Origin of the sequence: Rhodanobacter sp. ANJX3 (assembly GCF_014200755.1) — a bacterium.
Taxonomy (GTDB): Bacteria; Pseudomonadota; Gammaproteobacteria; order Xanthomonadales; family Rhodanobacteraceae; genus Rhodanobacter.
Genome location: NZ_JACHCM010000007.1, coordinates 1 through 56,670, shown reverse-complemented (window position 1 = coordinate 56,670; position 56,670 = coordinate 1). Strand labels below are relative to the sequence as shown.

The window sequence follows — 56,670 nt, the reverse complement described above, 5'->3', positions numbered from 1 at the left end:
AGTTGCTCTTCAATTGCAACGCGGGAGTGATCTGGCAGGCGCGCCAGGCTGGTAAAAGCCCAGCGACGATACTCGCGCCAAGAGCGAGCAAAAATGTTGTGAGCAGCATCGACATATCCAGATGCGCCAAGGTGGCATAGCTGGATGGCCGCTGCCGCACCTCCCAAAGGCCGAAAAAAGCCAGCACCAAACCGCCGATGCCACCACCGAGGCCGATTACCGCGGACTCCACCAACAGCTGCGCGAACAGCGAGCGCTTCGATGCACCCAGCGCACGGCGCACACCAAGCTCGCCAGCGCGGCGCATGAACTTGGCAAGCATCAAGCCCACCGTATTGACCAGACATACCAGCAAAAAGCCAAACGCTAGCCAGGTCTGCAGCTGCACGTCACTTGGCACTACGCTCTGATAGTCCAGCCAGCCCATCAGATCGCGCAAACGCACGTTCGATGGCCGCACGAAGCGGCCCAGGGTCATTTGTTCCTGCGAGTAATGCTTGAGGTACTGCTTGTACGTTGCCGCTTTGTCGGAGGAGTCCAACTGCACCCACAGTTGCAGCCAGGTGCAGGGTGCCGTTTCCAGATGATCCTCGGTATGGCCGCCCCAGCAATCCATGCTGCCGTTTCGGCCTAACTTCAGATCGCGGGCGGTCGTCAGCGGAACGAACACGTCCTCCGACTCGGCATAGCTACCGGTGGCCAGATCGTAGAAATGCGGATTGGGCCGCCAGCGATCGAGCACCCCAACAATCCTCAAGCCGCTGTCGCCCAACTGTAGCATCTGGCCGGTGCTGTCCTTGCCACCAAACAGCTTGTCGTTGAGGCTACGCGTGATCACAGCCACGCGCGCCTTGTTGTCGTCATCGATAGCCGACCAGCCATGGCCGAACAAAAGCGGCACGTCGAACATCCCGAAAAAATCGGCTGTCGTATATCGCGCATCCACGTAAAAGGGATCGAGATTCGACTGACTAGGCTGCACGGCGACAGTGCCTGCCGTCATCAGCACCTGATGATCTGCACGCTTTGATCGCAGCAGATTCATGCCGTCGATCCAAGTCACCTGATCCGGCGGCTCGCCGCCAGCGCGATAGTTCTCCATGTTCTGCGGATCGAGCTGCGGCACGAACAGCGTCTGGCTCTTGCCCGGCAGCGGATCGCCCGATAACACATGCAACACCGTCAGCGTCGTCATGCTCGCGCCGATGCCCAAAGCAATCGCCAGAACCATCAACGCCGTGAGGGCCTTGTTGCGTTTGAAGCTGCGCAATGCCAGCTCGAGGTAGTAGGTGAACATGATCAGGGACCGGCTATTAGTGAGACGCGACGGAAAAAAGCAAGGGGCGGGGACGAATAACTGGAACAATTGAGGGACGAGGGATAAATAGCGAAGGTGCCAGTCCGCGACATAACCTCCAACCTACGCGCCACCCCCGACCCTGCTCTTCATTACACCGCCCGCGTCGCTTCGATCGGCGACACGTTGGACGCGCGTCGTGCCGGCACAAACACCGCGGCTTGCCCGAGCGCGACCAATGCGACCAGACCCACCAGCACGTACACCACGGGAATGCGATCCATCTCGAAGTGCTTCATCAGCCAGGCGTTGAGCCCGACCGCGAGCGCCACGCCGATCAACGCGCCGGCGCCGGCGATCATCAGGTTCTCGATCTGGAAGTAATGCAGGATGTCGATCTTGCGTGCGCCCAGCGCCCGGCGCACGCCGATCTGTCGATGCCGCTGGCCGACCCAGAAGCTGGTCAGGCCGACGATGCCCGCTGCGGTGACGCCGAGCAGCACCAGACAGACCACGCCCATCAGGATCGCCATGCCGACGTCGGCGCGATAGGCTGCGGCGCGGATATCGGCGAACGATTTGACGCTGTCGTCGTCGAGCACGCGCATTGGATTGATCTTGTAAAGCAGCGAAGGCATTGCCTTCATGGCGGCTTCCATCCTCCCCGGCTTGGCGCGCACCACGTATCGCGAATAGTTGGCGTCGATGCGGAGTGGCTCCAGCGTGGCGTTATAGGCAAACGTGTTGGTCCAGCTACCGGTGCCAGGCACTTGCAGGCGCTCGATCACGCCGATGATGGTGGTCGGCACTGTGCTGCCATCGAGATACATGGCCTTACCCACCGCGCTGCCGCCCGGAAACAGTTTGTCTGCGATGGGCTTGGTCACAATCACCACGGTGGGCTCGGTTTGATCGTGCATGCTGCGGTGCTGCACGTCGGCAACGGTGAAGGCGCGACCGGCTACAAGGCGAACGCCCAGTGTGGAAAGCATCTGTTCGTCGCCGAAGTAGAACGTGGTGCGGGTATTGCCCCCCTTGCGCATCTCGCTGCCCGGCTTGAGCGAGATCGCGCCGTTCCATGAGGAGTTGAGCAGCGGCAGCGAATTGATCGGCGCCACCGAGGCCACGTCGGGGAGATTGCGAAGCGCTGCCAGATCCTCCCGCTGCATGTTGTCCAGCTTGGCGACGCCGGCCGCATCGTCCCCGTCCGGCGCACCGACCCACTGCTGGGTGACGAGAAACAAATTGCTTTCATCAATGCCGGTAACGCGGTGCACGCGCTCGATACGTTGGCCGATGATGAAGATGGCATTGCAGACTATAGCCAGGGTCAGCGCGATCTGCAGTGCGATCAGCACCACGCCGGCCTTGTGTTTGCGCAATGCGGCGAGGATGGGATGCGTGGTCATGATGTTGTCCTCAGTTCGATTTCAGCTGCCAGGCGGGCTGCACACGCGAGGCACGGAAAGTGGGATAAAGCCCCGCGAGCAGAGTCGCCAGAATCGCAATCACCAACGTGAGCGCCAGCAACACAAAGTCGACCCGCGCGAGCGTGGCGATCTCCTTTGGCAGTACCCAGCCCACGCTCAGCACACCTAGGCCCGTCAGCAGCAAACCGAGCACGCCGCCGGCCATACCGACCATGCCCGCTTCGGTGAGAAACTGCGCGTAAATCGAGTTGCGCTGCGCACCCAAGGCGCGACGCACGCCGATCTCGCTGCTGCGCCTGAGGAACTTCGCCAGCAGCAGACCCGCCGTATTGACTAGGCAAACCATCAGCAGGCCCAGCGCAACCAGCAACGACACCTTGGTATCGCTCGGCACCACGTGCTCGGAGTCCAGCCAGTCCGGCAGGTTGCGCAGCCGGTTGTTGGGCGCCCAGGCAAAGCGTCCGCTTTGCTGCTGCTGATGCGCATAGCCGTCCAGGTACTGACGATAAGCCGCGGCAGACGCGGCATCGTCCAGTTCCGCCATAAAGGCAATCCAGACGCAGCTGGAACGCTGCAACCCGACGAAGCCGGACTCCTTCGGAATCTCGTTGCAGTTGGTATTGCCGTCATTGGCCATGCCCAACGAGATGGCCCGATCGAACGGCAGGAACACATCGTCCAGCCCGGTGGAGAACCCTCCGCTGTTAACCACGTCGTAGAAACGCGGCTGCGGATTCCAGTCGTTCAGCACGCCGACAACACGATAGTCCTTGCCCTCGATGTCGATTGTTTTTCCTACGCTGTTGGCACCCCTAAATAGCTTCTGATTGAGCTTGCTGCTGATAACCACTACCGCAGCGCGCTGGGCATCATCGTCGGCCGACCAGCCATTGCCGTAGAGAAAGGGCACATCCAGCATCGGGAAAAACTCGCTGGATACTGCGTGGCCACTGGTGTTAACCGGATGCTTGCCCGCGTCGGCAGGCACGATCGACGGCGATATCTGATACATCGCCGACTGCAGCTTGGCGCGATGATCGCGCATCAGTTTCATGGCGTCGGCGTAGTCCATCGCATCGGGTGGTTCACCGTCGGCCCCGCGCCCGGTCGGCCCCCACATATCGATCTGCGGCACGAACAGCTGCGACGATTTCCACGGAATCGGATCGCCCGACACCGCGCGGAACACGGAATACGTCGTCATCGACGCTGCCACGCCAAAGCCGATGGTCAGCACCATCAGAAGCGTAAGCCCCGGGCTGCGCTTCAGGTTGCGCACCGCCAATTCAATGTAGTAGGTAAGCATGGTCAGGTTCCGGTGGGGTGCGAGTACGGGCGCGAACAGAGCGAGGGACGAGAAACGAGTAGCGAGGGTGCAGGTTCGGGAGATAGCCGCGGGTCGCGCGACGTGGCGTAGCCACCGTCGCCTTTCATGGCTCGCCCCTCATCCCCGCTCTTCATCATGCCGCCCTCGTCGCTTCGATCGGCGACACGCGCGAGGCACGACGTGCGGGTACGAACACCGCGGCCTGGCCGAGTGCCAGCAGCGCAACCATGCCGATCAATACATACATCACCGGCATTCGCGGCATTTCGTACTGGCTCATCAGCCAGAGGTTGAGCCCGACGGCCAACACCACGCCGACGACCACGCCGCCGCCGGCGATCATCAGGTTCTCGATCTGAAAGTAGTGCAGGATGTCGCTCTTGCGTGCACCGAGCGCGCGACGCACGCCGATCTGACGATGCCGCTGGCCGACCCAGAAACTGGTCAGGCCAACAATGCCTGCGGCCGTCACGCAGAGCATGATCAGGCAGACCACGGCCATCAGGATCGCCATGCCGCGGTCGGCGCGATAGGCGGCGTAACGTATCTGCGCAAAGCTGAGGATGCCCCGCTCCGAGTCGATCACCCGCTGCGGGTTGGCAGCAAAAAGCGCATCACGCGTAGCCGCCATCGCGGCTGCCTGCTGGCCCGGTCGGGTCTTCACCACGTACCGCGAGTTGTCGCCTACCTGACGAACGGGCTCGATAATCGTGTAGTAGTCCGAATCCTTGGCGAAGCTTTCCGCCATGGATGACTCCAGCAGCTTGACCTCACCGACGATCGTGGTGGGCTTGCTATCGCTGTAGATCGTTTTGCCGATGGCACTCTGGTTCGGAAAGAGTTTTTCGGCCGCGGCCTGGCTCACGATCACCGATGGCGGCAACGTGTCGTCGTGGAAGTCCATGCGAAGCACATCTGCCGCAGTGAACGCTCGCCCGGCGATGAGCTGCACGCCGAGCGTGCTCATCAGCTTGTCGTCACCCTCGTAAATTGTCGCCGAAAGCGTCGAGTTTTTCTGGTCGGGCGTCAGCGTGATGCCATTGACATGCGAACTGCCGAACAGCGGTACCGAATTGACCGGCGCTACAGACTCCACACCCGGCAAGCGGCGCAAGGTATCGAGGTCGGCGCGCACCAGTGAATCGATGGTGTCGACCGCACCCGGCGCGCCGCTCTCGGGCGTACCGACCCACTGCTGGGAGACGACAAACAGATTTGCCTCGTCGATGCCGGTGGGGCGATTCACCCGATCGATGCGTTGGCCGATGATGAAGATCGCATTGCAAACAATCGCCAGGGTCAGCGCAATCTGCAGGGCGATAAGAATGACGCCAGCCTTGTGGCGGCGCAGTGCAGCGAGGATCGGATGCGCGTTCATATATCGTATTCCTCAATTGCTTTTCAGCTGCCACGCGGGTTGCACGCGCGATGCACGGAAAGTTGGGTACAGGCCGGCGAGTACCGCCGAAACCACCGCAATGACCAGGGTCAGCAGCAGTAGAGAAAAGTTGACGTGGGCCAGCGCAGCGATGTCCTTGGGCAGCACCAGGCCGACGCTAAATACGCCCACCCCGGTGAATACCAAACCCACTACACCGCCGGCCAGGCCGACGATGCCGGCCTCGGTAAGAAACTGCGCGTAGATTGCCGCCTGCGGCGCACCCAGCGCGCGGCGCACGCCGATCTCGCTGCTGCGGCGAAGAAACTTGGCCAGCAACAAACCCACGGTATTGACCAGGCAGACGATCAGCAGGCCTAGCGCCACCATCAGCGACACCTTGGTATCGCTAGGCACCACGTGCTGGCTGTCGAGGAAAGCCGGCACGTCACGCAGCCGATTGTTCGGCGACCAGTTGAAGCGACCGGCGTTTTTCTGCGCCAGCGCATAGCCATTCAAGTAATCGCGGTACTTCTGTACGGCAGCCGCGCTATCCAGCTCGGCCATGTACTCGATCCATGTGCAGGTCGACCGCTGCATGCCGACGAAACCCGGCTCGGCCGGATTGCTGTTGCACGAGGTATTGCCCGCGTTGCTTAGATTCACGGCAATCGCACGGGTAAAGGGGATGAACACGTCGTCCGAATTGGTATCGAACCCCCCGGTATCCACTACATCGTAGAAACGCGGCTGCGGATCCCACTTGGCCAGCACGCCGACAACCTGATAATCCTTGCCGTGGATATCCAATGTCTTGCCCACGCTGTTCTTGCCGTCGAACATTTCCTGGTTGAGTTTGCCGCTAATCACCACGACGGCCGCCTGATTCGTGTCGGCGTCCACCGCCCAGCCGCTGCCGTACTGAAAGGGCACATCCAGCATCGGGAAAAACTCGCTGTACACCGCGTGCCCGGAAACGCTGATCGGGTGGCGACGCGAACCGGGCACCTGCACCGGCGGCGCGATGCGATAGCTGGCGGACTGCAGCTTGGCCCGGTGATCGCGCATCAGCGCCACCGCATCGACATAGTCCAACGCGTTCGGCGGTTCGCCGTCCGCACTACGGCCATCGGGACCCCACATATCGATCTGGGGCACAAACAACTGCGACGACTTCCAAGGAATGGGGTCACCCGATACCGCCCGAAACACCGAATACGTCGTCATCGACGCCGACACGCCAAAGCCGATCGCCAGCACCATCAACAAAGTGAGCCCGGGGCTGCGCTTCAGACTGCGCAGCGCCAGCTCGAGGTAATAACTAAACATGGGTAACTCCAGAATGCGATGCCTTCAGACCTGCAAGGTCGATAGTGCGAAATGCGGAAATGTTCATACCGAACGGGTTGCCTCCACTGGAGACACGCGAGAGGCGCGAAGCGCCGGCGCCAGCGTGGCGAACTGCCCGAGCAGAAGGAGCACGACCACACCGATCAGCACATAGCTCAGCGACAGACGCGCCATTTCAAACCGGGCGATCATCCAGAAATTGATGCCGAAGGCGATTACTAGGCCGACGGCCAACCCGCCGACACTGATCAGAAAATTTTCAGTGAGGAAATAGTCGAGGATGTCTCGACGCGTGGCGCCAAGCGCACGCCGCACGCCGATCTGTCGGCGACGTTGGCCGACCCAGAAGCTGGTCAGTCCCACGATGCCTGCGGCGGTGATGGCCAGCAAGACCACGCAGATGATGCCCATCAGTACCGCCATGCCGCGGTCAGTATCGTAGGCACGTTTACGCACCTCTGCAAAGCTCAGTTCGCCATCCTTAGGATCGAGGATGCGCATCCGATTCTGCGCATACAGCGCCTTGGGCACTTCGCGCATGGCGTCGGCCAGCTGGCCGGGCTTAGCGCGCACGATGTAGTACAAGCCATCGGCGTTATCCTGCCGCAGCGGTCGCAAAACCGACTGGTAGGCGTATGCCGTCTTCCACGTATCAACACTCTGGTTTTGCAGGCGATCGACAATGCCAATGATGGTGCTTGGCGTCTTACTCATCTCGTAGAACGACTTGCCCAATGCCGAGCCATCCGGATACAGCCGGTCAGCCAGCGCCTTGGTGACGATGACAACCGGAGAAGCCATGTTTTGACGTGAGCCGATTCGGCCTACTTCGTCGACGCGGAAATTTCGCCCCGCGATCAGTTTTATGCCCAGCGCATCGAGCAGATGTTCGTCACCCAGATAGACATCCGCATCGGTAGTTTTTTCAGTCTGCTCGGGCGTCAACATGATGTAGTCGTCCCAACCACTGCCACGCAACGGATACGAGTCGCTCGGTGACGCGTCACGCACGCTCGGCAACCGTCGCAATGCCGCCATGTCGGCCTGTATCTTTGCGTCTGTCTCCTGATCGGTCGACTGGCTCGCCCACTGATTGGAGATCACGAACACATTGGCTTCATCGATGCCGGAAGGCTCGGAAAGGTGTTCCAGTCGCTGCTGGATGATGAACAGCGCATTGCAGACGATCGCCAGAGTCAGCGCGATCTGCAAGGCAATCAAGATGACACCAGCCTTGTGCTGGCGCATGGCGGAGAGGATGGGTTTGATCTGCATATGGGCGGCCACTCAGTTCGATTTCAGCTGCCAGGCCGGTTGCACATGAGCCGCGCGCCAGGTCGGATAAAGCGCCGCCAACACCGTAGCGACTATCGCCGTGAGCAATGTCATCGCCATGAGAGAAACATCGAGATGCGCCAGTCGCGCGATCTGCGGCTGGAACAAGTGTCCGATGCCGAGCATTCCCAAAGCAGTCAGCGCCAACCCCAACACTCCGCCGGCCAGTCCCACGGTTCCCGCTTCGATCAAAAATTGTTTGTACATTTCGCTGCGCGCCGCGCCAAGCGCGCGACGCACGCCAATTTCCCCGGCGCGACGCATGAACTTGGCCAGCAGCAAGCCGATGGTGTTGACCATGCAGATGACAAAGAATCCGAGTGCGACCAACAGTGATATGCGCGTTTCAGGCGGCACCACTTTCCGGTACTCGAGCCACTGAACCACGTCGCGCAGGCGCACATTAGGTGCCCAACCGAAGCGTCCGGCACGTTGCTGGTCGGCGGCATACCGTTCGAGAAATTGCTTATAGCGCGACGCATCCGCGGCGCTGTCCAGCTCCACCCAGGGCATTACCCAGACGCAGCTGCTACGCAGCCACGCGTCCCGCGTCTTAAAATCGACATTTCCCCGGCAGCTGTTTCTGCCGTAGGTATCGATCTGCACGTCCAGCGCACGGGTAAACGGCACATAGAAATCCGAAGACTCGTCGAAATTGTCGTTATCGAAAGCCGCAAAGAAGCGCGGCTGCGGATTCCAGTGCCTTGCCACACCAACAATCCGGTAATCGTGTCCGTTCAACGTGATCTCGCGGCCGACGCTGTCCGTGTCGCCAAACATTTTCTGGTTGAACGCCTCGCTGAGCACGACAACCGCGGCGCGTCCGTCGTCATCGGCCGCACTCCAGCCACTGCCGTAGCGAAACGGCACTTCGAACATCGGAAAAAAGTCGCCATACACGGCGTAACCGTTCGCGCCGACAGGCAAGCTGCGGCTACCGCCTGGCATGACCGACACATGCACCGCATACAACAGGGTCTGCCGGCTTGCCTCGTGCGCGCGCATCAGCGCTATGGCATCGGTATAGCTCAGCGCGTCGGGCGGCTCGCCCTTCAGATTCTGCTGTGGCCCCCAGCCGTCTAACTGCGGCGTGAACAACTGCGCGGACTTTTGCGGAATGGGATTGCCGGACACGGCGCGAAATACCGAGAAAGTAATCATTGACGCCGCGACGCCGAAACCGATCGCCATCACCATCAGCGCGGTGAGCGCCGGATTGCGCCGCAGGCTGCGCAGGCCGAGTTCAAAGTAATAGGCGAACATTTAGCAGGCCTCCGTCATGCCGCACGCGTCGCTTCGACGGGGGACACGCGCGACGCGCGCAGTGCGGGTGCGAGCGTCGCGGCCTGACCAAGAAGCAGCAGCAGTGCGACGCCAATCAGTAGGAACGGCAGGGGGAGACGCCGCGTTTCGAAATGCGCGACCAGCCACAGGCTCAGGCCCAGCGCAAGCACGATGCCCGTCAGCACGCCAGCGAGACTGATCAAAAAGTTTTCCGTCAGGAAATAGCCGAGGATGTCGTGGCGCGTAGCGCCCAGCGCACGGCGTACGCCGATCTGCCTGCGCCGTTGGCTGACCCAGAAGCTGGTGAGTCCCACGATTCCTGCGGCCGTGATGATCAACAGCACGGCACAGATCGCACTCATGATGATCGCCATGCCACGGTCGTTTTTGTAAGCCTGCTCGCGCACCTGGGCGAAGCTGCGCACGCCACCGCCCTCACCTTCCCCGTTGGGGATGATGCGCAGACGATTGGCCTTGAAGAGTGTGTCTCGCGCGACGTTGGCTACGGCGCCCAGCTGGCCTGGCCGGGTGCGAATCAGGTAGGCATTCGATTTATCGGTGAGCAGTTTGGGCTCGAGCACGACATAGTCTGATATGGCATCGGACCAGCTGCTCGCCGAGCCCCCTTGGAGATGATCCATGATGCCGATAATCGTGCTGGGCGCTGTGGCGCCGCCGATGTAGAGCGGCTTGCCCAGGGCCGACTGATTCGGATAAACCTTCTCGGCGAGCGCCTTGGTGATGATCAGCTGCGCCGGTGCCGCCAGGTTGTGCGAGTCCATCGCGCGAATTTCATCCGCCCGAAAATTGCGTCCGGCAATCAGTTTTGCGCCCAATACCGTCAGCACGTGGTCGTCGGCAAAGAATCGCCAAGTCACGGCGACGGGCTGCTTGGCGTCGGGCTTGATCGTTACGCCGGAGTTCCAGCCGCCGCCGCGCAGGGGATAGCCATAGCTCACCCCGACGTCCTGTACACCGGGCAGCTCGCGCAACGTCTGCAGATCCGCATGAACGAGCGGCTCTACCGCTGCTCCGCTGGCGCTGGTCCATTCGCTGCCGACGGTCAGCAAATCGCTTTCGACGATCCCCGTGGTTCGCGAGAGATGCGTCAGTCGCTGCTGGATAATGAAGAGCGCGTTGCAGACAATCGCCAGCGTCAGAGCGATCTGCAAACCGATCAGCAAGGTACCGGCCTTGTGTCGTTTGAGTGCAGCGAGAACTGGCTTGATCTGCAGCACGAGCATCACCTCAGTTGGACTTCAGCTGCCACCTGCGCGGCCCGCCAAGTGGGATAGAACGCCGCCAGCAGCGCCGCCAGCACGGCGACTAGCAAGGTCAACGCCACCAGCGAAACGTCGAGCGTGGCCAGACGCGCAATTTGCGCATCGAAGATCAGACCGACGCTCCATACCCCGACTCCCGTGAGCAGCAAGCCCAGCACGCCGCCGGCCAGACCAATCGTCGCCCCCTCCATCAGAAACTGCGCGTACACCGTTCGACGCGACGCGCCCAGCGCTCGGCGCACGCCGATTTCCGCGGCGCGACGCATGAATTTGGCCAGCAACAGCCCAACCGTGTTGACCAGGCAAATGGCCAGAAAGCCGAGCGACAGATAGAACGAGAGCTTGCTTTCCGGCGGTACGACGTGCTCGTAGTCCAGCCATTGCGCCACATCGCGCAGACGTACGTTGGGAGCCCAGGCATACCGACCTACGCGCTGCTGTTCGGCGGCATAATCATGCAAATACTGGCGGTAGGCATCGGCATCCGCCTTGTTCGGCAGTTCGGCCCAGTAAACGACCCAGCTGCAGCCGGAGCGCAGAAACGCATCCCAGCCGGTACCGTAATTCTCATCGACGCAGTCTGTGCTGCCCGTGGTAATGAGCTGCAAATCGACGGCGCGGCTCATGGGAATAAACAGCTCGATCGCATCGGCAAAGCCGCCGTTGCTGGCCAGATCGAAGAACAGCGGTTTTGGATCCCAGCTGTCCATGACGCCAACGATGCGGTAGTTGTGCCCGCTCAAATTGATCTCACGACCGACGCTGTTCGCGCCGTGGAACAGCCGATCGTTGAGCGCCCGACCGATGACCACCACCGATGCCCGATTGTCGTCCTCCGCCGCGCCCCAGCCGCCGCCATACAAAAACGGAATATCGAACATCGCAAAAGCGTTGTTGGAGACCGCATAGGTCGCCGGCCTGATCGGCAACTGGCTTGCATCGTCCGATATCACCGAAAGTTTTACCGGGTACAGCGCCGCCTGCCGCAATGCCTTGTGCGCCTTCAACAGCGCCATCGCGTCGATATAGTCCAGCTCGTCCGGCGGCTCGCCGTGCTGATTGTTCCGGGGCCCGAAATTGTCGATCTGCACCGCGTACAGCTGCGACGATTTCTGCGGGATCGGATTGTTCGAAACCGCGCGAAATACCGAATACATGGTCATCGACGCCGCTACGCCGAACGCGATCGTGATGATCATCAAGCCCGTGAGCACTGGGCTACGTCGAAGGCTGCGCAGGCCGAGTTCAAAGTAGTACGCGAACATCGCGCTGCCCTCCGATCGCTTGAGCTGACGCTCTTGGCTTTATGGGCTGGTATCGCGCGACATTCACTGCAGCAGCCGGTTGATGTCTTCGAGATCGTGCATGTCGATGGTGCCGGCGGCCTGCTTCAACGACAGCTTGTTGAGGATGAACTGATGACGTTCCACGGTGTATTGGCCCTGCGCCTGCGCAAGAATCTGAATCGCATTGACCACGTTGGGCAGGCTCATGGTGCCGATCGAATAGCCGGCGCGCATGGATCCCAGCGACTTTTCCGCCACCTGCACGGCGGTGCGGGTGGTTTCGACCTGATCGATGCCGTCCACCACCAGATTGAAATAGTTGTTGGCATCGCGCGCGGCCTGTCGGCGCTGAGTCTCCAGATTGCCCTCGTCCGCATCGCGCTGGTGGATCGCCTGGCGCACCTGCGACTGCGTGAGCCCACCGCTGAAAATCGGTACCGTGAGCGTGAGCCCAACCGTCGTGGTGGTTGGCCCGTACCGGGAATTGCCTGCCATGGGCGTGGCGCTGGCCCAGCTGCCGAATTTGTCGCGGTAGACGTTGGCACTCAACGTCGGCAGGTGCCCGGCGCGTGCCGCCGAAATCTTGTGTTCGTCGGCACTGACCGTATAGCGCGCGGAAAGAATGGCCGGATTGGTTTGCATGGCGGCATCGACCCAGGCCTTGGCGTCGTTGGGCGTGGGTGCCTGCAGGGGAATATCCTCGCGCAGCTTTTTCAGTGTCCCGGTTGGCTGGCCGGTAATCTGCTCAAGCCCATGCAATGCGTCCTTCAAGGTATCCTGCGCGGCGATCCGTTCCGACTTGATGGAAAGGTAAAAGGCTTGCGCCTGAGTCGAGTTCGCCGAATTTTCCAGGCCCACCTTCAGGCGTTCATTGGCCTGATCGAACTCTTGTTTGAAACCGTCCTCGTAGGCTTTGTAGACGTCCACCTGATCCTGCGCGATCAGCACGTTGAAGTAGGCGCTGGCAACACGCACATAAAGGTCTTGCAGCGCGGCGCGATAGACCTCTTCCTGCGCGTCGCTGGTGGAATGCGCCGCGTGCAGCGTGGCGATATCCGGCAGATTGATGATGGCCTGGCTGAGCGAGCCATTGAGATCGCGATAACGACTATGACCGACCGCACTGGTGGGTAACGAGACACCGTTGACGATGTTGGATCCTCCGGTGCCGCCATGACTTTGATCGAAACTCAGCCCGGCAGACAGCTGTGGCAGCAGCGCCGAGCGCGCCTGCGGCACGCCCTCGGCCACGACCAGACGCGTGGCGTCGGCCGTGCTGAGTACCGGATCGTTGGCGATGGCCTGCCGATAAGCATCCATCAGATCCTCGCCGTGACCGGACAAGGGCGCGATGGTCAGCAAGAGCAGCACGGGCAACAACTTCAGACGCATGGATGACTCTCTCGAAAGATGGACGGATGGACGGCTGGAACCGAACCGGCAGAATCAGTCCGAACGTGCGCCGCCCTGTGCTGCGGTCACGGCATTGTGGAAACGCGGGTCTTCCGACAGATCCACCACCTGGCCGTCGATGACATGCACGTTGCGCTGGGCGCGAGCGGCAAGCTCAGGGTCGTGGGTGACCATGACGATGGTGGCACCGCCGCGGTGGATGTCCTCGAGCAGTTCGAGCACGCTGCGGGCCATCTGTGTATCGAGGTTGCCGGTCGGTTCATCGGCGAGCAGCAGGCGTGGTGAGCCGGCCAATGCGCGAGCGATCGCCACACGCTGCTGCTGACCGCCGGAGAGTTCAGCCGGATAGTGCTTGGCGCGCGAGGCAAGACCGACGCGCTCGAGCGATTCCATGATGCGCTGCTTGCGTTCGGCAGCCTTCATGCCGCGATAGCGCAGCGGCACTTCGATGTTGTCGAACACGTTGAGATCGGGAATCAAGTTGAACGCCTGAAAAATGAAGCCGATCTTCTCGTTGCGGATCTTCGAGCGGGCGTTGTCGTTGAGATTGCTCACCTCGATGCCGTCGAGGTGATACTCACCACCGGTAAAGGTTTCCAGCAGGCCGGCGATGGTCAGAAACGTGGTTTTGCCCGAGCCGGACGGACCGGTAACGGCGACGAACTCGCCCTCTTTCACGTCGATATTGAAATCGCGCAGCGCGTAGGTCTCGACCACTTCGGTGCGGTAGACCTTGGACAGGTGGCTCATCTTCAGCATGGTTTTGCGTCCTTATGGTGGTGTTCGGTTTTTTGGTGCAACGGGAACGGGGATCAGGGAATGGGGAACATGCGAGGTGCAGTTACTTTTGCTTCTGACGTTGCTTGAAATAAAAGCCAGCTAAGGCGATTGGATCGGGACTTCTCTTGAACGGCATGTTCCCCATTTCCCAGTCACCGTTCCCCGCTCTTCATCAGCTACTGATCGCAACCTTCGCCGCGTTCTTGAAGTTGTCGGTGCCCGAGATCACGATGCGGTCGCCCTCTTTCAGGCCGCCCAGAATCTCGACCTTGTCGATGCTGCTGGTGCCGACGCGGATCGGGGTTTTGGTGGCGATGCCGTCGCGTACGACATAGGCGTAGCTGCCGCCGGATTCGTCGACGAACGAGCCGCGCTGCACGGTCAGCACGTTGTCGCGCTTGTCGAGCAGCACGCGCACCGAGAGGCGCTGGTTCTGGCGCAGCTGCTTGGGCGTCTGGCCGTCGAAGCGCAGGCGTGCGGCGACTTCGCCGTTTACCACTTCGGGCGAGATGGCGCTGACCAAGCCCTTCCAGACATTGCCGTTGCCGCTGATCTCGCCGCCCATGCCGATGCCCAGATCGCGCGCGAAGCTTTCCGGCACCTGCATCTCGACCTGCAAGGCGGAGAGATCGATCACGCTGAGCAGTTGCGCGTCCTTCGCCACGGTGGCGCGCTCGGCGATAAACAGCTGGCCGACCTGACCATCTACCGGCGACTTGACGTTGAGGTTGTCGACCTGGCGCTGCAGGTCCTGCACCACCAGCATCTGGTTGTCGTGGGTGAGTTTCTTCGACTCGATGTTGAATTTCAGGCTGTCGTTGTTCATGCCCAGATCGGACTTGGCATGCGCCAGCACGATGCGCGCTTTTTCCAGCGCGTCCTTGGACTGATCGACTTCGACACCGGTGGCCGCACCGGCAGCGAATGCTTTCTGCTCGCGCGCCAGATTGGTTTCGGCGCTCTTTTCGTCGATCTGGGCGTTGTCGAACGCCTTCTGCAGATCGCTGCGCTTGGTGCGTGCGTCCACCTGCGACTGCAGGTAATCGACCTGCATGGCATCGGCCTTGGACTGCTCCTGCGCCAGCTTGTTGCGCAGCTCGGGGCTGTCGATGGTGGCCAGCACCTGGTCTTTCTTCACCGTGTCGCCGGCGTGCACCTGCAGAGTGACGGCGCCGCCGTAGGTGGCGTACAGCGTGGGACTGACCGCCGCGACGACCTTGCCTTCGGCGGCGATGTCGTTGACGAACGGGCCGCGCTCGACCGTCGCGAAGGACAACCGCGACGCGCTGACCGATGACGACGCAGAAAACAGGCGGCCAATGCCGGGCACCAGCCATACCAGCAGGCCCAGCACGACCACACCGCCACCGATCAGCATCAGCCGACGCTTGCGGTTGGGTTTGACCTCGACGATACGATCTTGCGCGGAAGTGTCGCGAATCATGTGATGCATCCCTGACCGCGCACCGGGCGGTCCCACGCAGGGTTTTGCAATCCACATGCCAAAAGGCAAAGTGAGGCCAGACAACGATTCGCGGCCGTTTCAGTCGATACAAACAGTGTCCGCGGACACTGGCCACGCCGCGCCGGACACTTATGCTGAGCAGGAAACGGGGAACATCAAGTGTCAGGCAAGCTGGCTTTACTCGCGAGACCCAGCTTTCACCCTGGGTATCACGGGGGAGTGCACGCGACACGCAACCCTCGTGTTCCCCGTTCCCGCTCTTACCTCACTACAAAACCGGCAAGCCCTGCACCAACAGCGGCTGCGAGCCGGCAATGGCCTGTGCCACCACGCGACCCAGGGGCGAAATGCGCGGCGGCGAGGCTTCGCCAAGGCAAAGCATGTTGGCAAGCGGCTGGCAGCGAAAGCGCATGAGATGCGCAGCGGCGCCGCGGAACATACGCGACCTGCCATGTTCGGGCCGGCTTGCGATCATCTGGCTTTCGTCCGGCAGATTGTCCCAGGCCAGATAGTCGGTATCGGGCAGTAAATGCAGCTGGGCCAGAATCTCGCCGCACGCGTCGAGACATTCGATCCACTCGCGTGGGCCGTCGGCGCTGACGATGCCCAGCACGCGCAGATAGTGCGTGCGCAGCAGCGGCGTCAGCAGCGGACTTTCGCTGAGCAGGCCGTCAGGCCATCGCGCCGACGCATCGACCTCGGCGCGCGACGGCACGTAGACCACGCTGCCAAGCAGCGGCAGCCACCGCGCGAGCGCCGACGCGGTGACGTGCAACGACCGCTCGCCAGGTTCGACAAACCACGCGCGCGGGCTGCAAAAGAAGGTATCGAGCCAGCCGTACATATCACCTCCAGCGGTGATGGCATACCGTGACAGGCATGCGCTGATGGCCGGCTGGAGTCCGCGGGCGGCGGGCGATCTGGCAAGGGCCTTGGGATGCTGAGGCGTGCGGCGACGCCGCTCGCGACAGTCGAAGCGAATTACTTGGTGAGGATCAGTTTGTCGTTGCGCGTCAGACGCAGGTGATATTCCCCGCCCTGATGCTGGATCACCAGCTCGCGTCCGCCGTCCAGCAGCATCTGGCTGGAGATGCGGGGAATCGCCGCGTTATCCGCCACGGCTGGCCGGGTGTTCACCAGCTGCAGCGATCGCGGGCTGGCCGTAACGACGTGGGCGACGGGATGAGACTGGGACAGGGTGGAAATCGACATGGCACGCTCCGCAGAAGGTCAGTGACGACTTTGATGATAATGATTCTCATTTGAGTGTCAACTGCCGTCTATCGGTGCGATTCACCCTGACTATCGCGCGCTGATTCAGGCGACGGCCTTTTCTATCCGCTCCTGCATCGCCTTGTCGATCTTCGGCAGCACATCGAGCGCGCCGAGATTCTGCTCCAGCTGTTCGGTCTTGCTGGCGCCCAGCATCACCGTGGAGACATGGGGGTTGAGCAGGCACCAGGCGATCGCCAGCGGCGCCAGACCCACGCCGAGCTCATCGGCGATCGGCTTCAACGCACGCACCTTGTCGACGCGTTCGCTGCCCTTGCCCAGCACGCTATGGCGCAGCCACTCGTAGCCCGGTTGATTGATGCGCGAATCGGCCGGCACACCGTCGTTGTACTTGCCCGACAGCAGGCCGGACGACAGCGGCGACCAAATCGTGGTGCCCATGCCGTAAGCCTCGTACAGCGGCGCGTACTCCGTTTCGACGCGTTCGCGATGCAGCAAGTTGTACTCGGGCTGCTCGACCACCGGGGCATAGAAATGATGCTCGCGCGCGATGCGATGCGCCTCGTGAATCGCTTCGGCCGGCCACTCGCTGGTACCCCAGTAAAGCACCTTGCCCTGGCGAATCAGCGTATCCATCGCCGCCACGGTTTCCGCGACCGGCGTATCCGGATCGGGCCGATGACAAAAATACAGATCCAGATAATCCACGCGCAGCCGCTGCAGCGCCTGATGACAGGCGTCCATCACATGCTTGCGCGACAGCCCGCGCTGGGTCGGCAGCGGGTCGTCTACCGCGCCGAAAAACACCTTGCTCGACACGCAATAGCTGTCGCGCGCAAAGCGCAGATCGGCCAGCACGTCGCCCATCAACTCCTCGGCCACACCTTTGTTGTACGTCTCGGCATTGTCGAAAAAATTGACGCCGCGATCGTGCGCCAGCGCCAGCAGTTCGCGCGCCTGCGACCGCCCCACCTGCTTACCGAACGTGACCCATGCACCGAACGACAGCGCGGAAAGTTGCAGGCCGGTGGAGCCGAGGCGGCGGTATTGCATGGAGTCGTCCAGTTCGGGTGGCAGAGACACCGAGCATGACAACAATGCCGCTGCCACGTCCAACCCATGCGGCGGTTTACCGCTGCCGTTGCGCTACGCCGCGCCATCGATATAGCCCACCAGCGCCGCCGCGAGATGGTCGAACACGACACGCGTACGGCGGCTGGCCTTCAGATCTTCGTGCATCACCAGCCAGGTATCCAGGCTGGGCGCGAACGCCTGCGGCAGCACGCGCACCAGGTTCTTGTCGCGTTCGGCCAGCGCACACTGGCAGCCGCCGATGCCGTATCCGGCGCGAATCGCGGCCAGCTGGGCCAGATCGCTATCGGTGCGCAACGAAAAATCCTCGCGACCCAACGGCAGCTTGTCGCGAACGGCGCGCAGCGCCGGCGTTTCGTGGTCATAGCCGATCATCGCGTGTCGATGTAAATCGGCCCAGATCAACGGCTTGCCGTTGGCTTTCAAATAGCGGCGATGCGCGTAGAGCCCAAGCGGAATCGCACCGACGTGACGCGCCACCAGCGCTCTCTGCACCGGACGGACCATGCGCACCGCAATATCCGCATCCTTGCGCAGCAGATCCTCGCTGCGGTTCGACAGCGACAGCTCGATCACAATGCCCGGATGCCGTTGCCGCAAGTCGGTCAGTATCGGCGGCAACACCTCGGCGCCGATCACTTCACTGCAGGTCACGCGCACCACGCCGCGCACTTCGCTATTGCTGCCGGAGGCGGCCCGACGCAAAGCCGCCGACGTCGCGTACATCGCCTGCGCATGTGTCGCCAGCTCATCGCCGAGGTCGGTAGGGACAAGGCCTTGCGGCGAACGCGTAAACAACACGACGTCCAGATCGGACTCCAGCTGCCGGATGTGTCGCCCCAGGCTCGGCTGGGTCATGCCCAGGCTGCGCGCCGCCGCCGACAGGCTGCCTTCGCGGATCACCGCGAGAAACGAACGATACAGCTCCCAACTCGGTTCTTTTGCAGCCATGCACTTATGTATAGCAGATGTTCGCTTTTAGGCAATTTTCATTTAGACCCACAGCGCTCATTCTGATCCCACATTCCACGGGAGACGATCATGAAAGCAGAACGCATCGCTTTGGTACTGGGCGCTACCGGTGGCTCCGGCAGCGAAATCGCCAATGCACTTTTGCAGCGAGGATGGACGGTTCGTGGACTGGTTCGCGATGCCACGCGAAGCCATCTCGCGGCCGGCATCGAATGGCATGAGGGCGATGCCATGAACGCCCCTGATGTGGCGAAAGCCGCGCGCGGCACTGGCGTGATCGTGCATGCCGTCAACCCGCCCGGCTACCGACAATGGGACACGCTGGTGCTGCCGATGCTCGACAACGCCATCGTCGCCGCCAAGGAAAACAACGCGCGTATCGTGCTGCCGGGTACGGTCTACAACTTCGGACCGGATGCGCTGCCGCTATTGCGCGAAAGCTCGCCGCAACAGCCGCTCACGCGCAAAGGCGCGATCCGCGTACAGATGGAAAAGCGCCTCGAAGCGGCGGTAACCAACGGTGTGCGCGTGCTGATACTTCGCTGCGGCGATTTCTTCGGTCCGCGCGCCGGCAACAACTGGTTTAGCGCGATTCTGAAACCGGGTAAAAAGCTGCGCTCGGTCAACTACCCCGGACCGCGCGACTTGCCGCATGCCTGGGCTTACCTGCCGGACGTCGGCAAGACCGTCGCCTTGCTGCTTGAGCGCGAGAGCGAATTGGCCGCCTTCGAGCGATTTCATTTCGGCGGCCACTGGGTCGATGGCCATGCCTTGATGTCCGCGATCCGAAAGGCGGCAGCCGATCCAAGGCTACCTCTGCGATCCTTCCCGTGGTGGCTCGTCACGCTGGCATCGCCCTTCGTCACGATGTTTCGCGAAGTGCGCGAAATGCGTTATCTATGGCGTCAGCCGCTGCAACTCGACAATCGCAAGTTGATCGCGTTTCTCGGTGCAGAACCGCATACCGATCTTGATCGCGCTGTTAGCGACACCTTGCAAGGCATGGGCTGCCTTTGAGTCGATAAATCAATTCAGTGCAAAGAAGATCCGCGCAACCATTTATCGAAGAAACCCAGAACTCGGATTTGATAGGTGTTTCCGCTGTAGCGGTAAAAGTCGACATGTCTTGCGCCATGAACGATCCAGAGCTCCTTCGGTGCAGAGGCTGCATCAAACATGGCCAGCGACTCGCCAATTTTCGTGTCTCGATCGGCATCTCCGACAATCAATAGTTTGGGCGCATGGATTTTCCCTATCTTGTCGATAGGCCTCATTTCATCGAGTGAAAAACCAAGGTGGGGCTTGACCGTACTCATCAATAGCGGACCGAACCACGACCCAAAAATACCCATATGGATTTGCAGTCGATCTTCGATGGCTTGAGAAAGAGTTGGATAGACCTGCTCCAAAATGATCGCATCGACTTTCAGAGGCGGATCGGCAAGCAGAGTTGCCGCACCTCCCATCGAGGTTCCGAGCACTCCAATCTTCTCGCCCGGCGCCAGCTTTTTAAGCTGATCCACCGCGGCCGCCGCGTCTCTGGATTCAAGATGGCCAAAAGTGATGGCATCTCCGGTGCTCTCGCCCGAGGCTTGAAAGTCGATCAACAGCACCGAGTACCCGGACGCATGTAGGAACCTAGCACGGTTCAGCATCGCAAGACGATTGGCTCGCACCCCATGCAGCAAAAGTATCGCACCCCTGCCGTTCCCACGAAGAAACCAGCCGTGAATCAGCGCATCGGACGAACTTTTGAAAACGACCGTGCTCGCCGGAAACTCTGATGGCGGCGCGCCAACGATTTCGCGCGCCGGATGAATCAGTACGCTTCCTGCGACCCAGAGACCCGCGAATGCCAAGCACGCAAGCAGGAAAAGTCCGAGCGCCAATTTCCTGAACATTCGACGCCTTGCCATTACCGACCCCAATAAGTTGGGCGTTGAACGAGATCTAGCCGACTACCGAAGAATAAGTAGCCCCGCGGCCAAAATTATCGCCGCGAAAATCCCCGCCACCACATCGTCCACCATCACACCCATGCCGCCCTTGAGGTGACGATCCAGCCAGCGGATCGGCCAGGGTTTCCACACGTCGAACAGGCGAAACAGCACGAAGCCGGCGAGCAGCCACCACCACGTCGAGAAACGCGTCGGCAGCAACTCCGGCAGCAGCAGCGGGATCAGCGCGATCCACTGGCCGATGAATTCGTCCCAGACCAGGCTGCGGTGATCGTCCACGCCGAGGGCGCGACCGGCGATACCGCAAGCCCAGACGCCGATGGCAAAACCGACCAGCAAAATCAGGACATAAAGCGGTAGCGACAGCTGGCGCAGCAGCAGCCACGGCAGCAGCGCGGCGAGTGAGCCGAAGGTGCCCTGCGCCACCGGCGTAAGCCCCGAACCGAAGCCGCAGGCCAGCCAGCCTGCGGGCGTGACAAGCAGTGCGCGGCGCTGTTCGGCGCTGAGAGTTCTCTTGGCGCTCATGCGAAATGATCCCAGCCGGCCTGCCCTGTTTCCAGCCAATGGCCGTCGACGCCACGCACGTTGACGCCTTGGCCTTCGACGATGCGGCCGATGCGCGTGACGCCGCAGCCTAGCCGGGAAAGGTCTGACTGCACATCGGCGAGTCGATTCATCGGCACGGTAAAGCACAGCTCGTAGTCGTCACCGCCAGTGAGCGCGAACTGCTGCGCGCTGGCGTCGTCGTAAATCGCCATCAGCGACGGCGAGAGCGGCAGCAGCGACGCATCGATTTCCGCACCGACACCACTGGCTGTGCAGATATGCCCGAGGTCGGCGATCAGGCCATCGGAAATATCGATACACGCGTGCGCCAGATCGCGCAGCGCCGAGCCGGCCGCCAGCTGTGGCGTCGGTCGATTGAGTCGGGCGACAAGCAGATCGCGCGCGTCGCTGCGCTGCTCCTCAACCGCAAAAGGATGAGCCAGCGCATGCAGGCCCGCCGCCGCATCGCCCAACGTGCCGGTCACCAGCACCGCGTCACCCACCTTGGCGCAGGAACGCATCAGCGCTTTTCCCGGCGCAACAAAACCGTGTACCGCGACGCTGATACTCAGCGGACCGCGCGTGGTGTCGCCGCCGACCAGCGCCAGCCGGTGCGGCTTGGCCAGCTGCGCAAAGCCTTCGGCAAGCCCTTTGACGAAGGCTTGATCCGGCTCGGGCAGCGTCAGCGCCAGAAGAGCCCACGCCGGCGTGGCGCCCATGGCCGCGAGATCGGAGAGGTTGACCGCCAGCGCCTTCCAGCCGATGTCGACCGCCGATGTGCCGCGGGGAAAATGCACGCCTTCCACCAGCGTGTCGATCGCCACGGCCAGCTCCTGCCCGGCCGGCACGGCGAGCACGGCAGCGTCGTCGCCGATGCCTAACCTGACGTCGTCGCGCGACTGTTCGGTAAGCGAGCGGATGCGTTCGATCAGGCTGAATTCCATATCCTCGATCCCGGCTGGCGCGCGTTTACACGTCGCGCGTAAAGACGTGCACGGTAGAGCCGTGAACCTGACCTTCCATCCAGAAGCGGAAACCGGCTTTGCCGGCCAGCCGGGTCGATGCGACGTTGTCCGGATCGATGATGCAGCACGAGCGGTGCGTGCCGAAATGGCTGTCGCCCCAGGCCTGCACGGCGGCAAGCGCCTCGCTGGCGTAGCCTTTACCATGCGCGTGCGACGCCAGTACCCAGCCGAGCTCGGGCATACCGTCGAGCGAAGGCGTCATGCCGCGCCGAAAGTCGGCGTAGCCGATGTCGCCGATCAGCCGGCCGCTCGCCTTTTCTTCGACGGCCCAATAGCCGTAACCGAGCATCGACCAGAGCCCGCCGTAGCGCAACAAGCGCATCCAGGCATCCGGCGGCGATGTCGGCTGGCCGCTGAGAAAACGATAGACCAGCGGATCGGCCCAGGTGGCGGACAACGCGGCGTGATCGTCGGCGCGATGCGCACGCAAGCGCAGGCGCTCGGTTTCAAGCACGGGCACAGCCACGGCGAGGTCGCTGGCCGCGCCCGACATCAGCCGCGTTTCTCGACCGCGCGTAGCTCGGCGGCCAGCTTGTCGAGTACGCCGTTGACGTAGCTGTGGCCGTGATCGGCGCCGAAACGCTTGGTCACTTCGATCGCCTCGTTGATCACCACGCGATACGGCACGTCGGGGCGAAATTTCAGTTCGTAGGTAGCCAGGCGCAGCGCGGCGCGTTCGATCGGGTCGATCTGCGCGACCTCGCGGTCGATATGCGGGCGGAGCGCTTCATCAAGCGCATCGACGTTTTTTTCGACGCCGTGCAGCAGATCCTCGAAGTATTCGAGGTCGGCGATTTCCATGTCTTGCTCGTGGCGGAACTGGTCGATCACTGCATTCATGTGGCTGCCGCTGAGCTGCCACGCGTACAGCGCCTGCAGCGCACGGCGGCGGGCGCGCGAGCGCGCGGCCATGTCCAGACCCTGCGGCCCCTGCGCCATCACAGCTTGCCGTACAGGTTGACCATCTCGAGCGCCGCCATGGCCGCGTCGACACCCTTGTTGCCGGCCTTGGTGCCGGAACGCTCGATCGCCTGTTCGATGCTGTCGGTAGTCAGCACGCCGAAGGCTACCGGCACGCCGGAGCTGTACGCGGACTGGGCCAGACCTTTGGCGCACTCGCCGGCGACATAGTCGAAATGCGGCGTGCTGCCGCGAATCACCGCACCCAGTGCGATCACCGCGGCGTACTTGCCGGAGTTGGCCAGCTTGTGTGCGGCCAGCGCGATTTCCCAGGCGCCCGGCACGCGAATTAGCTCGATCGCGTCGTCCTTCACGCCGTGGCGCACCAGCGCGTCGCGCGCGCCGGCCACCAGGGGTTCCACGACAAAGCCGTTGAAACGGCCGGCGACAATGGCGAACTTGCCCTTCGGGGTGGCGAAATCGCCTTCGATGATCTTCATTGCTAATTCCTCTGTGGACCGCAGCCCAGGCTGACCGCGCATTTTACGGGTTTGCCGGCACTCCTGCTTGATCGCCGGTGCCGGACTGGTATTGGGGCTCTAGCGCGCCAGATGCGGATAGCCGCTGAAATCCAGCTGCGCCCGGCCGCCAGCCGTCCGCAGCCGGGCCGGCGCGCCGAACGGCAGGGTGAATTTCTTCGGCTCGTGGCCGAACGGCAGCCCGTCGATCACCGGAATATCGACCACGCCGCGCAGCTGCGCGAAGCCCTGGTCGAGGTTGTACCCGTTGTCGTAACCACTGGGCTTGCACTGAGTAAAGTCACCCAGCAATAGCGCGCGCTGGCGACCGAGCACGCCGGAAAGGTGCAGCTGATACAGCAGCCGCTCGATCCGGAACGGCGGCTCGGTGACGTCCTCCACAAAGAGAATCCCGCCGTCGATCTCCGGAAAATACGGCGTGCCGATCAGGCTGCACAGCATGGCCAGGTTGCCGCCCCAGAGCGGGCCCTCCACGTCGAGTTCGACGGAATCGTTCGTGCTCCATGTCGCGGTGGATTGCGGGGCGCGCACGGTGTTCCAGAAATGCTCAAGAGTGAAGTCGCTGGCGACCTCGGCGCCGAAATCCGGCCCGAGCATGGGACCGCCGAACGTCGTCAGTCCGCACTGTGCATGCAGCGCCATCTGGATCGCGGTGAAGTCGCTATGGCCGATCAGCACGGTGCTAGTGCCGGCGAGCCGCTCTCGCAGGGCGCCGTAGTCCAGATGCGGCAGCAGGCGCGTGGCGCCGTAGCCACCCCGCACGGCCAGCGCGATATCCGGCAGCGACTCCATCGTGGCGAGCGCGTTGATATCGGCTGCGCGCTGTGCGTCAGTGCCGGCATAGCGAAGCTCGACGCGATCGAGCACATCCAGCCCGCTCACCGCGCAACCCGCTTCACGCAGGCGCTCCACGCCGCGCGCCATGGCCGCGCGGTCGTGCGGATAACCGGAGGGTGCGATCAGGCGGACAGAAGTTTCAGTCATGGTCGCGATCAGTTGTGAGAAAGGCGAAATTATGCGGTCTGGCAAGCCGCGAAGCGTGTTGAAAACGTGGCGGCAGCGGGCGCCGGCCATGACAAGGCGCCTAGACGTACTCCGCCACCTCCAGCCCGAAGCCTGCCAGACCCACCAGCTTACGCGGCGTGCCGAGCACGCGCAGGCGATGCACGCCAAGATCGACCAGCATCTGTGCGCCCAGGCCGTGCTGGCGCCACTCCTGCTGCTGCGCTTCGTCCGGCGCCTGCGTCGCCGGCTGACGGTTGAGGCGAGCCAGCAACGCTTCGGGCGTGTCTTCGCCGGACAGCACCAGCAGCACGCCGCGATCTTCGTCGGCAATGCGGCGCAGGGCCGAGGTTACGGTAAGCCCCAGATCATCGCGCTGCAGATGCAGCACGTCGGACAAGGTATTGCGCATGTGCACGCGCGACAGCACCGGCGCGCCGTCATCCACCGTGCCGCGCACCAGCGCATAGTGCAGGCCCTTGCGAATGGCATCGCGATAGGCGATCAGCCGGAACGGGCCAAACTCGGTCTGCACGTCTTCTTCGTAGACGCGCTCGACGGTCTTTTCCGTTTCCATGCGATAGCGGATCAAGTCGGCGATCGAGCCGATCTTCAAACCGTGTTTGGCCGCAAAGACTTCCAGCTCGGGACGACGCGCCATCGAGCCGTCCTCATGCAGGACCTCGATCAATACCGCCGATGGCTCCAGCCCGGCGAGGCCGGCCAGGTCGCAGCCTGCCTCGGTATGGCCGGCGCGAGTCAGCACGCCGCCGGGCTGGGCGGTCAGCGGGAAAATATGGCCGGGCTGGTGGATATCCTGCGGCTTCGCGTCTGCCTTTACCGCCACCTGGATGGTGCGCGCGCGATCGTGCGCGGAAATACCGGTAGTCACGCCTTCGGCTGCCTCGATCGAGACAGTGAAATTGGTGTGGTATTGCGACGTGTTGTCGCTGACCATCGGCTTGAGGCCGAGCTGGCGCGTGCGCTGCTCGGTCAGGGTGAGGCAGACCAGACCGCGCGCCTCGCGCACCATGAAGTTGATGTCCTCGGCGCGAACTTTTTCGGCGGCCATGATCAGATCGCCCTCGTTCTCGCGATCCTCGTCGTCAAGGATCACCACCATGCGGCCGGCGCGGATGTCGTCGAGAATTTCAGGAATGGTGTTGAAGCTCATGGGTTGATTTCCGGGGAACGGGGAACGGGGAAGCATCCTTGCTTCGTCATTCCAGCCGAAGCCGGAATGACGGCAAGAAAGCCAAATCAGGCGAAGCCATGCTGCTTCAGAAACGCTTCATCGAGCGTCGGCGCCGAGCCGCTGGCGAGCAGCCGCTCGACGTAGCGCGCGATCACGTCCACCTCGATATTCACCGCGTCGCCGGGTCGGCGCGCGTGGAAGGCGGTGTTTTCTACCGTGTGCGGAATCAGGTTGACGCCGAAGCGCTGCCCCGCCACTTCGTTGACGGTCAGGCTGGTGCCATCGATGCAGACCGAGCCCTTGGCCGCGATATAGCGAGACAGGGTGGTCGGCACCTCGAAAACCCAGCGCTGCGAACGGCCGTCCGGCGTGACCGACACGACCTTGCCCAGGCCGTCGACATGCCCGGACACCAGATGACCGCCGAGGCGATCGGCCAGGCGCAGGGCCTTTTCCAGATTCACCGGGTCACCCGCTTTGAGCTTGCCCAGCGTGGTGAGGGACAGCGTCTCGTTCGACACGTCGGCGCTGAAGCCGCGCGCCTCCAGCGTTACCGCCGTAAGGCACACGCCGGAGACGGCGATCGAATCGCCCAGCTGCACGTCGGTGAGATCGAGGCCGGCCGTATCGATGGCTAAACGCACGTCGCCGCCGCGCGGCTCGAGTCGTGCGATGCGGCCTACGGTTTGAATGATGCCGGTAAACATCAGCACACCTCCCGCAGGAGGCTGACGCTGGGATCAACGACAGATCGAAATGATGCAATCAGTTTCATGAAACGTTTCCCGCGTTGAACGCATGCGAAGAAACGCCCCAAGGCACGAGGTCGGCGCGCAGCCGCAAAGCTGCACGTTCGACCGTCTTCTTTTATCCGGACTCTCTGGAAACTGTCGCCAGTTGCCAACCGTCGGCTCCGGAGTCTGACCGGATCTGCTGACCCTCGATGTCGTTCCTTACGGAGCTGGTCGAGGCGCTCGCGGGCTCGCTGTCGGAGTGCCTTAAGTAAAGGCCGCCCTTCAACCTACCGCCGGTGGGGAATTTCACCCCGCCCTGAAGACGCTATGGTGTTTGCCGGCAAGCCGGTTCGAAAAGTTTAACACCATCTCTGGATTCGCCCGCGGCCGTCAGCGCGCACGGCGCAGGACGCTGTGTCTCGAACGATCTTAATCAACCGGTCGCAACGTCTCCACCAGATAATCGATCAGCCGCCGCAAGGCGGGCGCACTATCAGCGCCTGGAAGCCACAACAATTGGATCGGCGAGCTTGCGAGCTGCCACTGCGGCAACACTTCGACTAGCCGGCCGCTCGCCACCAGAGAGTCGCCCATGTAGTCGCCTAGTATCCCGATTCCGACACCTGCCACTATCGCATCGCGTGTGGCCTGGGCGTCGTTGCAGGTCAGTACTGGATCGATACGTACCGAACTGCGTCTGCGCTGCTGACTGAATTGCCACAATGTGCCGGTACGCAAGCCGCTGAAGGCGATACAGCGATGTGTCTTTAAGCCAGCAGGATCGGTAAGCGACGGAGCCGTCCCCATGTACGCTGGCGAGGCGCACAGATAGCGGCGCATCGTGCCTAGCCGGCGCGCCACCAGCTGCGTATCCGCCAACCGGCCAACACGCACGGCAAGGTCGATTTTCGCTGCGACCAGATCAATATAGACATCGTCATAAACCGCCTCCACACGAATTTGCGGGTGCCTTTTCATGAAGGTTGCCAGTAAAGGCGCTATGCAATGACGTCCGAAAGCGCTCGGCAGATGCAGGCAAAGTCGTCCGGAAGGCTCACCACCACGTGGACGAAGGTCTGCGGCCAGTTCTGTCATCACCACTTCCAGCCGCTCGCAATGTGCCAGCAACTGCGCGCCTCGCGGGGTCAGCGTCATGCGCCGCGTCGTACGGAGGAACAGCTTGCCACCCACACCCTGTTCCAGCGACGCGATGCGCCGGCTCAGCACGGAGGGCGTGCAGGCGACCTCGCGCGCCGCCTGCGAAAAATTGAGTCGCCTTGCCGCGATGGCAAAGCTACGCAGCTCGCGCAACCTGGTCGGCGTCAGCTCGAACGATTTATTCATACAGTGAACTAAAGATGTGTTGTTTCGATGGATTATCACCTGTTAACACTGGGCCCACCATGCCTCCATTCCCCATGTCACGGAGCATTAGCATGCGCGTCCAACAACTTACCGCTTTCGGCTTGGACCATCTGCAGCTCATCGACCTACCTGCCCCGCGTCCTGGCCCGGGGGAAGTGTTGGTGAAGATGGAGGCCGCCTCGCTCAATTATCGCGATCACTTGCTAGTCAATGGCCAGCTCTACCGCGGCGTGCATCTGCCGATCGTGCCGGTTTCCGACGGCGCCGGTACGGTGCTTGACGTCGGTACCGGCGTTACGCGCTTCAAACCGGGCGATCGCGTTACTACTTTCTACAAGTCGCGCTGGATCGCTGGCGCGATGCGACCGGAGTGGGAAGGTGCCGACATCGGCGGCCCTCAGGAGGGGGTGATGCGCGAGCTGACCTGCTACGACGCCTACTCGCTGGCACGCGCACCCTCGAATCTATCCAGCCTGCAGGCAGCGACACTGCCTATCGCCGCGCTTACCGCCTGGACGGCGTTGGAACAGGCACGCGTTACTACGGGTCAGACGGTGTTGTTGCTCGGCACCGGCGGCGTCTCGCTGTTCGCCCTGCAGTTTGCCAAGTTGCGCGGGGCACGCGCGATCTTGCTTTCATCGAGCGATGCCAAACTGGCTCGCGCGAAGACGCTCGGTGCCGATGTCCTCGTCAACTACGCGGAACATCCCGAATGGGGCTCGATAGTGCGCGAAGCCACCGGCGGTATCGGCGTAGATGCCGTGATCGAAACGGTGGGCGCCTCCACCTTTGCGCAATCGTTGGAAGCGGTCGGCATGCATGGTTTCATCGGTGTGGTGGGCTTCATGGGCGGCATCGAGGCCGCACTATCCCTGACCAAGATCATCCTGAAACGTGTAAAGGTTCAGGGAATCTCGGTGGCGTCACTGGAAGAACACGAACGCATGGTGTCAGCCATTGAGTCGACCCATTTGGCACCGGTACTGGATCACGTGTTCGGCTTCGAACAGCTGGCCGAAGCGTTCGCATATCTCGTGCAGGGCAAGCACTTCGGCAAGATCGGCATCGATTTTTCACGCTGACGGACCAGGCGCTGCACCCATTGACGTAAAGCAGTGGATAGGGCCAGATTCGCCATATTCAGGGGTTTTGCATAGCTTTTAAGTACCGACTCAGGCGTGCCTATCCCTAGGCGTAAAACCTCGATCATGTGCCCTACCCATCATCGTCGTCCTGGTTGGCAACGATGCCACGTTGAATCAAGCAGCTTTTAGCGGACGCAGGCGCAAACGCCAGTCGTTGCCCAGCTGACGCTGCTCGATCATTCGCAGCTTCCAGCGCTGGGCCATATCGTCCAGCGAGGGCAAATGCAGCAGTGGGCGGGCGCTGTCGCCCAGCAACAGCGGCGCGATATAGAGCAGCAGCTCGTCGACCAGGCCGGCGGCGAACAGTGCGCCGCAAAGCACCGGGCCGGCTTCGACCTGCACCTCGTTGCAGCCGCGCTCGGCGAGCAATGCCAGTACAGCGTTCAGATCGAGCGCGTCGCCCTGCTGCGGTACGAACAGACATTCGAACGGGCCCGCGGACTCACCGCTTTCGGCCGCCGTTTCATCGACCGTCGCCGCATGAAGCATCAGCGTCGGCACGCTGCCGTCGAGCACATGGCTGCCGGCCGGCGTGCGCCGCTGCCGATCCAGCACCACGCGCAGCGGCGGCGTAAACGCCTGCTCATCGGAAAGCCGCACGGTGAGACGCGGATTGTCGGCCAGCACGGTGCCGCTGCCGGTGAGAATGGCCGAGCTGCGCGCGCGCCAGCGCTGCACGTCGGCGCGCGCGGCTTCGCTGGTGATCCACTTCGACTCGCCGTTGGCCAGCGCCGTTCGGCCATCCAGACTCATCGCCAGCTTGACCCGCAGCCACGGCCAGCCGCGTTCGATGCGGCTGAAAAATCCGATATTGAGTTCGCGGGCGGCGTCGCGCATCAGCCCGGTGTCGACGGCGATACCGGCCGCGCGCAGCATGGCGATACCGCGACCGGCCACCTGCGGAAACGGATCTTCCGCGGCGATCACCACGCGCGCCACGCCAGCGGCGATCAGCGCTTCGGCGCAGGGCGGGGTTCTACCGTGATGCGCGCAAGGTTCCAGCGTGACGTAAGCCGTCGCACCCTGCGCGCGCTCACCGGCTTCGCGCAAGGCGAACACTTCGGCGTGCGGTTGGCCCGCGCGCTCATGCCAGCCTTCGCCAACGACTTGGTCTGCATGAGCAATGACGCAGCCGACGCGTGGATTGGGCTGCGTCGTATAAAGCCCTCGCTCGGCCAGCCGCAGCGCGTGCGCCATATGGCCATGATCGACGGCGCTGAAGGTCGTCACGCCTTGGGGGCCTGAGGGAATGGCGACCAGTAGTCCAGCACGCTTTCCAGCTCCATCGGCGGCAGGCGTTCGATGATGGCTTGGGCAGCGCGCTCGCGCATGCCAGGCTCGGCGTCGTCGTCTTCCATCGACTGGAAAAAATGTTCGCGTGCCTCGCGCGAGATCCAGCGTGCGATGGCGACCCAGCAGCCTTCCGCATCCTTGAACAGGCTCGATCCGCCCGACCCTGCAGCCAGTCCCAGCAAGGTGATGCGTTCCCAGTTGGCGATGAAATCCCGCTCCCGGTCGGGATGCAGACGCCAGCGGTAGATGGCCACGAACATGCTCGCTCCTTGCCGGTACGCGACGCGGATCAGACTTTCTTGCTGCGCTTGGCGACGGTTTCGCCGAGCAACTGCAGCTGCAGCGTTTCCAGCCCGGGCAGGTCGCGCTCGAGCTTTTCGATTTCTTCGCGAAACGCGTGCACATCCTCGAAACTGCGATAGACCGAGGCGAAGCGCACGTAGGCGACCTGATCGAGATTCTTCAGCTCGCGCATCACCAGCTCGCCCACTTCACGCGAGGGCACTTCGCGGTCGCCGCTGCGGCGCAGGTCGTTGACGATGGCGCGCACCGCCGCGTCCACCGCATCGCTGGTCACCGGACGCTTCTGCAGCGCACGCTCGAAACTCACCCGCAGCTTGCGCTCGTCGAAGGTCTCGCGCCGCTCGCCGCTTTTCACGATCGTCGGTAGCTTGAGATCCGCGGTTTCGAACGTGTTGAAACGCTCGCCACACTGCGGACACTCACGCCTACGCCGCACCGTACCGCCGTCCTCGGCGAGGCGCGAATCGATCACGCGGGTATCTTCGTGCTGGCAGAAGGGGCAATGCATGGTCGGCTAATACGATCAGCCGTAGACCGGAAACTTCTTGCACTGAACCGTCACCGCTTCGCGCACCCTGACGATCACGGCGTCGTCCGACGGCTTGTCCAGCACGTCGCAGATCCAGTTGGTCAGTTCGATCGTGTCCGCTTCCAGGTAACCGCGCGTGGTGATCGCTGGTGTGCCCACACGCAGGCCAGAGGTGACGAAGGGCTTGCGCGGGTCGTTCGGTACGGCGTTCTTGTTGACGGTGATGTGCGCCTTGCCCAGCGCCTCTTCCGCGTCCTTGCCGGTAACGTCGCGGCCGATCATGTCGACCAGCATCAGGTGGTTTTCGGTGCCGCCGGAGACGATCTTGTAGCCGCGCTCGATAAAGGTCTTGGCCATCGCCTTGGCGTTCTTGATTACCTGCGCCTGGTAGGTCTTGAACTCGGGCTCCAGCGCCTCCTTGAAGGCCACGGCCTTGGCCGCGATGACGTGCATCAGCGGGCCGCCCTGGATGCCGGGGAACACGATCGACTGCAGCTTCTTCTCGAGCTCTTCGCCGGCGTCCTTGGCGACGATGATGCCGCCGCGCGGGCCGCGCAGGGTTTTGTGCGTGGTCGAGGTGACCACGTGCGCGTGCGGCAGCGGGCTCGGGTAGACGCCCGCGGCGACGAGGCCGGCAATGTGCGCCATGTCGACGAACAGATAGGCACCGACCTTGTCGGCGATGGCGCGAAAGCGCGCCCAGTCCATCAACTGCGAGTAAGCGCTGTAGCCGGCGACGACCATCTTCGGCTTGTGCTCGACAGCCAGGCGCTCGACTTCGTCATAGTCGATCAGGCCATTCTCGTTCACGCCATACTGCACAGCGTTGAAAATCTTGCCGGAGAAGTTGACCTTGGCGCCGTGGGTGAGATGGCCGCCGTGGGCCAGCGACATACCCAGAATCGTGTCGCCCGGCTGCAGCAGCGCGAAGTACACCGCCTGATTGGCCTGCGAACCCGAATGGGGCTGCACGTTGGCGTAGGTGGCGCCGAAGAGCTCTTTCAATCGCTCGATCGCCAGCTTCTCGGCGATATCCACGTACTCGCAACCGCCGTAGTAGCGCTTGCCCGGATAGCCTTCGGCGTACTTGTTGGTCAGTTTCGAGCCCTGGGCTTCCATCACGCGCGGGCTGGCGTAGTTCTCCGAGGCGATCAGCTCGACGTGATCTTCCTGACGCTGGCCTTCGTCGGCCATGGCCTTGGCCAGTTCATCGTCATAACCGGCAATCGTGCAGTCCTTCGGGAACATTCTAGGCCTCGGCGGGTGGGGAGCGGGGTGGAGGGCGCGGGCTATATCCGCGTAACCAGCCTGAAAGTGTAGCGCTGCCGGGGGTTTGCGGCCACTGCCGGGCGGGCTGGTGCGGCTTTAGGGACACCGGCCGGCGCACCATACAGACCATGACATAACTGATGTTCATCAAAAGCAGCCATGCACCCAACTTGCCTGGCGGCACCAGTTGCCAGCCCTGGCGCTGGGCTGGATAAAGCCATGTTTTGCTATAGGTGCCGATGTTCTCTGCCAGCCAGATAAACAGCGCTACCAGTATGAACCCCAGCAGCAGCGGCATGCGGCGGTGCACCCGGCGAATGCGGTAATGCACCCAGCAGGGCCCGAACAGCCATGCCACCACGGCAAAAAGCAGCGGCCGCATGTCAGGCAGGAAATGGTGACTGAAAAAATTGACGTAAATCGCGCACGCCAGCACTCCCGTCGCCCGCAGCGGCGGGTGCCGGGTAAAACGGAAATCGAACAGGCGCCAGGCACTCGCGATATAGCTGCCGATCGAGCCGTACATAAAGCCGGTGAACAGAGGCACGCCGCCGATCCGTAGCAACGATGGCTCCGGATACGCCCATGAGCCCACCGATGTCTTGAACACCTCCATCACGGTGCCGACCAGGTGAAACAGCAGAATGACCTTTGCCTCCTCCACGCTTTCGAGCCGTGTGGCCAGCAGCACCAGCTGGATCGCCAGCGCTGCCAGCGTGAGAAAGTCGTAGCGTACCAACGGCGCATCGGCCGGGTACCAGCGCCACGTGGCGACAAGCAAGGCCACCATCAGTCCGCCGAACAGGCAGGCCGAGGCCTGTTTGATGCCAAAGCAGACAAACTCATAGGCGAATACCGCCACACGCCCACGCCGATGCGCGCGCTTACCCAGCTGCCAGTCCAGACAGCTGATGCGGTGCCAGGGCAGCGCGATAGATTTGAAGTTCATGGGAATAGGTTCTGACCGCGGATCCGTCGAGGATCGCCTGCCGTCATGGCTACGGCACAGCGTTTCCGAGGCAATTGGCGGGCAGATGGCAGCAAGGCAACGCAGCTGGCTTGACGCGCGGCGCCATAGCGGCGAATAACGCCCAAAAGGCGCCAATCGTCAACGTCCGCTCACCACAAGCCGCTATAATAGGCGGCTAGACAAACTCTTTTTGACATGTTGCCCGCTCAGGGCGGCGCGGTAAGCCTACGGAGGCTGCATGCAGTACATCTACACCATGAACGGGGTGAGCAAGATCGTTCCCCCGAAGCGCCAGATCATCAAGGACATCTCGCTGTCCTTCTTCCCCGGCGCCAAGATCGGCCTGCTCGGCGTCAACGGCGCCGGCAAGTCCACCGTGCTGAAGATCATGGCCGGCGTGGATACCGACTTCCAGGGTGAGGCGCGCGCCAACCCCGGCACCAAGATCGGTTACTTGGCGCAGGAGCCGCAGCTTGACCCAGAAAAGACCGTGCGCGAGGCGGTCGAGGAAGGCGTCTCCGAAATTCTGGACGCGCAGAAGCGGCTGGAAGAGGTCTACGCCGAATACGCCGAGGAAGGCGCCGATTTCGACAAGCTGGCCAAAGAGCAGCAGGAGCTGGAAAACCTGCTCGCCGCCAACGACGCGCATGCGCTCGAGCGCCAGTTGGAAGTCGCCGCCGACGCGCTGCGCCTGCCGCCGTGGGACGCCAAGATCGGGCCGCTGTCCGGCGGCGAGAAGCGCCGCGTGGCGCTGTGCCGTCTGCTGCTGTCCAAGCCCGACATGCTGCTGCTCGACGAGCCGACCAACCATCTGGACGCCGAGTCGGTCGACTGGCTGGAAAAGTTTCTGCACGACTACACCGGCACCGTGGTAGCGGTGACGCATGACCGCTACTTCCTCGACAACGCGGCGGAGTGGATTCTGGAACTCGATCGCGGCCGCGGCATTCCGTGGAAGGGCAACTACACCGAGTGGCTGGAACAGAAGGGCGAGCGTCTGGCCCGCGAAGAGGCCGCCGAAAAGGGACGTCAGAAAGCGCTGGCGCGCGAGCTGGAGTGGGTACGCTCGGCCGCCAAGGGCCGCCAGTCCAAGGGCAAGGCGCGTATCAACCGCTTCGAGGAGCTGAACTCGGTCGAGTACCAGAAGCGCAACGAAACCAACGAACTGTACATTCCGCCGGGCGAGCGCCTGGGCCAGGAAGTGATCGAGTTCAAGAACGTCAGCAAGTCGTTCGGCGACAAGCTGCTGATCGACGACGTATCGTTCAAAGTGCCACCGGGCGCCATCGTCGGCGTGATCGGCCCCAACGGCGCCGGCAAGTCGACCCTGTTCAAGCTGATCATCGGCCAGGAAACGCCGGACAAGGGCGAAGTGAAGCTTGGCCACACCGTCCAGTTGGCCTACGTCGACCAGTCGCGCGACAACCTTGATGCGAAGAAGAACGTGTGGCAGGAAGTCTCCGGCGGCGCCGACATCATCACCATCGGCAGGTACGAACTGCAGTCGCGTGCGTACATCGGCCGGTTCAACTTCAAGGGCACCGATCAGCAGAAGCTGGTGGGCTCGCTCTCCGGCGGTGAGCGCGGACGTCTGCACCTGGCCAAGACCCTGATGCAGGGCGGCAACGTGTTGCTGCTCGATGAGCCGTCCAACGATCTTGACGTCGAGACGCTGCGAGCGCTGGAAGACGCCATGCTCGAGTTCCCCGGCTGCGCGATGGTGATCTCGCATGACCGCTGGTTCCTCGACCGCATCGCTACGCACATCATCGCGTTCGAAGGCGACTCGCACGTCGAGTTCTTCCCCGGCAACTACAACGAATACGAAGCGGACAAGAAACGTCGCCTTGGCGAAGAAGGCGCAAGGCCGCACCGTGTGAAGTACAAGAAGCTGGCTTGATCCGGCAGGGGCGAGGGGCGGGGCGCAAGCTCCAGATTAAATGCGAGGTGGAAACTTGCGCTCACAGGCAAGAACGTCTGAATCGAGCTCAAGAGTGTCGGCCGCTCGCCCTCGCCTCTCAACCCCTGCTTTTGAACTCGCCCCTCGTCCCTAGCCCCTGTGCAAAGGAACTCGAATGAATTTCATGCAGTCACTGCGGCAGGCCTGGGTACGCAACGACTCGCTCGTCTGCGTGGGGCTCGATCCGGAGCCGACCAAGTTTCCTGCCGCGTTCCAAAATAGGCCCGATGCGGTATTCGATTTCTGCCGCGCCATCGTCGACGTCACCGCCGATCTGACCTGCGCGTTCAAGCCGCAGATTGCGCACTTCGCCGCGCTGCGTGCGGAGGATGCGCTGGAGCGACTGATCGCGCATATTCATGATCGGCACCCCGGCGTGCCGGTAATCCTCGACGCCAAGCGCGGCGACATCGGTTCCACCGCACAGCACTACGCGACCGAAGCATTCGACCGTTACGGCGCCGACGCCGTGACGCTCAACCCCTACCTCGGCCGCGACTCGGCCCAGCCGTTTCTCGATCGCGCCGACAAGGGCGTGATCCTGCTCTGCCACACCTCTAACCCGGGCGCCACCGACCTGCAGGATCTAAGCGTTCTCGACGCCGACGGCATCGCCAAGCCGCTCTATCATCACGTGGCGCAAATCATCGCCCGCGACTGGAACACGAACGGCAACTGTGCCCTGGTCACCGGCGCCACCTGGCCCAAACAACTGGCCGAAGTGCGCGCGATCATCGGTGACATGCCCCTGCTGGTCCCGGGCATCGGCGCGCAGGGCGGCGACGTGGAAGCCGTCGTGCGCTACGGCCAGACGGTCGATCACACCGGCCTGATGATCAACTCCTCCCGCGCGATTCTCTATGCCAGCAGCGGCGAGGATTTCGCCGAGGCAGCGCGTGCAGCGACGCAGGAATTGCGCGAAACGATCAACCGCTACCGCTGAGCGTTTGCGCTCACGCGTTGCGTTTCGCTACAACTGCAGGCGGCGCTGCGGATTGCTGGCTGGGCATTCCACGTGCGGTTGGCGCTCAAAGACGGGCGCGTTGATACCGCATCAAGCGCATCACCCTGGCAGGTTTACCGAAGCAATTTGCCTACAAGCTCGAACGCGCATGCGTCGACACAAGAGAGTCCTGACGACAATGCAGGGCACTCCCCTACATCGTCAGCGCGCTAGCTTGCTACGCTTTTCGCCATGCTTACGCCGCGCTTGCTGGCACTCGCCGCGCGCATGCCTACGATCGCCACGGATAGAACTCACGCATCAGGGGATTTCGATGATCTTACGGTCCGCACTACTCGCGCTACTTGTCGTTACCAGCACTCAGGTCGCAGCCGCAGACCTTCCACACACCACGAGCCACCGTGAAGAAGCGACAAGCATTCTCGCCATCTCGCCTATTTTCAGTCAGCTGGTGGCATTCAAGATGCCGCTCGCCTTTCATGTGGTCAATGAACAAACCAGCACTCACTCCTATATTCGAGAAGCCGTGCTGGATGGAGAAACAGCCGAACAGTGGACTCAGATGATTACAGTCACCGGCTACCAGGGCGTGGCCGCTGATCCTGGACCATCACCGGCCGCGTTGATCAATACGATTGCCGATGGTTTCAAGAAAGCCTGCCCCGACACGATCACAGTCGGCGACCTGGGAAGTCAGCCCATCGACGGGCATCCTGCCGAACTGGCCTATCTGGCCTGCGGCAATGTCAGCGAAGGCGGCAACTCGCACAGCGAGGCTGCCCTGATCCTGGCCGTCAAGGGCACGCAGGACTATTACTCGATCCAGTGGGCCGAACGCGGACCGGCTCAGCAAACGCGTGTCAACTTCGAAGAGCAGCACTGGCTGGCTCGGCTGCAACAGCTGATGCCGGTGTTTCTGTGCGACAAGGTCGCTGGCGAAAAAGCGCCCTACCCCAGCTGCGTCTCGCGTCTGCCTAGCGAAGACAAACCAGGCGACGCTGTGAAAAAAGACGATGTGATAAAACCTGCGACAGCGTCACCGCGGTAACGCTCGAATGGCTCAACGCATCAAGCCTCGACGTCACTTGGACACGCTGTCCGGATCATGAAGAAGTGCACAACGAATAGTCACCGGCAGCACCCCGTGGGTGCGCCAAACCTAGTTGCCAGGCGCGTTGGCAGCGATTCGACCCGCACGTTTTGGTCCAATGGAAATCTTTACGCTTAGCGTATTTCCGTGTGCTAATTTCCAGCCACACGGGGATTATCCGTACTCCACACGCTGGAGTTCCCAATCAACGGAAGGAGGCTGGGCCATGTCATACGCGACTCACGGTCGCCTAAAAGGAATTATCTGGATGGCGCTCGCTGGCTTCGCCGCCTCAGGCTACGCGGCACAAGCCGTACCGGGGCCATCCACATCTACTCATCCATCGCAGGAGCAAGCCATGACTACCACTGCGTCATCCCTGACCGCCGAAGAAATCGGCCACCGCGTGCTGAAGCTGATCGACACCATTCATACCTTAGACGATATCTCGCCGGCGCATATCGAGAAGGTGATAGGCGTGAAGGTGGAGTTCAATTCCGACGATCCTAACGATTACGGATTCGGCGGCGATCTCGGTGGTGAGTGGACGTATGGCTTTGGTTCGTTGACGGATCCGGGGGGCGCAAAACCAACCCGACTGGAGCTTTCTTTCGATAATAAGACGGACGGCGCTGATATGGCGCCAATCTGCAAACTGAGCTACGAGGACTACAGCAAATTTCTCACTGATGCCGGCTTCAAGAAGTCACCCTTCTATGCGGAGCACGGCCGGCTGACCTCCGTCCATTTCACTCGCGGGCCGGTGGCGGTTGACATCAATCCGGGCGGCGATGGGAAGCACGTCTGTGTCTCGATATTGACAATCGAAGTCATGGCTGCAGAGGGAGTCCATCCATGACCCCCAACGAAAAACTCGATGCGATGCTCACGGACTTCGAAAAGCGCACCGCGACCGATCCGAATCATCCGGGCCAGAACCTGCGCAACCTGCTCAATCACTCGCCGGATCTGAAAGCGCGATTTCTCGATTCGGCCGGGCATGACCATCTCAGAAGGTTCGACGTACTGCCCGCCAACGCCCATGCCGGGGGCACATACAATCCCGATACGAAAAGCATGGAGCTGCCGCAAAGTTATTTAGACTCATCCCGAACCAGCAAATCCGCGCGTGCCGAACTGGTTTTCGTGATGGGGCATGAGATCCAGCATTCGTTCAACAGCACCGTTACTGCCGATGCGACCACGAAGTTCGTCAACGACGTCAACAATAAGGCCACGGGGCCGGGCCCGCACGACTACACCGCAGCGATCGACACGCTTATACAGACCAATCGTCGTGACGAGGCTTCCGCAAATCTCGGCGGCTTCAATGCGCTGGCTTCGCAGATCCAAAAAGACAATCCAAAAGCGACATTGAAGGACTTTTACGAGGCAAGCCATTTCCGCATGCAGGATTTCATCGATCGCAGCGGGACGAAACCGCACTATACCTACACGCTCAAACCCGACCTCACCTTGGACAAGGACAAAAACGGTCATACCGTCATGCATCTGTCCGCGTCGAAAGAAAATGTTGAGGCTATGGGCAAGCATTACTTCGACAAGACCCTGATACCGCCCAACGGCCTCGGCCCGAAGGGTGATCAGAATTATCACAACTATTACGGCGAGTGGGCGCTCAACTACGTCGATGCCGTAGAAAAATCTGTCCAGGCTACCCACAGCTCCGATCCGAAATACGTCGCGCCCAAGGTCGAGGTAGATCTGCAGAAAATCAGCCTCGACAAGAACCAGCTCAACACGACCCTGCATTACACCGATACGAGCGCGGGCAAGAGTTCCGCAAAGCCTGTCGAAGCAGCACCGCAGCCCGCCCGAGGCCCCTTCGGCGATCCGGCACTGGATAAGGCTTTTCATGCCATGCAAACCGGTAACGATGCGCAGGTCAATCTCGCGGCCCAGCAGTTTCAGCATTCGACGGATGGTCAGCGACTGACGCAAGCCGGCAACAACCTGATCGCCGAACACCAGCGGCAGGAACAGCAGGCGCAAACGCAAGCGCCCGCGCAACCACAGATTCGCTGATCAGGCGAGCTGATCATTTATGGAAAAGTCTGGGCAAGAAGAAACGCTGGCATCAGCACAGGCGGCCATGGTGGAAGCAGCCAAGGCCATCGTGCTGATGATCGCCAAAACAGATCAACGCGAAATGCGGATGCACGAGACCCTCGACAGGGAGATTCTCTCGCTGCGCAGCGAAGTGACCCAGGTCCGCGGCGAAGTCGCCACCCTTGTCGGTGGCGCGAGCGCGCAGATCGCCGCGGAAGCAAAACAGGCCATGGCTCCTGTCGCCGCGAGCTACGATTGTGCCGTAACGGCCACTTCAGCCCAGCTGCACAGCGCGAGCAAGACGGTGTGGCTCTGGTTTGCATCCGGCGCGGCGTTGCTACTGCTTTGTCTCGCCGTCAGCTGGATGGTGCTGGGCTTCTACCGGCACGAGCTGGCCGATGCCAAAGAACAGCTGCAGAACTACAAAGATGCCCTGCCCACCCTGCAAGCGTTCTCTGCATCCGATGCAGTGGTATGCGGCGGGCGATTGTGCGTCAACGCCGATCTAAACGGCCCGCGATTCGGCGACAAGCGCCAATATCAGCAAGCAAAGCCTCGGCCTCAGCAGTAACGAACGATCTGGCGAAGTCCCTCATAACAGAGCCTGCCGAAGTATGCTTCGTTTCGTAAGGTAGACAACGCGAACGTGAATAGCAGCCGCGTTGAAGAACGAGAATGCCGATGGTTCTTCAATTGGCATCCGTGCAATGCGGAACACGCGGGAGATTTTTTGCCGCCTGCATTTTTTAGTCGCACGCATCTCCACCCGAGAAATTATGCGCTGGCTTGATCCACCCCGCGTTGCCGCCAGCGTTGTGCACTTCCACCCACCATTCGTATGCCGGCCTTGAGAGAACCTTGAGTGCCGATGCATGGGGTGATGCGCCAAACGAATCATCGGGCACATCTATCTGATCCGAGTACATTTTGCCGTGTTACCAGAAGAGATCGCTCGCTTCACCTTGGTAATGCAAGGTGTAAAGAACATCACCGGCCGCCAGAGAAAGTTTGGGCGCTTTCGCATCGCGCAGGTAGCCGAGCTTTATCGGCTTCATCACCTGGGTCACTCCGTACTTTGTGGTGATAACGACACCCGTCACGGCGCGCACCGACTGACCGGCCGCGATATGAAAGCTGACAGGCGACTTGTCCGACCTGTCCTGATGGGCATCAAGTGCTTTAGTGGCACGCCAGTCTCCATAGGTGCAGCACTCGAATGGGCAACTCCCCCAGTCACTGAAGGGTAAAGACGGCTTTTCCTGTGCCCCCGCGGCAGGCACGGAAAAAAGCAGCGCGAGAGCGACGCTTATTTGAAGTTTCATTGGTCATCCTTGAGTTGAAGCATGCGCTTGTATCTCTTCACCGAGAGGAAGCCATTCGAGGATCGAATGCTGCGGTGCGTCCAACCAGCCGCGCACGCAACGCCCGCTCGCACGGTATCGAAACAAACCTCGCCACGGCCTTTCCAAGCCGCCAGCAGAGCGGCAGCGCCAGCAGGTACCAGAGAAATCCCCAGCGTATGTCGCTGCCGGTGGCGCGATAAACGCGCACAACGGCATACACCACGAACATGTGGCTGAGGTAGATCTCGTAACTGAGCCTGCCCCACGATGCCAGCCAGCCGAATCCGCGGAGCGTCGATACGGGCCGCGCCTGCAGGGCAATTAACACTAGCATCGTCGATACCGTCAGCAGCAAGAGAATGCTGTCGCCCATCAGCGGCCAGAGAAGACGGCCGCCAAACATTTCCGCGAGCATGCCGAGTGAGCCCACGATGATCAGGCTGCGCGTCAGCGCGGTCGGCAGCACCGGCCAGCGCTTCGCCAGCAAGGCGCCGATAATGCCGATCGCGATGGCCGACATGCCGGGCAGGTAGGCTTTTTCCTGCCAGATTTCATTGCCCGTCAGCGCGCTGTGCGTCCACGGCATCGACACCGCTAGGAGCACCAGCAGCGGCGCCAGTATCCAAACCCGCCGCGTCAGCAGGCAGACGATCGGAAAGCCGATATAGAACGCCTCCTCGATCGACAGCGACCACAGCACGTCCCAGTTGCCCGGCAGGTAACCGGTCATGCCCTCGTACCAGTTCAGGTGCAGGCCGAGCGCGGCGAGAACGGCGCGCGGCAGCGACTGGCCCGGTCGGTCAATGACATAGTCCTGCACGCTCAGAGCGTGCAGCACGCTGAGCACGACCACCAGCAACAGCAGGCACGGCACGATGCGCGAGAAGCGCAGCGCGTAGAAGGTCTTGATGTCGATGCGCGCAAGATCACCCCAGCGCCGCAGCGCGTTGCCGGCGATAAGAAAGCCCGAGATCACGAAGAACACGAACACCGCTTCGTAACCGTTGTAGTTGAGGTTGGACAGAAAACTGCGCGGCAGAAACTCGGCCAGCAGCGTCTTCTTCAACGGAATGCGGATGCCGATATGGTTGAGGATAACCAGCACAATGGCCAGGCCACGCAGCAGATCGATGCCGGTATTCCGCGCTGCGTCGGCCGAAGCAATCAACGCATTCCCGCTCACCCCATTGGCCTCACGCATGCGGCGCTTGCCCGCCTTCGTCGCTCAGGCTGAAGGGATTGAAGCGCGTGCCGTAGTCGAAGGTGTCGACGTTTTCAGCGCGCTTGAGCCAGCCCACCACCGCGTAGGTGACTGGCGTCAGCACCACTTCGACCAGCACCTTCATCACCCAGTTGAACACGATCACCTTGACCAGAGTCGTGCTTTCCCAAATGCCGTAGAAGGCGATCGGGTAGAAGGTCACGCTGTCGAACGCCTGGCCGAACACGGTGGAACCGATGGTGCGCGTCCACAGGTGTTTGCCCTTGGTCAGCAGCTTCAGACGGGCCATCACGAAGGCGTTGACGAAGTCACCAACCCAGTAACCGATCATCGAGGCCACGGCGATACGCGCGGTGCCGCCGAAGACGGTTTCCAAGGCAGGCTGCAGGGTCTTGTTGAACGGCTCGGCGCCGCTGGGCGGCATGTGGATCACCACGTACGACATCACCGTGGCGAAGATCATCGCGCCGAAGCCGGCCCAGATCGCACGACGTGCCCGCGCGTAACCGTACACCTCGGTCAGGACGTCGCCGAAGATATAGCCGATCGGAAAAAACAGGTTGCCGGTACCAAAACTGAGTGCGCCAATCCACGGCAGGTCGATCACGCTGACCTTGGCCGGTCCAATCAGGTTGGAGCACAGCAGCACCGCGACCATGCCGGCGACCAGCATGTCGTAATAGCGAAAACCACGAGCCGGCGCAGCGTCGGAGACAGTCATCGAGTCGCCCCTAAGAGTTATGCCTAAAGCATAACCCGGGGCGGCACGAGGACTAGCGCGTTAACTTAGACAAAGACGAGGGTCAGACCACCTCAACGCCGCGCCAGAACGCCACGTGATCCTTGATCTCCTTGGCGGCGTCTTTCGGCTCCGGGTAATACCAGGCCGCGTTGGCATTGACCTCGTCGCCGACCACCACGTCGTAATAGCTCGCCGTGCCTTTCCAGCCGCAGACCGTGTGGTGATCGCTGCTGCGAAAGTTTTCCTTGTGCAGCGATTGGGCCGGGAAGTAGTGGTTGTTTTCCACCACCACGGTCTTGTCGCTTTCGGCAAGCACCACGCCTTTCCACAATGCACGCTTAGTCATCGGTCAACTCCTGTCCGGGGAACAGCACGTCGGTATAGCCGAACTTGCTGAAATCAGTAATGCGCGAGGGGTACAGACGACCGATGAGATGGTCGCATTCGTGCTGCACGACACGCGCGTGAAAACCTTCGGCGGTACGCTCGATGCGCTCGCCCTTGGGGTCGATGCCTTCGTAACGAATCAGGCTGTAGCGGCTGACCGCCCCGCGCAAACCGGGCACGGAAAGGCAGCCTTCCCAGCCCTCTTCCATATCCTGCGACAGCGGCGTGATCACGGGATTGAGCAGGATCGTTTGCGGCACGGCCGGCGCATCGGGATAGCGCTCGCTGCTGTCGAAGCCGAAAATCACCAGCTGCATGTCGACGCCGATCTGCGGCGCCGCCAGGCCCACGCCGCCGACCGAGTGCATGGTCTCGAACATGTCGGCGATCAGCGTGTCCAGCTCGGCGCTGCCGATCAGCTCTTCCGGCACCAGCGGCGCAATGCGCAGCAGGCGATCGTCGCCCATCCTCAGAATCTCGTGAATCATTGCCGCCTCATCGTCTGGAACATTATTTAATGAATGGATAGGGTCGGATCGCGCAAATGCAAGCTGAATCGCCGGCTTTTCAGTAGCCACTCAAGCAGCATCACCGTTCAAAAAACGTTGTGATCGCCACGCCGTCCGCAGCTTTTTGCCAACCGGTATGGCGAGCCGACCCGCCCCCCAAGCCAGCGCACCTATGGCGGACGCGATCCAGCGCGATACGTTTCGCTTGAAGGCCAGATCTCGAAAGCATCAAGGCATGCCGAGGATTGACCACTGCGTCCTGCAAGGCGACTCTTGCAGTTCTTGTTACCTGAGATTTGCCTGCCATGCGCGACCCCATACCCCAGGGCATCACCCCCATGCCCGCAGGCGTGCCGTTGACGGCAAGCCGCCGCCTGCTCTGGGCGCTGGTCGCCTTCGTCGGCGCAGCCTGTCTTGGCGTCGTCGCGCTGCGCCGTGGCGAGCCGGTGAACGCGATCTGGCTGGTCGCGGCGTCGCTGGCGGTGTTCGCCATCGCCTACCGTTTCTACAGCCGCTTCCTCGCCCGGCTCGTGCTGCAGCTGGACGCCACGCGCGCGACGCCGGCCGTGTTGCGCAACGACGGGCTGGACTACGTGCCGACCAACCAGTGGGTGGTGTTCGGTCACCACTTCGCCGCCATCGCGGGCGCGGGGCCGCTAGTCGGGCCGGTGCTGGCGGCGCAGATGGGCTACCTGCCCGGCACGCTGTGGATTCTGTTCGGCGTGGTATTTGCCGGCGCGGTGCAGGATTTCATGATCCTCGCGCTGTCGCTGCGTCGCGACGGGCGCTCGCTCGGCCACATGCTGCGCGAGGAGCTCGGGCCGGCGCCCGGCGTGGTGGCGATGTTCGGCGTGCTGGTGTTGATGATGATCGTGCTGGCCGTACTGGCGCTGGTGGTGGTGAAAGCGCTGACGCACAGCCCGTGGGGCACGTTTACCGTGGCCGCCACGATTCCCATCGCGCTGCTGATGGGCACGTATCTACGCTGGATTCGGCCAGGGCGGATTCTCGAGGGTTCGCTGATCGGACTGCTGCTGCTGCTGGCGTCGATCGGCTACGGCGCGCACGTGGCCGCGTCGCCGACGCTGGCGCCGCTGTTCGACTTCGATGCAAAAGCGCTGGCATGGTGGCTGATCGGCTACGGCTTCTGCGCTTCCGTGCTGCCAGTGTGGCTGCTGCTGGCGCCGCGCGATTACCTCAGCACGTTTCTGAAGATCGGCACCATCGCTCTGCTCGCGCTGGCGATCTTCATCGCCGCGCCGACGCTGCAGATGCCCGCGGTGACGAAGTTCATCGACGGCAGCGGGCCGGTGTTTCAGGGCGGCCTGTTCCCCTTCCTGTTCATCACCATCGCCTGCGGCGCGGTGTCGGGCTGGCACGCGATCATCGCCTCGGGCACCACGCCCAAACTGATCGGCAACGAGGGCGAAGCGCGACTGATCGGCTACGGCGGCATGCTGATGGAGGCATTCGTGGCGATCATGGCGCTGATTGCCGCAGCGTCGCTGCATCCTGGCGTGTATTTCGCGATGAACGCGCCGGGCGCGCTGATTGGAAACACCGTGCAGAGTGCGGCCACTGCGATCAGCCAGATGGGTTTCGTCATTACGCCGGACGAGCTGCTGCAGACCGCGAAAAACATCGGCGAAACCAGCATCCTAAGTCGCGCCGGCGGCGCACCGACGCTGGCCGTCGGCATGGCGCAGCTGCTGCACAACATCCTGCCTGGCGGCGGCATGATGGCGTTCTGGTACCACTACGCGATCCTGTTCGAAGCGCTGTTCATCCTCACCACCGTCGACGCCGGCACGCGCGTGGGCCGCTTCATGATTCAGGAGATCGCGGGGCTGATTCATAAACCCCTGCAGGCAACCGAATCGTGGACCGGCAACCTGCTGGCCACCGCGATCTGCGTGTCGCTGTGGGGCTATTTTCTGTATCAGGGTGCGGTCGATCCGCTGGGCGGCATCAATACGCTGTGGCCGCTGTTCGGCATCGCCAACCAGATGCTGGCGGCCGTTGCGCTGATGCTGGCGACGGTGGTGGTGGTGAAACTCAAGCGTCAGCGTTATGTGTGGGTGCCGGGCCTACCCGCCGTTTGGCTGATCCTCTGCACGCTGACCGCCGGGTGGCAGAAGCTCGTCGGGCCGATCAGCTTCACGGCGGCGGCCAGCAAGTACGCACTAGCCGCGCAGCAAGCTCATCTGCTGGCGCCGGCCAAGACCGCCGCCGAGATGCAGCGCATCGTCAGCAACAATCAGGTCGACGCCGCGCTCACCGGCTTGTTCATGCTGCTAATAGTCGGCATGTTTGGCTTCTCGCTGCATGCACTGATCAGGGCGTGGAACACGCCTGCGCCGAGCGCGCACGAAGAACCCTATGTCGCGCTGGCCAGCGTGGCGCATGAGGGGATGCATCGATGACCCAATCAACGCTCATCCACGCATTGCGTCGAGGCTGGCAACGTCTCACGCAAACCGCCCGCCTGTGCTGCGGCGTACCCGATTACGAGGCCTACGTGCGGCACCTGCGCCAGCATCATCCCGAACGCAATGTGCCGAGTTACGAAGTGTTTTTTCGGGAGCGGCAGATTGCGCGATACAAGGGCACCGGCGGACGGTGTTGTTGATTCGTCGCGCGTAGGTTGGTGGTGAGCCCAGCGAACCCCAACCTACCAAAAGCGCAACGACCATAGACGTCCTGCAACTCCCTCAACGCACCAATTCGCGCATCGCCAGCTCGATGCCCTTCGGCGTCAGCTCGAACATGCGCGGGCCGAGGATCTCCGTGATCAGGCGATTGGAGACGGTGTAGTTCCAGCTGTCCTGCGGCATCGGGTTGAGCCAGGCCAGGCGCGGGAATTTGACGGCGAGCCGCTGTAGCCAGACGCCGCCGGGTTCGGGGTTGTTGTGCTCGACGCTGCCGCCGGGGTGGGTAATTTCATAAGGTGCCATGGCCGCATCGCCGACGAAGATCAGTCGTGTATCCGGCGGATGCGTGCGCAGCACCTCCATCGTGCTGATGCTGTTGCTGTAGGTGCCGCCGTCGCCCTGCCACAGGCGCTCGTAGACGCAGTTGTGGAAGTAGTAATGCGTGAGCCGCTTGAACTCGCCGCGCGCGGCGGTGAACAGCTGCTCGCAGGCGTTAATGTGGTCGTCCATCGAGCCGCCGATATCGAGCAGCAGCAATACCTTGATCGCGTTGCGGCGCTCGGGCCGCATCTTCACGTTGAGCAGGCCAGCGTCACGTGCGGTGGCGTCGATGGTACCGCCGAGGTCGAACTCCTCCTGAGCGCCGTGCCGCGCAAAGCGGCGCAGCCGGCGCAAGGCCATCTGCAGATTGCGCACGCCGAGCTCCGCATCGTCGGCGAGACCGCGGAACTGGCGCTTGTCCCAGACCTTGACAGCGCTGCGGTTGCCGCCCTGCCCCACGCGAATGCCTTCCGGATGAAAGCCGCCCGAGCCGAACGGGCTGCTGCCGCCGGTGCCGATCCACTTGTTGCCGCCGGCATGGCGCTCTTTCTGCTCGGCCAGACGCTGGCGAAAGGCTTCCATCAATGCATCGAGGCCGCCGAGCTTTTCGATCGCGGCTTTTTCCTCGTCGCTGAGCTGGCGCATGAAGTCACGCCGCAGCCAGTCTTCCGGGATCACGGCGTCAGGCGTCAGCGGCTGGCTTGCCACGCCCTGCCACCATGCGCCGAAGGCCTGATCGAAACGATCGTAGTGGCGCTCGTCCTTGACCCAGATCAGGCGGGTGAGTTCGTAGAAATCCTCCTGATCGGCGAAGGCGACGTGCGCCTTCAGCGCGCCGTGCAGATCTAGCAGCTCACGCAGGCTCACCGGCACGCCGGCGGCGCGTACGGCATTGAACAAGCCGATCAACATGCGCCATCAACCTCAGCGCGACTGGCGGCGATGCATAAAGGCGAGCCGCTCCAATAGCTGCACGTCCTGCTCGTTCTTGATGAGCGCGCCGTACAGCGGCGGAATCGCCTTGCCTGGATCGCGCTCGCGCAATGCCGATGCGGGGATACGATCGGCCAGCAGCAGCTTGAGCCAGTCGATCAGCTCCGAGGTCGACGGCTTCTTCTTGATGTTGGGCACGTCGCGCAGCTGGAAGAACATCGCCAGCGCTTCGTCGACCAACGCCTTGTCGATATCGGGGTAATGCACGGCGATGATTTTTTCCAGCGTCGCCGCATCGGGAAACACGATGTAATGAAAAAAGCAGCGGCGCAAAAACGCGTCCGGCAGTTCTTTCTCGTTGTTGGAGGTGATGACTATGATCGGGCGATGGCGGGCGCGGATGGTTTCGTCGGTCTCGTAGACGTAGAACTCCATGCGGTCGAGTTCCTGCAGCAGGTCGTTCGGAAACTCGATATCGGCCTTGTCGATCTCGTCGATCAGTAGCACCACGCGCTCGCCCGACTCGAACGCTTCCCACAGCTTGCCCTTGCGCAGGTAGTTGCGCACGTCGTTGACGCCTTCCACGCCGAGCTGGGAATCGCGCAGGCGGCTCACCGCGTCGTATTCGTACAGACCCTGCTGCGCCTTGGTGGTGGACTTGATGTGCCAGGTGATCAGCCGCGTCTGCAGCGAGCGCGCCAGCTCCTCGGCCAGCAGGGTCTTGCCCGTGCCCGGCTCGCCCTTGATCAGCAGCGGCCGCTGCAGCGTGATGGCCGCATTGACCGCGAGGCTGAGGTCAGAGGTGGCGACGTAGGTGTCGGTGCTTTGGAAAGTCATGGGATGGATATCGATGGAGATGATGACAAGGGTAGCTCAGGCGTGCGGGCGTCATGTCGTAGGTTGGGATGAGCAACGCAAATCCCAACGCGGCGGTGGGAAAATTGGGATTTAAGAGCCGCTCCTGCGGCTCGCCCTGCGGGCCATTCGCTTCGCGAATGTTCGTTCCGGCACCCTGCCGCCACAGTCGCTTCGCTCATCACCAACCTACAAAAGCCGGGGCGATCAATATTGAGGAAGCGTCGAACCGGCAATCCAATGGGTTGCCTGAAGCTGATCCAGCAGCGTCACCACGGCCTGTCGGGCCTGGGTGCCGTGGGTTGGCAAGACCAGCATGTCGCCGTCCTGCGCCCAGGCGAGCAGGCCGTGGACGGCGTCGATTTCGTCGAGGCACTCGACCACGGCGTCGGCGGGCACGCCGCGAACGACCAGCTCGTCACGCAGGATATCGGCCACCTCACCGGCGACGCGGCCACGCATGAAACCATCGATATCTTTCAGCACCACACGCTGCGGGTGGAAGCTGGCGGCGACCGCCGCCAGTTCGCGGATGTCGGCATCTTCGCGATTGCCGGCCTGGCCGAGCACGAGTCCGAGACGACCATTCTCGTTCGCACTCCTCGCCACGCCCAGCAGACCACGCAGTCCTTCGGGATTATGCGCATAATCGACGAAGACCTTCAGACGACCGAGCTGCCAGTGCTGCAGTCGACCGGGGTTGTCGGCATGCGCGCGGCCGAAGCTGGCCAGCACCGTGACCATCGTTTCGGCGGAGATGCCGAGCGCCATCGCGGCGAGAACGGCAGCGGATATATTGGCTACGTTATAGGCGGCGCTGCCGGCAAAACTCAGCGGCATCTCGGCCACGCTGCCCAGGTCGTGATCGACGCCAAGATAGTGCAAGTACAAACGACCCTCGCGCACGCCGCAGGTGCTGCCGCCGCGCGCGCGATGCGCCTGCAGTATCGGGTGCGCCTCATCCAACGCGAACCAGGCCAGCGGTACGCCGATCGTCGCGGCGTGCTTCACCAGCATCGCATCGTCGGCGTTGAGGACCAGCAGCCCAGTCGTGCCCAACGCACGGGCCACGGTGAGTTTCACCTGGGCCAGGTCGTCGAGAGTGTGGATGCCGTATTCGCCGAAGTGATCGTCGCTGACGTTGGTGACCACCGCGACGTTAGCGTGCCGCACGGCGAGCCCGCGGCGCAGAATGCCGCCGCGCGCGGTTTCCAGAATCGCCGCATCGACGGTCGGCTGGCGCAGCACTTCGCGCGCGCCGGCGGGGCCGGAGAAATCGCCGGAGTCGATCGCTTCGCCATCGATAAATACGCCGTCGGTACAGCTGTGCCCGGAGTGCCAGCCGTGCGCGCGAACCATCGCGGCCAGCAGGCGCACCGTGGTGGTCTTGCCGTTGGAACCGGTGACCACCGCGACGGGAATATCGTGCAGCGACGGCCAGTCCACGTCGCCCACGGCAGGCAGTTGACCGATCGGCCAGACGCGCGAGCCGCGGCCTTCGCCGATCGATACCGCATCGTCGTCCGCCAGCGCCGCGAGGCCTTTCGCCTCAGCCGCCTGCATCAGAGCGATGAGACCGGGCCGGCGCTCCGCCGCCGCTAGCGCACGCAGCGTATGGAAGGCCGAATCCCGATCCCACGTGGCCGGATGGCCGGGCGCGTGCAGGCCGACGTTCATCGCCAGCGCATCGGCCAGCGTAGCCAGCCACGCCCACTCGTTGACCTCGGTGGCGCTGTAGAGCTGATCGATCGGCGCCTCGAAGGCCAGCGCGGCGCCGCCCACGTGCTGCCGCTCGAACAGCGGCGCGTGCGGCCAGCCCAGCGCATCGCGGGCCAGCGACACGTTCACGCGCCAGGCGTGCCGCAGCGTTTCGTCCGGCAGCACGCCCAGCGTTTCGAGCACGGCGCCGGTGCCGGCGAAATACAGATTGATGCCGGTGAGGCGGCGCGAGTCCTCGAACGGCAGCGGTTCGGACGACACCGGCGTGGATAGTTCAGCCGTAAAGACGGCCGGATCGTTGGGTTCAATCGCAGGCATTGATCAGTCGTCACTTTCGCGCGAGAAGCGCACGCCGCGCTCGTCGCGCACCACGTCGCCGAGATCGGCAAAGTTCGCTTCATCGAAGCCTGGATCGATCGCCGTTGGCGCGGGCGGGCTCACCGACGCGTCCACGCGAACCTCGGGCGCACCCTCGGGCCGAAACTTGACGATCTGCTTCCACGAGCGCACCAGCGCGTCGGCGAAGATCAGCAGCAGGTCGCCCGGGCGGCCCATGCGCAGCGCGGCGTCGGTGGCCTTTTGCTCGTCAGGAATCATGGAGATGTCGTTAGCTAATACACCCGCTGCCTGCAGCGCGCTGGACAGGATGCGCGGCACCTCGTCGCCGTCGCGGCCGCGCAGCGAATCGTCGCGGCGGCAGATGTAGTGGTCGAAGCGGCCGGCCACGGCGTTGGCGATGGCGACCAGATCCTCGTCGCGCCGATCGCCCGGGCCGCAGATCACCACGATGCGCCGACCGCTCACGTCGAGCCGCTGCGCCAGATCCGCCATCACCGACACGGCGTGCGCGTTGTGGCCGTAGTCGAACAACACCTTGAACGGATGCTCGCTGTACACGTTCATGCGCCCAGGCGCCTGGAAGAACGTGGTGTCGAACGTGCGCAGGCCCTGGCGGATCGCATCGAGCTTGATGCCGAGCGAGAACGCCATCGACGCGGCGACCATCGCATTCTGCACGTTGTGCAGGGCGCGGCCTTCCATGGTCGCCGGAATCAGGTGCGTCCACAGCAGCGGAATATGGCTGCCCTTGTCGTACAGCGTGATCATCGACCCGTTGACGCCCGCCTCCAGCGCGCACGCGCGTCCACCCGCGCGCACGTGCTCGCGCACCAGCGCGTGCGAGGGATTCATGGTGACGTAGCAGATCACCTTGGCGTCGGTGTAGCCGGACATCTTCAGCACGTTCGGATCGTCGGCGTTGAGCACGGCGCAATCGGTCGCCACTTCCACGACGATCCGCTTGACCTCGGCCAGTTGCTCCAGCGTGTCGATGCCTTTCAAACCCAGATGGTCGGACTGCACGTTGAGCACCGCGCCGACGTTGACCTTGGGTACGCCCATGCCGGCACGGATGAGGCCGCCGCGGGCGGTTTCCAGAATCGCGATATCGATCTGCGGATCGGACAGGACCATGCGTGCAGACACCGGGCCGGTCATGTCGCCCTCGACCGTGCGCTGGCCGTCGATATACACGCCGTCGGTGGTGGTGAGTCCGGGCGTATAGCCGGCCATCTTGGTGATGTGCGCCAGCATGCGCGCGGTGGTGGTCTTGCCGTTGGTGCCGGTCACGGCTGCGATCGGCACCCGCGACGGCGTGCCCTGCGGAAACAGCATGTCGATGACCGGCCCGGCCGCGTCCCGCGGCGTGCCCTCGCTGGGGCTCACATGCATGCGGAAACCCGGCGCCGCGTTCACTTCGCAGATGCCGCCGCCGATGGTCTTGTAGCTTTCGGTGATGTCGGTGGTGAGAAAATCCACGCCACCCACATCGAGGCCGATCGCGCGGATCGCGCGCACCGCCATGTCGCGGTTATCGGGGTGGATCACGTCGGTGACGTCGGTCGCGGTGCCGCCGGTGGAGAGATTGGCGGTGGAGCGCAGGAACACGGTTTCGCCAGCCTTGGGCACCGACTCGGCGGTGTAACCCATGCGCTCCATCATCATTTCCGCCTGGGCGTCGAGCACGATGCGGGTCAGCACTTTTTCATGGCCGACGCCACGGCGCGGATCGGCGTTCACCGCATCGACCAGCTGCGCGATGGTCTGCGTGCCGTCGCCGATCACGTGACCGGGCGTGCGGCGCGTGGCGGCCACGAGTTCACCGTTGACCACGAGCAGGCGGTGATCGTCGCCGCTGAGAAAATTCTCCACGATCACCGAGCGCGAAATTTCGCGCGCCTCGTTGAAGCCGGCGATGATCTCCTCATCCGTCATCAGGTGGATCGAGATGCCGCGACCGTGGTTGCCGTTGAACGGCTTCGTCACCACCGGCACGCCAAGCCGGCGCGCGGCGCGCAGCGCGCCCTCTTCCGTCGTGACCAGCTCCTGCTTGGGCACCGGCAGGCCGAGCGTGGCGAGAATCTTGTTGGTCTCTTCCTTGTCGCTGGCCAGCTCCACCGCGATATGTGGCGTGCGCCCGGTGACGGTGGCCTGGATGCGCTGCTGGTATTTGCCGTGACCGAGCTGCACCAATGACTGCCCGTTCAAGCGCAGCCAGGGAATGTCGCGCTTCTCAGCCGCATGCACCAGCGAGGCGGTCGACGGGCCCAGCGCGCGGCGCTGCGCATAGCGAATGAATTCGTCGCGCGCGCTCGGCCATTCCCAGCCTTCGGGCACGCTGTTGCGCGTGCGAAGTTCTTCGGGCAAGAGGGACGAGAGCAAACGCAGCGCCAGTTCGCCGGCGGCAATGCCTTCTTCTTTCTGCGCGTACTCGTAGACCACCGAATACACGCCGGGCTTGTCGACGCTGCGGGTCTTGCCGAAGGTGACGTCTTCACCGGCCACGTTCTGCAGCTCGATCGCCACGTGTTCGAGCACATGGCCCAGCCAGGTGCCGTCGCCCTCGCGCATTCGGCGGATAAAGCCGCCCGGCTCGCGAAACGAGCAGCCGTGTTCGGCAAGGCCCGGCAACGCAGCGATCAAGCCGTCGACGAAGGCAGCACCGAGTCGACCGGTCGGCCACTGCTCCAGCTCGCCCAGATCAAGCGTGAGCCGGATCACCGGAAAATGCGCGTACAGCGACGGACCGACAAACACAGAACGTTCCAGAATGCGCATGGGGTTTCCTTTTGAAGATTGAACGGGCGGCGGCGGTCTCGCTGGATCGGCTTTACTTCATTCGCTTTTTTTCGGTATGGCCAGCGTACCCGCCGAGGCGTGGCGCGTCTGCATGTTGAACGTAGCACCGGCAATCAGCACGTGAATGGTCACGCCGAGCATGCACACCGGATCGTGTTCGCCGGCCTGCGCCATCGAGGAGAACTGCAGGTTGCCAGCGTCCAGCACGGTGACCGAGCCGCTGCCTTCCACTTCCACGGTGTTATCCGGGCGGATGAACGCCGCGGTGTCCTCGTCCAGGCCAATACCGACCGCGTAAGGGTTGTACGCCAGCGCGGCCATCAGCCGACCCAGGCGATCGCGCTGGCTGAAGTGCTGATCGATGATGAAGCGGTTGGTTAGCCCCAGCCCCGGCGCCAGCCGCACACTGCCGGCGGTGGGCGACAGGCCTTCCTTGCCGAACGCGATCATGTGTTCGCTGAGAATGCTGGCGCCCGCGCTAGTGCCGCCCACGTGTACGCCATGCGCGTTCAACGCACGAATGCGCTGCGCCACCGGCGTGCCGCCCAGCATAGTCGACAGACGCAGCTGGTTGCCGCCAGTAAAGAAGATGCCGGTCGCCCGATCGAGCCGCTGCAGCCGATTTTTTTCTTCGGTGTCGCGGCGCATGTCGAAGTCGAGCACGCCGACTTCACCCGCACCCAGGCCGGTGAACAGTTTTTGGTAGCGATCGCCCGTGTCGGCCAGCTGGCTGGCCGTGGGAATCACCACCAGGTTCGCGTCTTTACCGCCGCACAGCTCGACGAAGCGCTTGAGTATCCGCGGATCGTTTTCTTTTTCTTCCGCACCACCAATCGGCACGATCCAGCCCCGCTGCTCCCCTTCCACTACCCTGCTGGGACTCATTGCTTTCTCATCTTTATTCGAATTCATGGGCTCTCTGAGTCTCGGAAATCTAAGGGGTTTAGCCCATCGATCGTGACGCATCGAACGTCTGTTATTTGTTCACGGTGCCCGCTGCGCCTTCCCGAACCGGGGCCACGCGCTATGTCGCCGTATCCTCGAACATGCCGTGGTGTTTGATTCGACCATCGCGCACGTGGACCACGCCTCGAGCGATCACATCGTGCGCCGCACCTGCGCTGTCCAGTGCCACCAGATCCGCATCTGCACCAACGCCGATATAACCCTTGGAATCGAGCCGCAGCAGCCGCGCCGGATTGCTCGTGAACGCCGGCAGCGCACGCTCCAGCGGCACGCCGCGGGCGATCACCTCGTTCAAGGTTTGCAGCAGCGCGCCGGATTCGCCCACGCCCATCTTGCACACGTGGCCGTTGGCATCAAAAGTTGGCAGGCAGCCGCCGGCGTCGGAACTCACCGTGATGCGTTCGGCGTGCGCGCCGCTGTCGAGATAGCGCAGCAGCGCATCGGAGGCGCTCCACGCGTCCTCGCCGTCTTCGACCGGAAACGCGGTGAGGTCGATCGTGCAGCCGCTGGCGGTGAGCGCCAACGCCTCGTCGAACAGGCCCTTGCGCCGATTGACGTGGGTGGGATGGAACACGCGCGGCGGCAGCTCGCTTTTTTCCAGCGCCTGACGCACCAGATCGAGCCCGCGCAGGCCGTCACCCAGATGCAGATGCAGCACGCCGGCCTTGCCCGTCATCAGCCCGGCCACGTGCGCGTCGGACGCCAGCCGCATCAGCTCATCCAGCGTGGGCTGGCTGGAGCGGTGATCGCTGATCGCCAGCTCGCCGATGCCGATCAGCGCCTCGATAAACACCAGGTCGCCGCGCACGCTGCCGGTCAGCGTCTGCGGCGGCACGTGATAGCCGCCGGTAAACGCCAGCGCGCTCAAGCCTTCCTCGCGCAGCGCGTAAACGGTGGCCAGCAGATCGCGCGGCCCGCGCGCCACGTCGTCGGTGCCGAGCAGGCCGACCACCGTGGTGATGCCGGCGCGGGTAAAGCGTGAGATGCCCTGTGGTGGCACGCGCGTGCGAAACCCGGCCTCACCGCCGCCGCCGGTCACGTGCACGTGCGAGTCGATCAAGCCCGGGATCAGCCGGCGGCCTTGCAGGTCGATCGTCTCCACCGACAGTGCGGCCGGCAAATCGGCGAGCTGGGCGCCCATCCACAGAATGCGTCCGCCGCCCAGCAGCAGATGCTGCAGGCCCAGCGGCTCGGGCGCATAAACCTGCGCGTTGCGGAGAAGCATGAGATTCATCCGCGCAGCGTGCCGACCGGTGAAGGTGGCGTCAAGCTGGATCAGGCATGGCAGCCCAAGCCCAAGCCCAAAAAGCCGGCCAACAGGGCCGCGCGACAAAGTTCTGCATCGACCATTCACCGGATAACCAGCACAATCCTGCGTTGGTTCATTGATTTAACGCCATGTCCAACACCTCCAGCACAAAAACTTCCCCTGATGCCAGCCATCGTGCGCCCGCCAAGCAGGCGCGGCGTGAGTCGCAGCACGGCGTGGGATTGCGGGTGATCGCGATCTACAAGGCGGTGAAGACGGTAGGCCTGATCCTGATCGCCATCGCCTCGTTCCATCTGTATAAGACCGAGAATTTCGATCATCTGGTGCACTGGATGGAGCACCTGTCGCTGACCGACAGCAACGGCCTGCGATGGAAACTGGTGCAGGTGCTGGAAGACATGGGGCCGAACAAATTCGTGGCCATTGGTATGGTGGCGCTGGCGTATGCGGCGATTTTTGCGACCGAAGGCATTGGCCTGTGGCTGCACAAATACTGGGCCGAGTGGTTCACGGTGTTTGCCACCGGCTCGCTCATTCCGCTCGAGTTGTATGAGGCCATCCACCACTTCAGCTGGCTCAAGCTGGCGGCTCTGATCGCCAATATCCTGATCGTGATTTATCTGGTGCGCATTGCATTGCAGTCGCGCAAAGAGATGAAGAACGCTGCATGAGGGAAGGGCTTTGGCCGGGTGGCCCAAACAGGCTGATTGCTCGTTCAAAGAGAAAAGCCCGTCCATGGCGTAATGCTGTTCACTTAAGCATTGCATCGTAGCCAAGGCGTCCCAAGAATCCGGCCTTCACCTGTTGAAGGCCGGATTTTTTTGTGTCCCTG

General features: G+C 62.5%; 53 protein-coding genes and 1 riboswitch (1 of these 54 only partly in view). Of the genes, 11 read left to right on the top strand and 42 right to left on the bottom strand.

Annotation, left to right across the window (positions count from 1 at the left end):
- The 16 genes from HDE76_RS17495 to HDE76_RS17420 all read right to left on the bottom strand — a co-directional run.
- On the bottom strand, window positions 1–1,297 hold the 5' portion of the coding sequence (locus tag HDE76_RS17495; protein WP_184509423.1) for an ABC transporter permease. It extends 2 nt beyond the left edge of the window; only the first 1,297 of its 1,299 coding nucleotides appear in the window; it begins with the start codon at window positions 1,295–1,297; the stop codon is cut by the window's left edge — 1 of its three bases falls inside, at window position 1.
- A 152-nt stretch (window positions 1,298–1,449) separates the two neighbouring features.
- Window positions 1,450–2,706 carry an ABC transporter permease gene (locus tag HDE76_RS17490; protein ID WP_184509421.1) on the bottom strand — a complete coding sequence of 419 codons (1,257 nt, stop codon included), beginning with the start codon at window positions 2,704–2,706 and terminating at the stop codon, window positions 1,450–1,452.
- A 10-nt stretch (window positions 2,707–2,716) separates the two neighbouring features.
- On the bottom strand, window positions 2,717–4,033 hold the full coding sequence (locus tag HDE76_RS17485) for an ABC transporter permease (RefSeq protein ID WP_184509419.1): 1,317 nt from the start codon (window positions 4,031–4,033) through the stop codon (window positions 2,717–2,719).
- Between the two features lie 154 nt (window positions 4,034–4,187).
- Complete coding sequence (locus HDE76_RS17480; RefSeq protein WP_184509416.1) at window positions 4,188–5,432, bottom strand: ABC transporter permease; 1,245 nt, start codon at window positions 5,430–5,432, stop codon at window positions 4,188–4,190.
- 12 nt (window positions 5,433–5,444) lie between these two features.
- Window positions 5,445–6,761, bottom strand: a complete 1,317-nt coding sequence (locus HDE76_RS17475) for an ABC transporter permease (protein WP_184509414.1) — start codon at window positions 6,759–6,761, stop codon at window positions 5,445–5,447.
- Window positions 6,762–6,824: 63 nt separating this feature from the next.
- Window positions 6,825–8,057 carry an FtsX-like permease family protein gene (locus HDE76_RS17470; protein WP_179477507.1) on the bottom strand — a complete coding sequence of 411 codons (1,233 nt, stop codon included), beginning with the start codon at window positions 8,055–8,057 and terminating at the stop codon, window positions 6,825–6,827.
- Window positions 8,058–8,069: 12 nt separating this feature from the next.
- A complete protein-coding gene (locus tag HDE76_RS17465) occupies window positions 8,070–9,380 on the bottom strand; it encodes an ABC transporter permease (protein WP_184509412.1) in 1,311 nt (436 codons plus the stop codon).
- A 14-nt stretch (window positions 9,381–9,394) separates the two neighbouring features.
- Window positions 9,395–10,645, bottom strand: coding sequence for an FtsX-like permease family protein (locus tag HDE76_RS17460; protein WP_179477589.1), 1,251 nt, complete (start codon window positions 10,643–10,645; stop codon window positions 9,395–9,397).
- Entirely contained in the window at window positions 10,645–11,949 is a 1,305-nt protein-coding gene (locus HDE76_RS17455; RefSeq protein WP_184509410.1) for an ABC transporter permease, read from the bottom strand. Before HDE76_RS17455 ends, HDE76_RS17460 begins: the two co-directional genes overlap by 1 nt.
- Before the next feature lie 63 nt (window positions 11,950–12,012).
- Entirely contained in the window at window positions 12,013–13,362 is a 1,350-nt protein-coding gene (locus HDE76_RS17450) for a TolC family outer membrane protein (RefSeq protein WP_184509408.1), read from the bottom strand.
- Between the two features lie 54 nt (window positions 13,363–13,416).
- A complete protein-coding gene (locus HDE76_RS17445; RefSeq protein WP_179477511.1) occupies window positions 13,417–14,142 on the bottom strand; it encodes an ABC transporter ATP-binding protein in 726 nt (241 codons plus the stop codon).
- Between the two features lie 193 nt (window positions 14,143–14,335).
- Window positions 14,336–15,607, bottom strand: a complete 1,272-nt coding sequence (locus HDE76_RS17440; protein WP_184509406.1) for an efflux RND transporter periplasmic adaptor subunit — start codon at window positions 15,605–15,607, stop codon at window positions 14,336–14,338.
- 289 nt (window positions 15,608–15,896) lie between these two features.
- Complete coding sequence (locus tag HDE76_RS17435; RefSeq protein WP_184509404.1) at window positions 15,897–16,472, bottom strand: hypothetical protein; 576 nt, start codon at window positions 16,470–16,472, stop codon at window positions 15,897–15,899.
- Between the two features lie 137 nt (window positions 16,473–16,609).
- Entirely contained in the window at window positions 16,610–16,840 is a 231-nt protein-coding gene (locus tag HDE76_RS17430; protein ID WP_179477514.1) for a hemin uptake protein HemP, read from the bottom strand.
- A 105-nt stretch (window positions 16,841–16,945) separates the two neighbouring features.
- Window positions 16,946–17,914, bottom strand: a complete 969-nt coding sequence (locus HDE76_RS17425; RefSeq protein ID WP_184509401.1) for an aldo/keto reductase — start codon at window positions 17,912–17,914, stop codon at window positions 16,946–16,948.
- Window positions 17,915–18,007: 93 nt separating this feature from the next.
- Window positions 18,008–18,904, bottom strand: a complete 897-nt coding sequence (locus HDE76_RS17420; protein WP_179477516.1) for a LysR family transcriptional regulator — start codon at window positions 18,902–18,904, stop codon at window positions 18,008–18,010.
- 90 nt (window positions 18,905–18,994) lie between these two features.
- On the opposite strand from HDE76_RS17420, the gene HDE76_RS17415 reads away from it, so the two are divergent.
- On the top strand, window positions 18,995–19,942 hold the full coding sequence (locus HDE76_RS17415) for an NAD-dependent epimerase/dehydratase family protein (protein ID WP_184509399.1): 948 nt from the start codon (window positions 18,995–18,997) through the stop codon (window positions 19,940–19,942).
- A gap of 14 nt (window positions 19,943–19,956) precedes the next feature.
- On the opposite strand, the gene HDE76_RS17410 is transcribed toward HDE76_RS17415, so the two are convergent.
- From HDE76_RS17410 to HDE76_RS17365, 10 genes are all read right to left on the bottom strand, one after another.
- The gene (locus HDE76_RS17410; RefSeq protein ID WP_184509396.1) at window positions 19,957–20,826 is read right to left on the bottom strand and encodes an alpha/beta fold hydrolase; all 870 of its coding nucleotides are present in this window, start codon (window positions 20,824–20,826) and stop codon (window positions 19,957–19,959) included.
- A 57-nt stretch (window positions 20,827–20,883) separates the two neighbouring features.
- The gene (locus tag HDE76_RS17405) at window positions 20,884–21,408 is read right to left on the bottom strand and encodes a phosphatidylglycerophosphatase A (RefSeq protein ID WP_179477519.1); all 525 of its coding nucleotides are present in this window, start codon (window positions 21,406–21,408) and stop codon (window positions 20,884–20,886) included.
- On the bottom strand, window positions 21,405–22,373 hold the full coding sequence (gene thiL, locus HDE76_RS17400; protein WP_179477520.1) for a thiamine-phosphate kinase: 969 nt from the start codon (window positions 22,371–22,373) through the stop codon (window positions 21,405–21,407). Before thiL ends, HDE76_RS17405 begins: the two co-directional genes overlap by 4 nt.
- Window positions 22,374–22,398: 25 nt before the next feature.
- A complete protein-coding gene (locus tag HDE76_RS17395; RefSeq protein WP_179477521.1) occupies window positions 22,399–22,947 on the bottom strand; it encodes a GNAT family N-acetyltransferase in 549 nt (182 codons plus the stop codon).
- Window positions 22,947–23,393 (bottom strand): transcription antitermination factor NusB, encoded by a 447-nt coding sequence (gene nusB, locus HDE76_RS17390; RefSeq protein ID WP_179477522.1) that lies wholly within the window; start codon window positions 23,391–23,393, stop codon window positions 22,947–22,949. Before nusB ends, HDE76_RS17395 begins: the two co-directional genes overlap by 1 nt.
- Complete coding sequence (ribE, locus tag HDE76_RS17385) at window positions 23,393–23,854, bottom strand: 6,7-dimethyl-8-ribityllumazine synthase (RefSeq protein ID WP_179477523.1); 462 nt, start codon at window positions 23,852–23,854, stop codon at window positions 23,393–23,395. The genes nusB and ribE overlap by 1 nt, the downstream gene beginning before the upstream one ends.
- 99 nt (window positions 23,855–23,953) lie before the next feature.
- Window positions 23,954–24,877, bottom strand: a complete 924-nt coding sequence (gene ldcA / locus HDE76_RS17380; RefSeq protein ID WP_179477524.1) for a muramoyltetrapeptide carboxypeptidase — start codon at window positions 24,875–24,877, stop codon at window positions 23,954–23,956.
- 100 nt (window positions 24,878–24,977) lie between these two features.
- Window positions 24,978–26,069 (bottom strand): bifunctional 3,4-dihydroxy-2-butanone-4-phosphate synthase/GTP cyclohydrolase II, encoded by a 1,092-nt coding sequence (gene ribBA, locus HDE76_RS17375; protein WP_184509394.1) that lies wholly within the window; start codon window positions 26,067–26,069, stop codon window positions 24,978–24,980.
- Window positions 26,070–26,155: 86 nt separating this feature from the next.
- Window positions 26,156–26,797 (bottom strand): riboflavin synthase, encoded by a 642-nt coding sequence (locus tag HDE76_RS17370; protein ID WP_184509392.1) that lies wholly within the window; start codon window positions 26,795–26,797, stop codon window positions 26,156–26,158.
- A 148-nt stretch (window positions 26,798–26,945) separates the two neighbouring features.
- Window positions 26,946–27,152: riboswitch (FMN riboswitch) on the bottom strand.
- A gap of 101 nt (window positions 27,153–27,253) precedes the next feature.
- Complete coding sequence (locus HDE76_RS17365) at window positions 27,254–28,168, bottom strand: LysR family transcriptional regulator (RefSeq protein WP_184509390.1); 915 nt, start codon at window positions 28,166–28,168, stop codon at window positions 27,254–27,256.
- A gap of 92 nt (window positions 28,169–28,260) precedes the next feature.
- Between HDE76_RS17365 and HDE76_RS17360 the strand changes: the two genes are divergently transcribed.
- Window positions 28,261–29,271, top strand: coding sequence for an NAD(P)-dependent alcohol dehydrogenase (locus HDE76_RS17360; protein ID WP_184509388.1), 1,011 nt, complete (start codon window positions 28,261–28,263; stop codon window positions 29,269–29,271).
- A 177-nt stretch (window positions 29,272–29,448) separates the two neighbouring features.
- Here HDE76_RS17360 and ribD read toward each other — a convergent pair whose 3' ends face one another.
- The 5 genes from ribD to HDE76_RS17335 are packed head-to-tail and all read right to left on the bottom strand — an operon-like array spanning window position 29,449 to window position 33,677.
- On the bottom strand, window positions 29,449–30,531 hold the full coding sequence (gene ribD / locus HDE76_RS17355) for a bifunctional diaminohydroxyphosphoribosylaminopyrimidine deaminase/5-amino-6-(5-phosphoribosylamino)uracil reductase RibD (protein ID WP_184509536.1): 1,083 nt from the start codon (window positions 30,529–30,531) through the stop codon (window positions 29,449–29,451).
- Between the two features lie 29 nt (window positions 30,532–30,560).
- Entirely contained in the window at window positions 30,561–30,887 is a 327-nt protein-coding gene (locus HDE76_RS17350) for an antibiotic biosynthesis monooxygenase (RefSeq protein WP_184509386.1), read from the bottom strand.
- Window positions 30,888–30,916: 29 nt separating this feature from the next.
- Entirely contained in the window at window positions 30,917–31,438 is a 522-nt protein-coding gene (gene nrdR / locus HDE76_RS17345) for a transcriptional regulator NrdR (protein WP_179477530.1), read from the bottom strand.
- A 15-nt stretch (window positions 31,439–31,453) separates the two neighbouring features.
- Complete coding sequence (gene glyA, locus HDE76_RS17340; protein ID WP_184509384.1) at window positions 31,454–32,707, bottom strand: serine hydroxymethyltransferase; 1,254 nt, start codon at window positions 32,705–32,707, stop codon at window positions 31,454–31,456.
- A gap of 1 nt (window position 32,708) precedes the next feature.
- Window positions 32,709–33,677, bottom strand: coding sequence for a DUF817 domain-containing protein (locus HDE76_RS17335; RefSeq protein ID WP_184509382.1), 969 nt, complete (start codon window positions 33,675–33,677; stop codon window positions 32,709–32,711).
- A gap of 259 nt (window positions 33,678–33,936) precedes the next feature.
- Between HDE76_RS17335 and ettA the strand changes: the two genes are divergently transcribed.
- The 6 genes from ettA to HDE76_RS20825 all read left to right on the top strand — a co-directional run bounded on the left by ettA (window position 33,937) and on the right by HDE76_RS20825 (window position 40,353).
- The gene (ettA, locus tag HDE76_RS17330) at window positions 33,937–35,598 is read left to right on the top strand and encodes an energy-dependent translational throttle protein EttA (RefSeq protein WP_184509380.1); all 1,662 of its coding nucleotides are present in this window, start codon (window positions 33,937–33,939) and stop codon (window positions 35,596–35,598) included.
- A gap of 175 nt (window positions 35,599–35,773) precedes the next feature.
- Window positions 35,774–36,601 carry an orotidine-5'-phosphate decarboxylase gene (pyrF, locus tag HDE76_RS17325; protein WP_184509378.1) on the top strand — a complete coding sequence of 276 codons (828 nt, stop codon included), beginning with the start codon at window positions 35,774–35,776 and terminating at the stop codon, window positions 36,599–36,601.
- Window positions 36,602–36,935: 334 nt separating this feature from the next.
- A complete protein-coding gene (locus tag HDE76_RS17320; RefSeq protein ID WP_184509376.1) occupies window positions 36,936–37,670 on the top strand; it encodes a hypothetical protein in 735 nt (244 codons plus the stop codon).
- 400 nt (window positions 37,671–38,070) lie between these two features.
- Window positions 38,071–38,571: a hypothetical protein gene (locus tag HDE76_RS17315; protein WP_184509374.1), complete on the top strand. Its 501-nt coding sequence runs from the start codon at window positions 38,071–38,073 to the stop codon at window positions 38,569–38,571.
- Window positions 38,568–39,758, top strand: coding sequence for a hypothetical protein (locus HDE76_RS17310; protein ID WP_184509372.1), 1,191 nt, complete (start codon window positions 38,568–38,570; stop codon window positions 39,756–39,758). The genes HDE76_RS17315 and HDE76_RS17310 overlap by 4 nt, the downstream gene beginning before the upstream one ends.
- Before the next feature lie 19 nt (window positions 39,759–39,777).
- Window positions 39,778–40,353 carry a hypothetical protein gene (locus HDE76_RS20825; protein WP_255481655.1) on the top strand — a complete coding sequence of 192 codons (576 nt, stop codon included), beginning with the start codon at window positions 39,778–39,780 and terminating at the stop codon, window positions 40,351–40,353.
- Between the two features lie 364 nt (window positions 40,354–40,717).
- Here the strand turns inward: HDE76_RS20825 and HDE76_RS17300 are convergent, their stop codons facing one another.
- From HDE76_RS17300 to def, 5 genes are all read right to left on the bottom strand, one after another.
- Entirely contained in the window at window positions 40,718–41,104 is a 387-nt protein-coding gene (locus HDE76_RS17300; protein ID WP_184509370.1) for a hypothetical protein, read from the bottom strand.
- Between the two features lie 37 nt (window positions 41,105–41,141).
- Window positions 41,142–42,326 carry an acyltransferase gene (locus HDE76_RS17295; protein ID WP_184509368.1) on the bottom strand — a complete coding sequence of 395 codons (1,185 nt, stop codon included), beginning with the start codon at window positions 42,324–42,326 and terminating at the stop codon, window positions 41,142–41,144.
- Window positions 42,319–43,068, bottom strand: a complete 750-nt coding sequence (locus tag HDE76_RS17290; protein WP_184509366.1) for a queuosine precursor transporter — start codon at window positions 43,066–43,068, stop codon at window positions 42,319–42,321. The genes HDE76_RS17295 and HDE76_RS17290 overlap by 8 nt, the downstream gene beginning before the upstream one ends.
- Before the next feature lie 82 nt (window positions 43,069–43,150).
- Complete coding sequence (locus tag HDE76_RS17285) at window positions 43,151–43,435, bottom strand: DUF427 domain-containing protein (RefSeq protein WP_184509364.1); 285 nt, start codon at window positions 43,433–43,435, stop codon at window positions 43,151–43,153.
- Window positions 43,428–43,964 (bottom strand): peptide deformylase, encoded by a 537-nt coding sequence (def, locus tag HDE76_RS17280; RefSeq protein WP_184509362.1) that lies wholly within the window; start codon window positions 43,962–43,964, stop codon window positions 43,428–43,430. The genes HDE76_RS17285 and def overlap by 8 nt, the downstream gene beginning before the upstream one ends.
- A gap of 359 nt (window positions 43,965–44,323) precedes the next feature.
- Between def and HDE76_RS17275 the strand changes: the two genes are divergently transcribed.
- Complete coding sequence (locus tag HDE76_RS17275; protein ID WP_184509532.1) at window positions 44,324–46,408, top strand: carbon starvation CstA family protein; 2,085 nt, start codon at window positions 44,324–44,326, stop codon at window positions 46,406–46,408.
- Complete coding sequence (locus HDE76_RS17270) at window positions 46,405–46,614, top strand: YbdD/YjiX family protein (protein WP_184509360.1); 210 nt, start codon at window positions 46,405–46,407, stop codon at window positions 46,612–46,614. Before HDE76_RS17275 ends, HDE76_RS17270 begins: the two co-directional genes overlap by 4 nt.
- 82 nt (window positions 46,615–46,696) lie before the next feature.
- On the opposite strand, the gene HDE76_RS17265 is transcribed toward HDE76_RS17270, so the two are convergent.
- The 6 genes from HDE76_RS17265 to iadA form a co-directional block, all read right to left on the bottom strand.
- Entirely contained in the window at window positions 46,697–47,869 is a 1,173-nt protein-coding gene (locus HDE76_RS17265) for a VWA domain-containing protein (RefSeq protein WP_184509358.1), read from the bottom strand.
- A 12-nt stretch (window positions 47,870–47,881) separates the two neighbouring features.
- Window positions 47,882–48,727 (bottom strand): MoxR family ATPase, encoded by an 846-nt coding sequence (locus tag HDE76_RS17260; protein WP_184509356.1) that lies wholly within the window; start codon window positions 48,725–48,727, stop codon window positions 47,882–47,884.
- A gap of 225 nt (window positions 48,728–48,952) precedes the next feature.
- Window positions 48,953–50,782, bottom strand: a complete 1,830-nt coding sequence (locus HDE76_RS17255) for a Mur ligase family protein (RefSeq protein WP_184509354.1) — start codon at window positions 50,780–50,782, stop codon at window positions 48,953–48,955.
- 3 nt (window positions 50,783–50,785) lie between these two features.
- Entirely contained in the window at window positions 50,786–53,581 is a 2,796-nt protein-coding gene (gene cphA / locus HDE76_RS17250; protein ID WP_184509352.1) for a cyanophycin synthetase, read from the bottom strand.
- A gap of 57 nt (window positions 53,582–53,638) precedes the next feature.
- On the bottom strand, window positions 53,639–54,487 hold the full coding sequence (locus HDE76_RS17245) for a cyanophycinase (protein WP_184509350.1): 849 nt from the start codon (window positions 54,485–54,487) through the stop codon (window positions 53,639–53,641).
- A 139-nt stretch (window positions 54,488–54,626) separates the two neighbouring features.
- Entirely contained in the window at window positions 54,627–55,793 is a 1,167-nt protein-coding gene (iadA, locus tag HDE76_RS17240; RefSeq protein ID WP_221262467.1) for a beta-aspartyl-peptidase, read from the bottom strand.
- A 173-nt stretch (window positions 55,794–55,966) separates the two neighbouring features.
- Here iadA and HDE76_RS17235 point away from each other — a divergent pair, with 173 nt between their 5' ends.
- Window positions 55,967–56,509, top strand: coding sequence for a DUF2127 domain-containing protein (locus HDE76_RS17235; protein ID WP_184509346.1), 543 nt, complete (start codon window positions 55,967–55,969; stop codon window positions 56,507–56,509).
- The last annotated feature ends 161 nt before the right edge of the window (window positions 56,510–56,670 follow it).

Bases quoted from the DNA above. Each gene is read 5' to 3' on its own strand.
- HDE76_RS17490 (WP_184509421.1), bottom strand. From the start codon at position 2,706: ATGACCACGCATCCCATCCTCGCCGCATTGCGCAAACACAAGGCCGGC.
- HDE76_RS17485 (WP_184509419.1), bottom strand. From the start codon at position 4,033: ATGCTTACCTACTACATTGAATTGGCGGTGCGCAACCTGAAGCGCAGC.
- HDE76_RS17480 (WP_184509416.1), bottom strand. From the start codon at position 5,432: ATGAACGCGCATCCGATCCTCGCTGCACTGCGCCGCCACAAGGCTGGC.
- HDE76_RS17475 (WP_184509414.1), bottom strand. From the start codon at position 6,761: ATGTTTAGTTATTACCTCGAGCTGGCGCTGCGCAGTCTGAAGCGCAGC.
- HDE76_RS17470 (WP_179477507.1), bottom strand. From the start codon at position 8,057: ATGCAGATCAAACCCATCCTCTCCGCCATGCGCCAGCACAAGGCTGGT.
- HDE76_RS17465 (WP_184509412.1), bottom strand. From the start codon at position 9,380: ATGTTCGCCTATTACTTTGAACTCGGCCTGCGCAGCCTGCGGCGCAAT.
- HDE76_RS17460 (WP_179477589.1), bottom strand. From the start codon at position 10,645: ATGCTCGTGCTGCAGATCAAGCCAGTTCTCGCTGCACTCAAACGACAC.
- HDE76_RS17455 (WP_184509410.1), bottom strand. From the start codon at position 11,949: ATGTTCGCGTACTACTTTGAACTCGGCCTGCGCAGCCTTCGACGTAGC.
- HDE76_RS17450 (WP_184509408.1), bottom strand. From the start codon at position 13,362: ATGCGTCTGAAGTTGTTGCCCGTGCTGCTCTTGCTGACCATCGCGCCC.
- HDE76_RS17445 (WP_179477511.1), bottom strand. From the start codon at position 14,142: ATGCTGAAGATGAGCCACCTGTCCAAGGTCTACCGCACCGAAGTGGTC.
- HDE76_RS17440 (WP_184509406.1), bottom strand. From the start codon at position 15,607: ATGATTCGCGACACTTCCGCGCAAGATCGTATCGTCGAGGTCAAACCC.
- HDE76_RS17435 (WP_184509404.1), bottom strand. From the start codon at position 16,472: ATGTACGGCTGGCTCGATACCTTCTTTTGCAGCCCGCGCGCGTGGTTT.
- HDE76_RS17430 (WP_179477514.1), bottom strand. From the start codon at position 16,840: ATGTCGATTTCCACCCTGTCCCAGTCTCATCCCGTCGCCCACGTCGTT.
- HDE76_RS17425 (WP_184509401.1), bottom strand. From the start codon at position 17,914: ATGCAATACCGCCGCCTCGGCTCCACCGGCCTGCAACTTTCCGCGCTG.
- HDE76_RS17420 (WP_179477516.1), bottom strand. From the start codon at position 18,904: ATGGCTGCAAAAGAACCGAGTTGGGAGCTGTATCGTTCGTTTCTCGCG.
- HDE76_RS17415 (WP_184509399.1), top strand. From the start codon at position 18,995: ATGAAAGCAGAACGCATCGCTTTGGTACTGGGCGCTACCGGTGGCTCC.
- HDE76_RS17410 (WP_184509396.1), bottom strand. From the start codon at position 20,826: ATGTTCAGGAAATTGGCGCTCGGACTTTTCCTGCTTGCGTGCTTGGCA.
- HDE76_RS17405 (WP_179477519.1), bottom strand. From the start codon at position 21,408: ATGAGCGCCAAGAGAACTCTCAGCGCCGAACAGCGCCGCGCACTGCTT.
- thiL (WP_179477520.1), bottom strand. From the start codon at position 22,373: ATGGAATTCAGCCTGATCGAACGCATCCGCTCGCTTACCGAACAGTCG.
- HDE76_RS17395 (WP_179477521.1), bottom strand. From the start codon at position 22,947: ATGTCGGGCGCGGCCAGCGACCTCGCCGTGGCTGTGCCCGTGCTTGAA.
- nusB (WP_179477522.1), bottom strand. From the start codon at position 23,393: ATGGCGCAGGGGCCGCAGGGTCTGGACATGGCCGCGCGCTCGCGCGCC.
- ribE (WP_179477523.1), bottom strand. From the start codon at position 23,854: ATGAAGATCATCGAAGGCGATTTCGCCACCCCGAAGGGCAAGTTCGCC.
- ldcA (WP_179477524.1), bottom strand. From the start codon at position 24,877: ATGACTGAAACTTCTGTCCGCCTGATCGCACCCTCCGGTTATCCGCAC.
- ribBA (WP_184509394.1), bottom strand. From the start codon at position 26,069: ATGAGCTTCAACACCATTCCTGAAATTCTCGACGACATCCGCGCCGGC.
- HDE76_RS17370 (WP_184509392.1), bottom strand. From the start codon at position 26,797: ATGTTTACCGGCATCATTCAAACCGTAGGCCGCATCGCACGACTCGAG.
- HDE76_RS17365 (WP_184509390.1), bottom strand. From the start codon at position 28,168: ATGAATAAATCGTTCGAGCTGACGCCGACCAGGTTGCGCGAGCTGCGT.
- HDE76_RS17360 (WP_184509388.1), top strand. From the start codon at position 28,261: ATGCGCGTCCAACAACTTACCGCTTTCGGCTTGGACCATCTGCAGCTC.
- ribD (WP_184509536.1), bottom strand. From the start codon at position 30,531: ATGGCGCACGCGCTGCGGCTGGCCGAGCGAGGGCTTTATACGACGCAG.
- HDE76_RS17350 (WP_184509386.1), bottom strand. From the start codon at position 30,887: ATGTTCGTGGCCATCTACCGCTGGCGTCTGCATCCCGACCGGGAGCGG.
- nrdR (WP_179477530.1), bottom strand. From the start codon at position 31,438: ATGCATTGCCCCTTCTGCCAGCACGAAGATACCCGCGTGATCGATTCG.
- glyA (WP_184509384.1), bottom strand. From the start codon at position 32,707: ATGTTCCCGAAGGACTGCACGATTGCCGGTTATGACGATGAACTGGCC.
- HDE76_RS17335 (WP_184509382.1), bottom strand. From the start codon at position 33,677: ATGAACTTCAAATCTATCGCGCTGCCCTGGCACCGCATCAGCTGTCTG.
- ettA (WP_184509380.1), top strand. From the start codon at position 33,937: ATGCAGTACATCTACACCATGAACGGGGTGAGCAAGATCGTTCCCCCG.
- pyrF (WP_184509378.1), top strand. From the start codon at position 35,774: ATGAATTTCATGCAGTCACTGCGGCAGGCCTGGGTACGCAACGACTCG.
- HDE76_RS17320 (WP_184509376.1), top strand. From the start codon at position 36,936: ATGATCTTACGGTCCGCACTACTCGCGCTACTTGTCGTTACCAGCACT.
- HDE76_RS17315 (WP_184509374.1), top strand. From the start codon at position 38,071: ATGACTACCACTGCGTCATCCCTGACCGCCGAAGAAATCGGCCACCGC.
- HDE76_RS17310 (WP_184509372.1), top strand. From the start codon at position 38,568: ATGACCCCCAACGAAAAACTCGATGCGATGCTCACGGACTTCGAAAAG.
- HDE76_RS20825 (WP_255481655.1), top strand. From the start codon at position 39,778: ATGGAAAAGTCTGGGCAAGAAGAAACGCTGGCATCAGCACAGGCGGCC.
- HDE76_RS17300 (WP_184509370.1), bottom strand. From the start codon at position 41,104: ATGAAACTTCAAATAAGCGTCGCTCTCGCGCTGCTTTTTTCCGTGCCT.
- HDE76_RS17295 (WP_184509368.1), bottom strand. From the start codon at position 42,326: ATGCGTGAGGCCAATGGGGTGAGCGGGAATGCGTTGATTGCTTCGGCC.
- HDE76_RS17290 (WP_184509366.1), bottom strand. From the start codon at position 43,068: ATGACTGTCTCCGACGCTGCGCCGGCTCGTGGTTTTCGCTATTACGAC.
- HDE76_RS17285 (WP_184509364.1), bottom strand. From the start codon at position 43,435: ATGACTAAGCGTGCATTGTGGAAAGGCGTGGTGCTTGCCGAAAGCGAC.
- def (WP_184509362.1), bottom strand. From the start codon at position 43,964: ATGATTCACGAGATTCTGAGGATGGGCGACGATCGCCTGCTGCGCATT.
- HDE76_RS17275 (WP_184509532.1), top strand. From the start codon at position 44,324: ATGCCCGCAGGCGTGCCGTTGACGGCAAGCCGCCGCCTGCTCTGGGCG.
- HDE76_RS17270 (WP_184509360.1), top strand. From the start codon at position 46,405: ATGACCCAATCAACGCTCATCCACGCATTGCGTCGAGGCTGGCAACGT.
- HDE76_RS17265 (WP_184509358.1), bottom strand. From the start codon at position 47,869: ATGTTGATCGGCTTGTTCAATGCCGTACGCGCCGCCGGCGTGCCGGTG.
- HDE76_RS17260 (WP_184509356.1), bottom strand. From the start codon at position 48,727: ATGACTTTCCAAAGCACCGACACCTACGTCGCCACCTCTGACCTCAGC.
- HDE76_RS17255 (WP_184509354.1), bottom strand. From the start codon at position 50,782: ATGCCTGCGATTGAACCCAACGATCCGGCCGTCTTTACGGCTGAACTA.
- cphA (WP_184509352.1), bottom strand. From the start codon at position 53,581: ATGCGCATTCTGGAACGTTCTGTGTTTGTCGGTCCGTCGCTGTACGCG.
- HDE76_RS17245 (WP_184509350.1), bottom strand. From the start codon at position 54,487: ATGAGTCCCAGCAGGGTAGTGGAAGGGGAGCAGCGGGGCTGGATCGTG.
- iadA (WP_221262467.1), bottom strand. From the start codon at position 55,793: ATGCTTCTCCGCAACGCGCAGGTTTATGCGCCCGAGCCGCTGGGCCTG.
- HDE76_RS17235 (WP_184509346.1), top strand. From the start codon at position 55,967: ATGTCCAACACCTCCAGCACAAAAACTTCCCCTGATGCCAGCCATCGT.